39 protein-coding genes (1 of these 39 running past the window's edge) are annotated in these 45,187 nt (G+C 72.3%); 9 read left to right on the top strand and 30 right to left on the bottom strand.

The genetic code is table 11. The features are described 5' to 3' along the window. Positions 1 to 146 precede the first annotated feature (146 nt). From ACIRB7_RS27495 to ACIRB7_RS27470, 6 genes are all read right to left on the bottom strand, one after another. Entirely contained in the window at positions 147 to 725 is a 579-nt protein-coding gene (locus ACIRB7_RS27495) for a dienelactone hydrolase family protein (RefSeq protein ID WP_403603571.1), read from the bottom strand. A gap of 30 nt (positions 726 to 755) precedes the next feature. Next, positions 756 to 2,342 carry a Na+/H+ antiporter gene (locus ACIRB7_RS27490; protein ID WP_403603569.1) on the bottom strand — a complete coding sequence of 529 codons (1,587 nt, stop codon included), beginning with the start codon at positions 2,340 to 2,342 and terminating at the stop codon, positions 756 to 758. A 102-nt stretch (positions 2,343 to 2,444) separates the two neighbouring features. After that, on the bottom strand, positions 2,445 to 2,912 hold the full coding sequence (locus ACIRB7_RS27485; protein ID WP_403603567.1) for a GNAT family N-acetyltransferase: 468 nt from the start codon (positions 2,910 to 2,912) through the stop codon (positions 2,445 to 2,447). Further along, complete coding sequence (locus ACIRB7_RS27480; protein ID WP_403603565.1) at positions 2,909 to 3,850, bottom strand: RluA family pseudouridine synthase; 942 nt, start codon at positions 3,848 to 3,850, stop codon at positions 2,909 to 2,911. Before ACIRB7_RS27480 ends, ACIRB7_RS27485 begins: the two co-directional genes overlap by 4 nt. 39 nt (positions 3,851 to 3,889) lie before the next feature. Further along, positions 3,890 to 4,528, bottom strand: a complete 639-nt coding sequence (gene lspA, locus ACIRB7_RS27475; RefSeq protein WP_403603563.1) for a signal peptidase II — start codon at positions 4,526 to 4,528, stop codon at positions 3,890 to 3,892. Positions 4,529 to 4,608: 80 nt separating this feature from the next. After that, positions 4,609 to 5,364, bottom strand: coding sequence for a TraR/DksA family transcriptional regulator (locus tag ACIRB7_RS27470; protein ID WP_403603561.1), 756 nt, complete (start codon positions 5,362 to 5,364; stop codon positions 4,609 to 4,611). 542 nt (positions 5,365 to 5,906) lie between these two features. Between ACIRB7_RS27470 and ileS the strand changes: the two genes are divergently transcribed. Continuing rightward, entirely contained in the window at positions 5,907 to 9,044 is a 3,138-nt protein-coding gene (gene ileS, locus ACIRB7_RS27465; RefSeq protein ID WP_403603559.1) for an isoleucine--tRNA ligase, read from the top strand. 185 nt (positions 9,045 to 9,229) lie between these two features. On the opposite strand, the gene ACIRB7_RS27460 is transcribed toward ileS, so the two are convergent. The 16 genes from ACIRB7_RS27460 to rsmH all read right to left on the bottom strand — a co-directional run bounded on the left by ACIRB7_RS27460 (position 9,230) and on the right by rsmH (position 27,154). Then, on the bottom strand, positions 9,230 to 10,345 hold the full coding sequence (locus ACIRB7_RS27460) for a DivIVA domain-containing protein (protein WP_403603557.1): 1,116 nt from the start codon (positions 10,343 to 10,345) through the stop codon (positions 9,230 to 9,232). Between the two features lie 55 nt (positions 10,346 to 10,400). Continuing rightward, a complete protein-coding gene (locus ACIRB7_RS27455) occupies positions 10,401 to 10,691 on the bottom strand; it encodes a YggT family protein (protein WP_190102598.1) in 291 nt (96 codons plus the stop codon). 80 nt (positions 10,692 to 10,771) lie between these two features. Beyond that, complete coding sequence (locus ACIRB7_RS27450) at positions 10,772 to 11,392, bottom strand: cell division protein SepF (protein WP_351213187.1); 621 nt, start codon at positions 11,390 to 11,392, stop codon at positions 10,772 to 10,774. 138 nt (positions 11,393 to 11,530) lie between these two features. Then, entirely contained in the window at positions 11,531 to 12,250 is a 720-nt protein-coding gene (locus tag ACIRB7_RS27445) for a YggS family pyridoxal phosphate-dependent enzyme (protein ID WP_403603554.1), read from the bottom strand. After that, positions 12,250 to 13,011: a peptidoglycan editing factor PgeF gene (pgeF, locus tag ACIRB7_RS27440; RefSeq protein ID WP_403603552.1), complete on the bottom strand. Its 762-nt coding sequence runs from the start codon at positions 13,009 to 13,011 to the stop codon at positions 12,250 to 12,252. Before pgeF ends, ACIRB7_RS27445 begins: the two co-directional genes overlap by 1 nt. After that, entirely contained in the window at positions 13,008 to 14,222 is a 1,215-nt protein-coding gene (gene ftsZ, locus ACIRB7_RS27435; RefSeq protein WP_403603550.1) for a cell division protein FtsZ, read from the bottom strand. Before ftsZ ends, pgeF begins: the two co-directional genes overlap by 4 nt. Positions 14,223 to 14,499: 277 nt before the next feature. Beyond that, the gene (locus ACIRB7_RS27430) at positions 14,500 to 15,303 is read right to left on the bottom strand and encodes a cell division protein FtsQ/DivIB (RefSeq protein WP_403603548.1); all 804 of its coding nucleotides are present in this window, start codon (positions 15,301 to 15,303) and stop codon (positions 14,500 to 14,502) included. 21 nt (positions 15,304 to 15,324) lie between these two features. Then, a complete protein-coding gene (gene murG / locus ACIRB7_RS27425; RefSeq protein WP_403603546.1) occupies positions 15,325 to 16,419 on the bottom strand; it encodes an undecaprenyldiphospho-muramoylpentapeptide beta-N-acetylglucosaminyltransferase in 1,095 nt (364 codons plus the stop codon). A gap of 6 nt (positions 16,420 to 16,425) precedes the next feature. After that, entirely contained in the window at positions 16,426 to 17,766 is a 1,341-nt protein-coding gene (gene ftsW / locus ACIRB7_RS27420) for a putative lipid II flippase FtsW (protein WP_403603544.1), read from the bottom strand. Positions 17,767 to 17,821: 55 nt separating this feature from the next. After that, positions 17,822 to 19,261: a UDP-N-acetylmuramoyl-L-alanine--D-glutamate ligase gene (gene murD / locus ACIRB7_RS27415; protein WP_403603542.1), complete on the bottom strand. Its 1,440-nt coding sequence runs from the start codon at positions 19,259 to 19,261 to the stop codon at positions 17,822 to 17,824. Then, complete coding sequence (gene mraY / locus ACIRB7_RS27410) at positions 19,243 to 20,313, bottom strand: phospho-N-acetylmuramoyl-pentapeptide-transferase (RefSeq protein WP_403603540.1); 1,071 nt, start codon at positions 20,311 to 20,313, stop codon at positions 19,243 to 19,245. Before mraY ends, murD begins: the two co-directional genes overlap by 19 nt. Then, on the bottom strand, positions 20,310 to 21,734 hold the full coding sequence (murF, locus tag ACIRB7_RS27405) for a UDP-N-acetylmuramoyl-tripeptide--D-alanyl-D-alanine ligase (RefSeq protein WP_403603538.1): 1,425 nt from the start codon (positions 21,732 to 21,734) through the stop codon (positions 20,310 to 20,312). Before murF ends, mraY begins: the two co-directional genes overlap by 4 nt. A 4-nt stretch (positions 21,735 to 21,738) precedes the next feature. Continuing rightward, positions 21,739 to 23,430, bottom strand: coding sequence for a UDP-N-acetylmuramoyl-L-alanyl-D-glutamate--2,6-diaminopimelate ligase (locus tag ACIRB7_RS27400; RefSeq protein ID WP_403603536.1), 1,692 nt, complete (start codon positions 23,428 to 23,430; stop codon positions 21,739 to 21,741). A 16-nt stretch (positions 23,431 to 23,446) separates the two neighbouring features. Then, positions 23,447 to 25,432 (bottom strand): peptidoglycan D,D-transpeptidase FtsI family protein, encoded by a 1,986-nt coding sequence (locus ACIRB7_RS27395; protein ID WP_403603534.1) that lies wholly within the window; start codon positions 25,430 to 25,432, stop codon positions 23,447 to 23,449. Between the two features lie 7 nt (positions 25,433 to 25,439). Beyond that, positions 25,440 to 26,201, bottom strand: a complete 762-nt coding sequence (locus ACIRB7_RS27390) for a septum formation initiator family protein (RefSeq protein ID WP_403603532.1) — start codon at positions 26,199 to 26,201, stop codon at positions 25,440 to 25,442. After that, positions 26,198 to 27,154 (bottom strand): 16S rRNA (cytosine(1402)-N(4))-methyltransferase RsmH, encoded by a 957-nt coding sequence (rsmH, locus tag ACIRB7_RS27385; protein ID WP_403603530.1) that lies wholly within the window; start codon positions 27,152 to 27,154, stop codon positions 26,198 to 26,200. The genes ACIRB7_RS27390 and rsmH overlap by 4 nt, the downstream gene beginning before the upstream one ends. A gap of 361 nt (positions 27,155 to 27,515) precedes the next feature. On the opposite strand from rsmH, the gene ACIRB7_RS27380 reads away from it, so the two are divergent. The 3 genes from ACIRB7_RS27380 to ACIRB7_RS27370 are packed head-to-tail and all read left to right on the top strand — an operon-like array spanning position 27,516 to position 32,292. Further along, a complete protein-coding gene (locus ACIRB7_RS27380; protein WP_403603528.1) occupies positions 27,516 to 28,532 on the top strand; it encodes an AAA family ATPase in 1,017 nt (338 codons plus the stop codon). After that, on the top strand, positions 28,532 to 29,887 hold the full coding sequence (locus ACIRB7_RS27375; protein ID WP_403603526.1) for a DUF58 domain-containing protein: 1,356 nt from the start codon (positions 28,532 to 28,534) through the stop codon (positions 29,885 to 29,887). Before ACIRB7_RS27380 ends, ACIRB7_RS27375 begins: the two co-directional genes overlap by 1 nt. Then, a complete protein-coding gene (locus ACIRB7_RS27370) occupies positions 29,884 to 32,292 on the top strand; it encodes a transglutaminaseTgpA domain-containing protein (protein WP_403603525.1) in 2,409 nt (802 codons plus the stop codon). The genes ACIRB7_RS27375 and ACIRB7_RS27370 overlap by 4 nt, the downstream gene beginning before the upstream one ends. A gap of 643 nt (positions 32,293 to 32,935) precedes the next feature. Here the strand turns inward: ACIRB7_RS27370 and ACIRB7_RS27365 are convergent. From ACIRB7_RS27365 to ACIRB7_RS27355, 3 genes are all read right to left on the bottom strand, one after another. Further along, complete coding sequence (locus ACIRB7_RS27365; RefSeq protein ID WP_015032957.1) at positions 32,936 to 33,340, bottom strand: DUF3040 domain-containing protein; 405 nt, start codon at positions 33,338 to 33,340, stop codon at positions 32,936 to 32,938. 272 nt (positions 33,341 to 33,612) lie between these two features. Continuing rightward, a complete protein-coding gene (locus ACIRB7_RS27360) occupies positions 33,613 to 34,401 on the bottom strand; it encodes a methyltransferase (protein ID WP_403603522.1) in 789 nt (262 codons plus the stop codon). Between the two features lie 67 nt (positions 34,402 to 34,468). Next, positions 34,469 to 34,999, bottom strand: coding sequence for an SAV_6107 family HEPN domain-containing protein (locus ACIRB7_RS27355; RefSeq protein ID WP_403603520.1), 531 nt, complete (start codon positions 34,997 to 34,999; stop codon positions 34,469 to 34,471). Between the two features lie 164 nt (positions 35,000 to 35,163). Between ACIRB7_RS27355 and ACIRB7_RS27350 the strand changes: the two genes are divergently transcribed. From ACIRB7_RS27350 to ACIRB7_RS27330, 5 genes are all read left to right on the top strand, one after another. After that, a complete protein-coding gene (locus ACIRB7_RS27350; RefSeq protein ID WP_403603518.1) occupies positions 35,164 to 36,096 on the top strand; it encodes an ATP-binding cassette domain-containing protein in 933 nt (310 codons plus the stop codon). Next, positions 36,068 to 38,155, top strand: coding sequence for a YhgE/Pip family protein (locus ACIRB7_RS27345; protein ID WP_403603516.1), 2,088 nt, complete (start codon positions 36,068 to 36,070; stop codon positions 38,153 to 38,155). Before ACIRB7_RS27350 ends, ACIRB7_RS27345 begins: the two co-directional genes overlap by 29 nt. Before the next feature lie 43 nt (positions 38,156 to 38,198). Next, positions 38,199 to 38,810 carry a TetR/AcrR family transcriptional regulator gene (locus tag ACIRB7_RS27340; RefSeq protein ID WP_403603514.1) on the top strand — a complete coding sequence of 204 codons (612 nt, stop codon included), beginning with the start codon at positions 38,199 to 38,201 and terminating at the stop codon, positions 38,808 to 38,810. 353 nt (positions 38,811 to 39,163) lie between these two features. Beyond that, positions 39,164 to 39,811: a DUF4126 domain-containing protein gene (locus tag ACIRB7_RS27335; protein WP_403603512.1), complete on the top strand. Its 648-nt coding sequence runs from the start codon at positions 39,164 to 39,166 to the stop codon at positions 39,809 to 39,811. Positions 39,812 to 39,889: 78 nt separating this feature from the next. Next, complete coding sequence (locus tag ACIRB7_RS27330; protein ID WP_403603510.1) at positions 39,890 to 41,329, top strand: phytoene desaturase family protein; 1,440 nt, start codon at positions 39,890 to 39,892, stop codon at positions 41,327 to 41,329. A gap of 45 nt (positions 41,330 to 41,374) precedes the next feature. Here the strand turns inward: ACIRB7_RS27330 and ACIRB7_RS27325 are convergent, their stop codons facing one another. From ACIRB7_RS27325 to ACIRB7_RS27305, 5 genes are all read right to left on the bottom strand, one after another. Then, positions 41,375 to 42,202 carry a hypothetical protein gene (locus tag ACIRB7_RS27325; RefSeq protein ID WP_403603508.1) on the bottom strand — a complete coding sequence of 276 codons (828 nt, stop codon included), beginning with the start codon at positions 42,200 to 42,202 and terminating at the stop codon, positions 41,375 to 41,377. Positions 42,203 to 42,256: 54 nt separating this feature from the next. Next, entirely contained in the window at positions 42,257 to 43,174 is a 918-nt protein-coding gene (metF, locus tag ACIRB7_RS27320) for a methylenetetrahydrofolate reductase [NAD(P)H] (RefSeq protein ID WP_403603506.1), read from the bottom strand. 99 nt (positions 43,175 to 43,273) lie between these two features. After that, positions 43,274 to 43,927, bottom strand: a complete 654-nt coding sequence (gene thiE, locus ACIRB7_RS27315; protein WP_403603505.1) for a thiamine phosphate synthase — start codon at positions 43,925 to 43,927, stop codon at positions 43,274 to 43,276. A 179-nt stretch (positions 43,928 to 44,106) separates the two neighbouring features. Further along, positions 44,107 to 44,472, bottom strand: a complete 366-nt coding sequence (locus tag ACIRB7_RS27310; protein ID WP_403603503.1) for an Rv2175c family DNA-binding protein — start codon at positions 44,470 to 44,472, stop codon at positions 44,107 to 44,109. Positions 44,473 to 44,515: 43 nt separating this feature from the next. Continuing rightward, positions 44,516 to 45,187, bottom strand: partial view of an NAD(P)/FAD-dependent oxidoreductase gene (locus tag ACIRB7_RS27305; protein ID WP_403603501.1) — the 3' portion only. The gene runs 543 nt beyond the window's last position; the window shows 672 of its 1,215 coding nt (coding positions 544-1,215); its start codon lies beyond the right edge, outside the window — the gene reads right to left on this strand; the stop codon is at positions 44,516 to 44,518.

Here is a 45,187-nt window from a genome sequence, read left to right as displayed (position 1 = left end):
CTCACCCCCCGTGATTGACCTCGTCCCCCCGGGGCTTGGTGCCCGGTTTCACCTCCTCGGGCCCGGCGCCCCGGGGGGGGGCGGGGGGGCCGGGGGGGGGCCCCCGGGGCCACCCCCCGGGGGCCCCACGCCCGTTCGACACCGTCCTACAGGTCCTCGATGAAGGCCAGCGCCACCGACCAGGCCTGCTCGGCCGCCTCCTCGTCCCAGTCGGGCAGCTCCGCGTCCGTGAACACGTGCCCCGCGCCCGGGTAGCGGTAGATCTCCACGTCCGCCCCCGCCTTGCGCATCTGGAGGTACCAGGAGGACAGCCAGTCGTGCGTCTCGAACGGGTCGGGATCGGCCACGTGCAGCTGTACGGGCAGCTCGTCCACCGACGCGGACTCCGCGAGGTCCGAGGTGCCGTGGAACAGCAGCAGCCCGCGCGCCTTCTCGTCCCCGAGCGCCAGGGTCTGCGCGATCGAGGCCCCGAGGGAGAGGCCCATGTAGACCAGTCCGCGCTCGGAGTAGGGGGCGGCGGCGAGGACCGCCCGCTTCAGCAGCTCGTCCTTGCCGATCTCGTCCCTGAGCTCCACACCCTCCTCGACGGTCCCCACCGTCCGGCCCCCGTAGAGGTCCGGGGTCCAGACCTGGTGCCCGGCGGCGCGGAGCCGCTCGGCAGCGGTCTCGACGGAAGGGGTCAGCCCGTAGGCCGAGTGGAAGAGCATGATGTCCATGCGTCCCATCCTGCCATCCGGCCCCCGGGGCACCGGTGCTCACCGCAGGCTGCGGACGTCCAGCTGCCGCAGCACCCGGTCCACCACCTCCGGATCGGCGCCGGGCTCGCTGCGCGCCGCGAGCACCTCGTGCCGGGCGGCCGACATCAGCTCCCGCTGGATCCGCTGCACCTCCTTGAACCGCTTCGTCCGTTCGACGTACGCGGCCTTCCGCTCCTGGTCGACCATGTCCGGACTGATCCGGGCCCCGATGTCGTACGCCCCGCGCAACAGCCGCTCCTGGACCTCCTCGGGCAGCTCCTCGACCTCCTCGATCTCCTTGAGCCTGCGCTTCGCGGCCTTCGCGGCCCGGATCGCGAGGTCCCGTTCGAGCGCGCGCTCGGCGTCCGCGTCGGCCCGCACCCCGAGCCGCCGGACCAGCCAGGGCAGGGTGAGCCCCTGGAAGACGAGGGTGGTGATGATCACACAGAAGGCGATGAAGACGATCTCGTCGCGGCCGGGGAAGGGCGCGCCGTCGTCGGTACGGAGCGGGATGGCGAGCGCGAGGGCCACCGAGGCCACCCCGCGCATCCCCGCCCACCACATGACGATGGTCTCCCGCCAGCTCGTCGGGATCTCCTCGTCGACGTCCCGGCGTGTGTGCAGCCGCTTCGCGAGCCAGGTGGCGGGGAGCAGCCAGAGCAGCCGGACCCCGACGACCACCGCGACGACGGCGGCGCCCCAGCCGAGCATCTCGAGGCCGTGCCCGTCCGCCACCCCGAAGACATGGATGAGTTCGAGGCCGATGAGGCCGAAGGCGATACCGGTGACGAGGGTGTCGACGATCTGCCAGAAGGTCTGTCCGGCGAGCCGGCCCATGACGTCGTCGGCGTCGGTCGCGTGCTCGGCGAGGAAGAGGGCGGTGACCAGGACGGCGAGGACGCCGGAGCCGTGCAGCTCCTCGGCGAGGACGTAGCTGACGAAGGGGACGAGCAGGGTGAGGCCGGTCTGGAGGGTGACGTCGCCCAGGACTCCGATGAGCTTGTTGGAGAGCCAGCCGAGAGCGAGACCGACGGCCATCGCGACCACCGCGGACAGCACGAGCTGGCCGACCGCCTCGGGCCAGGAGAAGGAGCCGCTGACGACGGCGGCGATGGCCACGTGGTAGAGCACGATCGCGGTGACGTCGTTGAAGAGGCCCTCGCCCTCCAGGATCGACACGAGACGGCGCGGCAGCCCGAGCGAGCCGGCCACGGCGGTCGCCGCGACCGGGTCGGGCGGCGCGACGAGGGCGCCGAGCGCGATCGCGGCGGCCAGCGGAAGGCCGGGCACGAGCGAGTGCGCGACCGCGCCGACGGCGGCCGTGGTGACGAAGACGAGGGCGACGGCGAGCAGGAAGATGGGCCGTCTGTTCGCCGCGAACTGGCGCCAGGAGGTGCGCTGCACGGAGGCGTACAGCAGGGGCGGCAGCACCAGCGGGAGGATGAGCTCCGGCGGGATCTCGACGTTCGGTACGAAGGGCAGGAAGGCCAGCACGATCCCGATGAGGGTCATCAGGACGGGGGCGGGCAGTCCGAGCCGCTCACCGAGGGGGACGGTGAGCAGGGCGCCGAGGAGCAGCAAGAACAACAGGGCCAATTGATCCACGGGCCCACCCTGCCATGTATGACCGTTTTGGCCTCCCTTGCCCCCTGAGGGAAGCGCCGGAAGCCCCGGAAGCGGTCGGCGCGGGCCCGGTGAGGCCTCCGCCTACAGAGCCTTGCGCATCGCCCGGTGCGGCATGCCCGCGTCAGGGAACTCGGGGCCGTACGCCTCGTAGCCGAGGCGTTCGTAGAAGCCGAGCGCGTGCGTCTGGGCGTGCAGGTCGACGGCGGTCAGGCCGCGCTCGCGCGCCGCGTCCTCGACGGCCCGTACGAGCGCCGCGCCGACGCCGAGGCCGCGGGCCGCCTTGGCGACCGCAAGCCGGCCGAGCGAGCCCACGGAGCCGTCCCCGCCGGTCCTCCCGAGCGCGTCCGCCCCGAACAGGAGGCGCCCGGTGCCCAGCGGCAACCCGTCCTCGCGCACGGCGAGCACATGCGCCGCGGTCGCGTCGTACGTGTCGTACTCCAGCTCCTGCGGAACGCCCTGCTCCTCGACGAAGACCTCCCGGCGGACCGCGAAGCACGCCTCCCGGTCCTCGGCGCCGACGACCTCGCGGACGGTGTACGCGGTGCTCACCGGCTCTCCGACGCGATCCGGTCGAGGGCCTTCCGCAGGTCTTCGGGGTAGGTGCTGGCGAACTCGACCCACGAACCGTCACCGGGGTGCTCGAAGCCCAGACGGACGGCGTGCAGCCACTGTCGGGTCAGGCCGAGGCGCTTGGCGAGCGTCGGGTCGGCGCCGTAGGTGAGGTCGCCGACGCAGGGGTGGCGGTGGGCGGACATGTGCACCCGGATCTGGTGGGTGCGGCCCGTCTCCAGCTTGATGTCGAGCAGCGAGGCCGAGCGGTACGCCTCGATGAGGTCGTAGTGGGTGACCGAGGCCTTGCCGTCGGCGGTGACCGCCCACTTGTAGTCGTGGTTGGGGTGCCGGCCGATGGGGGCGTCGATGGTGCCGCTCATCGGGTCGGGGTGCCCCTGCACCAGCGCGTGGTAGCGCTTGTCGACCGTGCGCTCCTTGAACTGGCGCTTGAGCGAGGTGTACGCGTACTCCGACTTGGCGACCACCATCAGACCGGAGGTGCCGACGTCGAGGCGGTGCACGACGCCCTGGCGTTCGGCGGCGCCTGAGGTGGAGATGCGGTACCCGGCGGCGGCGAGGCCGCCGATGACCGTGGTGCCGGTCCAGCCGGGGCTGGGGTGCGCGGCCACACCGACCGGCTTCATGATCACGACGATGTCGTCGTCGTCGTGGACGATCTCCATGCCCTCGACGGGCTCGGCGACGATCTGCACGGGGGCGGCCGCGCCCGGCATCTCGACCTCGAGCCACGCGCCACCGCTGACCCGCTCGGACTTGCCGACGACGGAGCCGTCGACCTGGACCTTCCCTGCGGCGGCCAGCTCGGCCGCCTTCGTACGGGAGAACCCGAACATTCGGGCGATGGCGGCGTCGACGCGCTCGCCCTCCAGGCCATCGGGAACGGGCAGCGTGCGGATCTCGGGACTCGTACTCACCCGTCGAGTATGCCTTGTGCGGGGAGTACTCCGTCCGGATCAGTCCTTGTGGACGGTCCCGTCGGGGTCCAGACCACGGAACGACAGGATCACGATGAGGATCCCGCCGCAGACGATCGCCGAGTCGGCGAGGTTGAAGACGGCGAAGTGCGCGGGGGCGATGAAGTCGACGACCGCGCCCTCGAAGACGCCGGGCGAGCGGAAGATCCGGTCCGTGAGGTTGCCGAGCGCGCCGCCCAGCAGCAGGCCGAGCGCGATCGCCCAGGGCAGGCTGTAGAGCTTGCGCGCGAGCCGGATGATCACGACGATCACGGCGGCGGCGATACAGGTGAAGATGATGGTGAAGGCCTCGCCCATGCCGAACGCGGCACCCGGGTTCCGGATCGCGTCGAAGCGCAGCACGTCGCCGATCACCCGGATCGGCTCGCGCCCCTCCAGCTTGGCGACGACCAGCATCTTGCTGCCGAGGTCGAGCAGGTAGGCGATGACGGCCACGACGAAGAGCGCGAAGATCCTGCGCCTGCCCCTGGGCCGCTCCTCGGGAGCGGCCGACCCCTCGGGAGCGGCCGTTCCGTCGGACGCGGCCGCTCCGTCGGCGGCCGCCGTCTCGTCGGAGGGGGCCGAATCGTCGGCCCCTGCTGAATCCGGCGTACCGATGATGCGCTCCGCCTCTGCCACGTGAGTGAGTCCCTCGACCTCGATGCCTGACCGTGCACCGAGGGTACGGCACAGGCGTACGAGACCGTCAGCCGAGAGCCTCAGCCGCGCCGCTCCTGGCGCTGCTTGTCCTCGACACAGAGCGTGGCCCGGGGGAAGGCCTGCATGCGTGCCTTGCCGATCGGCTTCCCGCACACCTCGCACAGCCCGTAGGTGCCGGCGTCGAGCCGCTCCAGGGCGTGCTCGGTCTGTTCCAGCATCTCCCGGGCGTTGGCCGCCAGGGCCAGCTCGTGCTCCCGGGTGATGTTCTTGGTGCCGGTGTCGGCCTGGTCGTCCCCTGCGCCGTCGCCGGAGTCCCGCATGAGGCCGGTGAGCTCCTCCTGGGAGTGCGCCAGCTCGCTGCGGAGTCTCAGCACCTCCGTCTGGAGCACGGTGCGGGCCTCGGTGACCTCGGCCGGGGTCCAGGGGTCCTCGCCCGGCCGCACCGCGAGCTCGCCGGTACGGGCCGGAGGCACCGCGGCCTCGTCCCCGGCGGTCGTGACGCCACCCGCGATCTTCTTCGCTGCCACCGTACTGGCTCCTGTCTGCTTCTTCGCGGGCGCCTTCTTGGCGGCCGTCTTCTTCGCCACGGCCTTCTTGGCGACCGTGTTCTTGGCGACCGTCTTCTTGGCGACCGTCTTCTTGGCGGCGGCGGTCTCGTCGACCGCGGCCGTCTCCTTCACGGCGGGCGTCTTCTTCGCGACCGTCGGCGGCTCCGTGACCGTCGTCTTCTTACCGGCCACGTCCTTGGCGCCCTCGGCCGTACCGGTGGGACCGGCGGCCGAGGTCTTCTTCGCGGCGGTCTTCTTCGCCACCATGTCGCGGCCCCTTCACATTTTGTGATCTTGCTCGCGCATCGTGCTGGGACGATAAATCGGCCCAGGGCCCGCGGCAACGGGCCACGCCGCCGTTCCCACCCGCCCCCGCGCCCCTCGGGGCGGGCCTGCCTCCGTTGTGCCCAGCTCCCCGCCGGGTTATCCGCCGCGGGCATCCCCCACATGGCCGTACGGCAAGTCCGGCCCGGCGCGTATGGCCATTCGGGTCACGGGAAAACCGGTCTGCCGCGCGATGCCCGGCCCCGTACACTGAGCAGAGCGAAAGGCTTGGATGGGGACGAGTAGCGTCGTACGCAGCCATGAGCGACCCGGGGACGGTGAGAGCCCGGGGGCGAGCCCGATGTGAAGCATCACCCCGGAGCCGTCGGAAGAAAGCCGCAGGACAGCGCGGTGACTAGACCCGGCGTCGCGACCCCAATGAGGGGGCTCAGGGCGCGGCGCGCCCGGGGCCAAGGAGGGTGGTACCGCGGGAGCAGCGCTCTCGTCCCTCCGACGGAACGACGACAGTCCGCCGGAGGAACTCGATGACACCGCCGCAGTACCGCCAGGTGCCCGCCCAGGTCGACCTGCCCGCGATGGAGCACGCCGTGCTCGATCTCTGGCGCGACAACAAGGTCTTCGCCAAGACCCTGGAGCAGTCCGAAGGACGCCCCGAGTGGGTGTTCTACGAGGGCCCGCCCACCGCCAACGGCATGCCGGGCGCGCACCACATCGAAGCCCGCGTCTTCAAGGACGTGTTCCCCCGCTTCCGGACCATGCGCGGCTACCACGTGGCCCGCAAGGCCGGCTGGGACTGCCACGGCCTGCCGGTCGAGCTCGCCGTCGAGAAGGAGCTCGGCTTCTCCGGCAAGAAGGACATCGAGGCGTACGGCATCGCCGAGTTCAACGACAAGTGCCGTGAGTCGGTGACCCGGCACACCGACGCCTTCGCCGAGCTGACGACCCGCATGGGCTACTGGGTCGACCTCGACGACGCGTACCGGACCATGGACCCCTCGTACATCGAGTCGGTCTGGTGGTCCCTGAAGCAGATCTTCGACAAGGACCTCCTCGTCCAGGACCACCGGGTCGCCCCCTGGTGCCCCCGCTGCGGCACCGGCCTCTCCGACCACGAGCTGGCGCAGGGCTACGAGACGGTCGTCGACCCCTCCGTCTACGTCCGCTTCCCGCTGACCTCCGGCCCACTGGCCGGCAAGGCGGCGCTCCTCGTCTGGACGACGACCCCGTGGACCCTGGTGTCCAACACCGCGGTCGCCGCCCACCCCGAGGTCACCTACGTGGTCGCCACCGACGGCGACGAGCGGGTCGTCGTCGCGCAGCCGCTGCTCGAGAAGGCGCTCGGCGAGGGCTGGGTCACCACGGGCGAGTCCTTCACGGGCGCGGAGATGGAGCGCTGGACCTACCAGCGCCCCTTCGAGCTCGTCCCCTTCGACGCCCCGGCGCACTACGTCGTCAACGCCGAGTACGTGACGACCGAGGACGGTACGGGTCTGGTCCACCAGTCCCCCGCCTTCGGTGAGGACGACCTCAAGGTCTGCAAGGCGTACGGCCTGCCGGTCGTGAACCCGGTCCGCCCCGACGGCACCTTCGAGGAGGACGTGCCGCTGGTCGGCGGGGTCTTCTTCAAGAAGGCCGACGAGGCGCTCACCGCCGACCTGGACGCGCGCGGGCTGCTCTTCAAGCACATCGCGTACGAGCACAGCTACCCGCACTGCTGGCGCTGCCACACGGCGCTGCTGTACTACGCGCAGCCGTCCTGGTACATCCGTACGACCGCGGTCAAGGACCGGATGCTCGCCGAGAACGAGCGGACCAACTGGTTCCCCGACTCGGTCAAGCACGGCCGCTTCGGCGACTGGCTGACCAACAACGTCGACTGGGCGCTCTCCCGCAACCGCTACTGGGGCACCCCGCTGCCGATCTGGCGCTGCGAGGACGACCACCTGACGTGCGTGGGCTCGCGCGCCGAGCTGACCGAGCTGACCGGCAGCGACCAGTCGCAGCTCGACCCGCACCGCCCGTACATCGACGCGGTCACGTTCCCGTGCCCGAGCTGCTCGAAGACGGCGACGCGCGTGCCGGAGGTCATCGACGCCTGGTACGACTCGGGCTCGATGCCGTTCGCCCAGTACGGCTACCCGTACGAGAACAAGGAACTGTTCGAGTCCCGGTACCCGGCGCAGTTCATCTCCGAGGCGATCGACCAGACGCGTGGCTGGTTCTACACGCTGATGGCGGTCGGCACGCTCGTCTTCGACAAGTCGTCCTACGAGAACGTGGTCTGCCTCGGCCACATCCTCGCCGAGGACGGCCGCAAGATGTCCAAGCACCTGGGGAACATCCTCCAGCCGATCCCGCTCATGGACCAGCACGGCGCCGACGCGGTCCGCTGGTTCATGGCGGCCGGCGGCTCGCCGTGGGCGGCGCGCCGGGTGGGCCACGGCACGATCCAGGAGGTCGTCCGCAAGACCCTCCTGACGTACTGGAACACGGTCGCCTTCCAGGCGCTGTACGCCCGTACGGCGGGCTGGGCGCCGAGCGCCGCGGACCCGGCCCCGGCCGACCGCCCGGTCCTCGACCGCTGGCTGCTGTCGGAGCTCCACACCCTGGTGGCCGAGGTCACCGAGGCGATGGAGTCGTACGACACCCAGCGCACCGGCAAGCTGATCTCGTCCTTCGTCGACGACCTCTCCAACTGGTACGTGCGCCGCTCGCGCCGCCGCTTCTGGCAGGGCGACAAGGCGGCGCTCCGCACCCTCCACGACGTCGTCGAGACGGTCACCCGTCTGATGGCCCCGCTGACCCCGTTCATCACGGAGCGGGTCTGGCAGGACCTGGTGGTGCCGGTGACGCCGGAGGCCCCGGAGTCCGTCCACCTGGCCACCTGGCCGGAGGCCGACACCGCCCGGATCGACAGGACGCTCTCCGAGCAGATGCTCCTGGTCCGCCGTCTGGTGGAACTGGGCCGGGCGACGCGGGCCGAGTCGGGCGTGAAGACCCGCCAGCCGCTGTCGCGCGCGCTGGTGGCGGCGACGGGCTTCACGGCCCTCTCGCCGGAGCTCCAGGCCCAGATCACGGAGGAGCTGAACGTCAGCTCGCTGGCTTCCCTGTCGGAGGTGGGCGGCTCGCTCGTCGACACGACGGCGAAGGCGAACTTCCGCTCCCTGGGCAAGCGGTTCGGCAAGGGCGTCCAGGACGTGGCGAAGGCGGTCGCGGCGGCGGACGCGGCGGCTCTGTCGCTGGCCCTGCGGTCCGGCGAGGCGACCCTGGAGGTGAACGGCGAGACGATCACCGTCACCCCCGAGGAGGTCATCATCACGGAGACCCCGCGTGAGGGCTGGTCGGTCGCATCGGACGCGGGCGCGACGGTCGCCCTCGACCTGGAGATCACCCCGGAGCTGCGGAAGGCGGGCCTGGCCCGTGACGCGATCCGGCTCATCCAGGAGGCCCGCAAGAACAGCGGCCTGGACGTGGCCGACCGGATCGCCCTGCGCTGGCAGGCGGACTCCCCGGAGACGGCGGAGGCCCTGACGGCGCACGCGGACCTGATCGCGGACGAGGTGCTGGCGACGGACCATGCCCAGGGCGAGGCGGACGCGACGTACGGCGCCCCGTTCACGGACGACGTGCTGGGCCTGACGTTCCGCCTGCGCAAGGCGTAGGCACCACCGAGAGAGGCCCGGCCCCCACGGGGTGCCGGGCCTTTCCGTTTCCCCGCCCCGCCCCGCGCGCGGCCTGCACCCCGCCCCCGCACCTGCCCACGGCAAAGGGCCGGGCCCCCGGAAATCCGGGGGCCCGGCCCTTCAGCCTGCCGACGGCTACGCGCTCATCGCGCGACCACGCGCCGTCAGTTGTCGTCCTCGTCGATCAGGAAGCCGCGCATCGGCGCCGGCGCCTGCTGCATCGGCTGCGGTGCCTGCGGACGGACCGGAGCCATCGGCTGGGTCATCGCCGGGGACATCTGCTGCTGGCCGCCGTAGGAAGGGGCGCCACCCATGGACGGCGCACCACCCATCGCGCCGTTGCCACCGTAGGACGGGGCGCTCGCGCCGGCCGAGGCCATCGACGGGGCCGGCGGCAGCGAGGCCGTGGCCGGGGTGCGCGGCGGGGCCAGCGAGTCGTCGGCCTGGGTCTCCAGCTGACGCAGCTGCGACTCCAGGTACGACTTCAGCCGCGTGCGGTACTCGCGCTCGAAGCCGCGCAGGTCCTCGACCTTGCGCTCCAGCGTGGCGCGGGCGGACTCCAGGGAGCCCATCGCGACACGGTGCTTCTCCTGCGCGTCCCGCTCAAGCGCGTCCGCCTTGGCGCGGGCGTCCCGCTCCAGGCCCTCGGCGCGCGAGCGCGCCTCGCCGACGATCTTGTTGGCCTCGGAGCGGGCCTCGGCGATCGCCTGGTCGGCGGTCTGCTGGGCCAGCGAGAGGACACGCGCGGCACTGTCGCCGCCGGGACCCTGGGCAGGCTGCTGCTGCTGCATCTGCGGCGGCATCTGCTGCTGCTGCATCTGCTGCTGCATCTGCTGCTGCTGCGGGTGGCCCATGGGGCCGCCCTGCATCGGGCCGGGGCCCATCGGACCGCCCTGCATGGGGCCGCCCTGCATCGGGCCGGAACCCATCGGGCCGGCGGGAAGCTGCGGGGCACCGGAGGGCAGCTGCGGCGGGCCCATCTGCGGCGGCTGCTGCTGGACCGGCGGTCCGGATATGGCGGCGGGCACGGGCGCGCCGGGACCGACGGGACGATCCTGCTGCTCCGGGGGCTTGCGCATGCCCTGCTGCTGCTGGTTCTGCGCGGCGGCACGCGTCGCGGCGGCCAGCTTGGCGCGCAGGTCCTCGTTCTCGCGGAGCAGGCGGTTCAGCTCGGCCTCGACCTCGTCGAGGAAGGCATCGACCTCGTCCTCGTCATAGCCTTCTCGGAGGCGGACGGTCGTGAACTGCTTGTTCCGCACGTCCTCGGGGGTCAGCGGCATCTCTTCTTCACCTCTACGTAGTCGTCGGCAGTCGGCAAGACCGTATCGTCCACATTCACCTCGCGAAGCTGCTCACGACGGAGATCAGGATATAGACGATGATCATCAGAACGAAGAAGGACAGGTCGAGTGCCACGCCCCCGAGACGCAGCGGCGGGATGAGTCGCCGCAGAAGCTTGAGCGGTGGATCGGTGACAGTGTAGGTGGCCTCAAGGACGACCACCATCGCCTTACCGGGTTGCCATGAACGGGCGAACTGGAAGACGTAGTCCATGACGAGTCGGACGATCAGGAGGACGAGGAAGCACATCAGCACGATGTAGACCACCTGTAGTGCGACGCCCATCCCGCGTTTCCCTCTCCCCTGATTTTCGTGCTCTTGCTCGTCCGGCCGCTTCGCGACCGGTCCGTCCGGTTCTCGTGTTCTCAGCTCTGGTTGAAGAATCCGCCCTCTGCGATCCGGGCCTTGTCCTCCGCCGTGACATCGACGTTAGCAGGCGACAACAGGAAGACCTTCTGCGTCACGCGCTCAATGCTGCCATGGAGCCCGAAGACGAGACCCGCGGCAAAGTCGACAAGTCGCTTCGCGTCCGTGTCGTCCATCTCGGTGAGATTCATGATCACCGGGGTGCCCTCACGGAAGTGTTCCCCGATGGTACGGGCCTCGTTGTAGGTCCGCGGGTGCAGCGTGGTGATGCGGTAGGGCTCCCGCTCGGACACGACCTTGGGCATGATCACCGGTGCGTTCTTCTCCATGCTCGGACGTTCGGGTGTGATGGATGCCACGGGGGCAATTCGGGCCGGACGTCCACTTTCGGCGAGTACCGGGACGGAATGGGCGAGCGGTTCCCGCTGAGCCGGGGGCTGCACCACGCGTACCGGTTCCTCACGCTCCACCTGGCGCGGCGGGGTGTGGCGCCGTTCGCGCTCGGGCTCGGGCTCCAGCTCGGGTTCGAAGTCGTCGTCGGGGTCGAAGCCCCGGCCGTCGTACCCATCGTCCTCCACGAGGCCGAGGTAGACCGCCATCTTGCGCATCGCGCCGGCCATTCTCCGATTCCTCCGCTCTGTGGTGGATCGCCCTACTGGCCAATGTCGCAGCGTCACAAGTGCCCGCGATCCACGGGCCATTCCGCCGTTCTGCGAAATGACCATATTTTCTGCTGTGGTCCGACCTGCTTCGCGACGTTACCCGAGCTTCGGGCGGACGCCGAGTACCGCCGTACCGACGCGTACGTGTGTCGCCCCGGCCGCGACGGCCTCCTCGAGGTCCGCACTCATCCCTGCCGACACCATGTTCGCAGCCGGACGGGTCGCGCGCAGGGCAGTCGACAAATCCATCAGCCGGTCGAAGGCCGCGCGCTCTCTTCCCGCGTACGGGCCGGCGAGCGGGGCGACGGTCATGAGGCCGTCGAGCCGCAGACCGGGAGCCGCGTCCACGGCGGCCGCCAACTCCTCGATCCCGTCCGGCGCGACGCCGCCGCGGTCACCGCGCTCACCGGCCTCGGCGTCGAGCGCGACCTGGAGGAGACACCCGAGCTCGCGCCCCTCCTTCTCGGCGGCCGCGGAGAGAGAGGAAACGAGCTTCAAGCGGTCGACAGACTGCACCACATCGGCATAACCCACCACGGATCTGACCTTGTTGGTCTGCAACTGGCCCACGAAGTGCCAGGTCAGATCAAGGTCGGCACAGGCGGCCGCCTTGGGGGCGGCGTCCTGGTCCCGGTTCTCCGCGACGTCCCGCACGCCGAGTCCGTGGAGGATTCTCACGTCGCTCGCGGGGTAGGTCTTGGTGACCACGATGAGCGTCACCTCCTCCCGCGCGCGCCCGGCCGCGGCGCAGGCGGCGGCGATGCGCTCCTCCACCCGGGCCAGGTTCTCGGCGAGTTCCGACGTGCGGTCCGTCATCAGTTCTTTCCTGCCGGGGCCGGGGTGGACACAGCGTCCAACCAGACATATCCCGCGAGTCGCCCGGTGGTGCGATCGCGGCGGTACGAGTAGTGGTCACCGGATTCCCGGGTGCAGACCGTACTGGCCCCCCGGTCCGTGACGCCGAGCCGTTCGAGCTGGGCGTGCACTCCCGCGGCGACGTCGACGGCCGGGGTGCCCCAGCTCGTCTCGGCCCAGGCGGCGGGTTCGGTCTCGGCGACCTCGGCCCGCATGGCCTCCGGCACCTCGTAGCAGCGCCCGCAGACGGCGGGGCCGGTGCGGGCGACCATACGGGAGGGCTCGGCGCCGAGTTCGATCATGGCCGCGACCGCCGCGGGAACGACTCCCGCCACCATGCCCGGGCGCCCGGCGTGGGCGGCGGCGGCGACTCCGGCGACCGGGTCGGCGAGGAGGACGGGGACGCAGTCCGCGGTGAGGACGGCGAGGCCGAGTCCCGGCCGGGTGGTGACGAGCGCGTCCACCGAGGGGATCCCGTCGGTGCCCCACGGCCCTTCGACCTCGACGACGTCCGCGCCGTGCACCTGGTTCATCCAGACCACCCGCGCCGGGTCGAGCCCGAGGGCGCCGGCGGCGAGTGCCCGGTTGGCCGTCACGGCCTCGGGGTCGTCCCCCACCGCTCCGCCCAGGTTGAGCTCCTCGTACGGAACGGCGCTCACCCCGCCCCACCTGTCGGTGAAGGCGAAGTGCGCGCCGTTCGCGTCGAAGCGCTGTCCTATCACTTCAGGAAGTCCGGGACGTCCAGCTCTTCGGCCTGGGTGTCCGCGTACGGACGGGCCGGCGGGACGACCGGAGGGGCGGGCGAGAGCGGGGTCTCGTTGACCGCGGGGGCGGGCTCGGCCGGAGCCGGGGCCGGGTCCTCGCGCGGGGCGACCGTACCGAGGCCGCCCAGCGGACGGGCGCTCTCGACGTGGCGGGGCGCCGGGGCCGGCTCCTCGCGCTTGGCCGAGACCGAGCCGATGATGTTGTCGCGGCGGGCCGGCGGCTGTCCGCCGTCGAAGCCGGCCGCGATGACGGTGACCCGGACCTCGTCTCCGAGGGCGTCGTCGATGACGGCACCGAAGATGATGTTGGCCTCGGGGTGGGCCGCCTCGCTGACCAGCTGCGCGGCCTCGTTGATCTCGAAGAGACCGAGGTCGCTGCCGCCGGAGATGGAGAGCAGCACGCCACGGGCGCCGTCGATGGAGGCCTCCAGGAGCGGCGAGGAGATCGCCATCTCCGCCGCCGCCACCGCGCGGTCGTCGCCGCGGGCGGAGCCGATGCCCATCAGAGCCGAACCGGCCTCGGACATGACCGACTTGACGTCGGCGAAGTCGAGGTTGATCAGACCCGGGGTGGTGATGAGGTCGGTGATGCCCTGGACACCGCTCAGCAGCACCTGGTCGGCCGACTTGAAGGCGTCGAGCACGGAGACCTGACGGTCCGAGATCGACAGCAGTCGGTCGTTCGGGATGACGATGAGGGTGTCGACCTCTTCGCGGAGTTCGGCGATGCCGTCCTCCGCCTGGTTGGCGCGACGGCGGCCTTCGAAGGTGAACGGCCGGGTGACCACACCGATCGTCAGGGCGCCGAGCGAGCGTGCGATGTTGGCGACGACAGGTGCGCCGCCGGTGCCGGTGCCGCCGCCTTCTCCGGCGGTGACGAAGACCATGTCGGCCCCCTTGAGGACCTCCTCGATCTCCTCACGGTGGTCCTCTGCCGCCTTGCGACCGACGGCCGGGTTGGCCCCGGCCCCGAGGCCGCGGGTGAGTTCACGGCCGACGTCGAGCTTGACGTCGGCGTCGCTCATCAACAGCGCTTGCGCGTCGGTGTTGATCGCGATGAACTCGACGCCCTTGAGACCGACCTCGATCATTCGGTTGATGGCATTGACACCACCGCCGCCGACACCGATGACCTTGATGACTGCGAGGTAGTTCTGCGGTGCTGCCACGTCGAAGGCCTCTCGCCTCGAGTTACGTGTCGTCGCTGCGCGGTTGGTCGCGCCGCTCCGACGGATGCCGATTGGGACGGTCCGAAACGCCGACCCAAACCCTAACGTTGAAGTTTAGGGTTACCAGTGTCTCTGTTCTTGGACTCTTCCGAACGAGACACTAAGTCGACAAGCGGCGCACGTTCAACGAACACGCCGAACCTCCCGTTTTTCTTTTCACCCTATGTGATCACCCGTAGCGCTGGCCAACCAGGGTGCTGGCCAGGGGCGATACCCGTCAACTCCCGGACGAAGCGGGCGCCGTGGGGGCGCTTACATCGAAGTGCCCCGCTTTGGGAGTGGCCTTCAGGAGCGCGGTGAGCACCCGGGCCTTGACCGGGCCGTGCTCGCCGCTGCCCCAGAAGACGGAGCGCCCCCCGGTCAGCTCCAGAGTGACGGAGTCGTACGAGGTGACGCGTACGACACGAGTGTCCCGGGCGATTTCCGCCGGTAGTTCACCCCGGACGCGGACGGCCTCACGGAGCAGCCGGTCCGCGGCGAAGCGGCGCAGGCTCGGGGAGGACGCGCTGTCGAGGACGAGCCGGGGGACACCGCGGGGCGCGGTGGCGACGGTGGCGAACCGGACACCGGTCGCGTCCACTTCGATGAACTTTCCACCCTTTTCGATGAGCAGAACGGGCTTCCGTTCCGTCACTTTCAGCCCGATTCCGTGCGGCCAGGACCGCTCGACGGTCACCGTCTCGATCCGGGGCAGCTTCTGCCGGAGCCGGACCTCGATGGCCTCGGTGTCGACCGAGACGAGCGGGGCGCCCATCGGCACGGCGGCGACCGCCTCGATCTCACGCGTGGTCAGGACCCCGGCGCCGGAAGTCTTCACATCTTCCACACGGAACCAGGTCGAGCCGTAGAGCGCCCAGACGCCGCCGGCCACGAGGGCGAGTACGCCGAAAGCGATCAGGAGCACCCGGGTGCCGGGCACCCGGAACTTGCGATTCCGGGTACCCGTACGGGACGGCCCCCGCGACGACCCCTTCGACGTGCTCGCGCCGCTCTTCTCGGCGGTCGTCGGTCCGGCTGCCACGCTTCCCGCCTTTCGCCGCCGCTACGCCTGTCGGCGGGCGGCGATCGCCTCGTACACCATGCCGACGAGCAGCTCGTCGGCGTCCCGGCGGCCGAACTCGGCGGCGGCGCGGGACATCTCGTACAGCCGGTGCGGATCGGCCAGTACGGGCAGGACGTTGCCCTGCACCCACTGCGGCGTCAGCTCCGCGTCGTCGACGAGGAGTCCACCGCCGGCCTTGACCACCGGCTGGGCGTTGAGCCGCTGTTCGCCGTTGCCGATGGGCAGCGGGACGTACGCGGCCGGCAGCCCGACGGCGGAGAGCTCGGCGACGGTCATCGCGCCCGCCCGGCAGAGCATCATGTCGGCCGCGGCGTACGCGAGATCCATCCGGTCCACGTACGGTACCGGCACGTAGGGCGGCATTCCGGGCATGTTGTCGACGCGCGGCATTTCGTTCTTGGGGCCGACCGCGTGCAGGATCTGGATGCCCGAGCGCTGGAGCACCGGGGCGATCTGCTGGATGACCTCGTTGAGCCGCCGGGCGCCCTGCGAGCCGCCGGAGACGAGCAGCGTCGGCAGGTTCGGGTCGAGCCCGAAGGCGGCGCGCGCCTCGGGACGCACCCGCGCCCGGTCGAGGGTCGCGATGGTGTGCCGCAGCGGGATGCCGATGTAGCGGGAGTTGCGAAGCTTGCTGTCGGGGGTGGCGACGGCGACCCCGGCCGCGTACCGCGAACCGATCTTGTTGGCGAGACCGGGCCGGGCGTTGGCCTCGTGGACCACGATCGGCACCCCGAGCCGCTTGGCCGCGAGATAGCCGGGCAGCGCCACATAGCCGCCGAAGCCGACCACGCAGTCCGCCTTGGTGCGCTCGAGGACCTGCTCGGCGGCCTTGATCGTGCCGCGCAGCCGCCCGGGGACGGTGATCAGCTCGGGGGTGGGCTTGCGGGGCAGCGGTACGGCGGGGATGAGGGCCAACTCGTAGCCGCGCTCGGGCACGAGCCGGGTCTCAAGACCCTTCTCCGTGCCGAGCGCCGTGATCCCCACGCTGGGGTCCTGCCTGCGCAGGGCGTCCGCGAGGGCCAGCGCCGGCTCGATGTGGCCGGCGGTCCCCCCGCCGGCGAGTACGACATGCACCGAAATTCACCGCTCTCCGGACGGGCGCTTCTTGACGCGCCGTCGCATCGACTTCCATCTCGTCCCGACCCGCTTACCCCAGCCGGGGCGGCGCATGGCCAGGGCCGCTTTCGCGGCGGGTTCCTGTCGCGCGAAGGCGATGAGGAGCCCGACGGCGAACATGGTCGGCAGCAGGGCCGACCCACCGTAGGAGAACAACGGGAGCGGGACACCGGCGATCGGCAGCAGACCGAGCACCGCACCCATGTTGATCACGGCCTGAGCCGTGATCCAGGTGGTCACACCTCCCGCGGCGAACCTCACGAAGGGGTCCTCCGTGCCTCCGGCCACGCGGATACCCGCATAGCCTAGAGCCGCGAACAGGGCGAGTACCGACAACGTCCCCGCGAGACCCAGTTCCTCACCGGTGACCGCGAAGATGAAGTCGGTGTGCGCTTCGGGCAGTTGGCCCCATTTCTCGATGCTCGCACCGAGTCCGGAACCGAACCATCCGCCCGAGGCCAGAGCATAGATTCCGTGCGCGGCCTGGAGGCAGGGGGCCCCCTCGCCGCCGGGGTCGGAGGCCCCGATGCACTGGAAGCGGTCCATCCGGTGGGGGCTCGTCTTGATGAGCAGCGCGCCGAGGGCGCCGGCCACCGCGAGCACTCCGACGAAGAGCCGGGTGGGGGCTCCGGCCGTCCACAGCAGGCCGAAGAGGATCGCGGTGAGGATGATGGCGGTGCCCATGTCGCCGCCGAGCATGATGAGCCCGAGCAGCATGAAGGTACCGGGGACCAGCGGCACCAGCATGTGCTTCCACTGGGTGAGCAGCTTCATGTCCTGTTTGCGGGCGAGCAGGTCGGCGCCCCACAGGATCAGCGCCAGCTTGCCGAACTCGCTGGGCTGGAGCATGAACGGCCCGCCCAGGGAGATCCAGTTCTGGTTGCCGCCGACGGAGTGCCCTATCCCGGGGATCTGCACGAGCACCATCAGGAAGACCGCGCCGACCAGGATCGGGTACGCGAGGGCCCGGTGCAGCTTCACCGGCATCCGCGAGGCGACGAGCAGCAGCCCGGTGCCGAGGAGCGCGGCGAAGAACTGCTTGCGGAAGAAGTAGGAGGGCACCAGCTCGTAGCGGAGCGCGGTGATCATCGAGGCGGAGTAGACCATCACCAGGCCGAGCATGGTGATGAGCAGGGCCGCGCCGATGATCACGTAGTACGCCGTGAGCGGCCGGTCCCAGGCCTTCAGCGCCCGCTCGTACAGCCGCCGGGCACCTGGGCCGCGCGGCCGCCGCGGGGACGCGGGCGCCCGCCCTCCGCCGCGTACGGCGGAAGGTCGGCGTGTCCCTGCGATCTTGCTCGGCATGGTCGCTGCCCCCTCCGGTCGAGCCCGGTCCTGCCGGACCTTCCCACTGGTCAGGTCAGGCGTCCCCGGTGGCGGCGAGGGCGCGGACCGCGTCCGCGAAGGCTTCGCCGCGCTTGTTGTAGTTGGTGTACATGTCCATCGAGGCGCAGGCCGGGGCGAGGAGCACCGTGTCCCCCGGGCGGGCGAGTCGGGTCGCCTCGCGGACCGCCTCGGACATCGCCCCAGTGTCGGTCCGGTCGAGGTCGACCACCGGGACCTCCGGGGCGTGTCGCGCCAGGGCTTCGCGGATCAGCGCGCGGTCGGCGCCGATCAGGACGGCGCCGCGCAGGCGCTTCGCCGACTTCTGGACGAGCTCGTCGAAGGTCGCGCCCTTGGCGAGTCCGCCGGCGATCCAGACGATCGGGTCGTAGGCCGCCAACGAGGCTTCCGCGGCGTGGGTGTTGGTGGCCTTGGAGTCGTCGACGTACGTGACTCCCTGGACCTCCTCGACCAGTTCGATGCGGTGCGGGTCGGGCCGGAAGGCCCTCAGGCCGTCCCGTACGGCCTTCGCGTCGACGCCGAAGGCGCGGGCGAGGGCGGCGGCGGCGAGCGCGTTGGCGATGTTGTGCGGGGCCGGGGGCTGGACGTCGGCGACCTCGGCCAGCTCCTGGGCGTTCTTCTGCCGGTTCTCCACGAAGGCCCGGTCGACGAGGATGCCCTCGACGACGCCGAGGTCGGAGGGGCCGGGGGTGCCGAGGGTGAAGCCGATGGCCCGGCAGCCCTCCTCGACGTCGGCCTCACGGACCAGGTCCTCGGTCGTCTTGTCGGCGACGTTGTAGACGCAGGCGACCTGGTTGCCCTCGTAGATCCGGCCCTTGTCGGCGGCGTACGCCTCCATCGAGCCGTGCCAGTCGAGGTGGTCGGGCGCCAGGTTGAGCACGGCGGCCGAGTGGACGCGGACGGACGGCGCCCAGTGGAGCTGGTAGCTGGACAGCTCGACGGCGAGCACGTCGTACTCCTCCTCGCCGAGGACGGCGTCGAGGAGCGAGACGCCGATGTTGCCGACGGCGGCGGTCCGCAGTCCCGCCGCCTCCAGGATCGAGGCGAGCATCCGCACGGTCGTGGTCTTGCCGTTGGTGCCGGTGACCGCGAGCCAGGGGGCGGCGTCAGGGCCGCGGAGGCGCCAGGCCAGCTCGACGTCGCCCCAGATCTCCACGCCCGCCTCGGCGGCGGCCGTGAAGAGCGGCTTGTCGGGCCGCCAGCCGGGGGTGGTGACGATCAGCTCGGTGCCGGTCGGCAGGGTCTCCCCGTCGCCGAGGCGGACGGTGATGCCCTCCGCCTCCAGTGCGGCGGCCTGCGCCCGGGAGCGCTCGTCGTCGCCGTCGTTGACGACGGTCACGCGGGCGCCGAGCCCGTGCAGGACGCGGGCGGCCGGGATGCCGGACACCCCGAGCCCCGCGACGGTGACGTTCTTGCCGTTCCAGTCGAGCTGTTCTGTCACTTCGACGATGCCCATCCCGCGTAGAAGAGGCCCAGGCCCACGATCACGCACATGCCCTGGATGATCCAGAACCGGACGACGACAAGGACCTCGGACCACCCCTTGAGTTCGAAGTGGTGCTGGAGGGGTGCCATCCGGAAGACGCGCTTGCCGGTCATCTTGAACGAGCCGACCTGGATGACCACGGACAGCGTGATCAGCACGAACAGGCCGCCGAGCAGGGCCAGCAGCAGCTCCGTACGGGAGCAGATGGCGAGACCGGCGAGGGCGCCGCCGAGGGCGAGCGAGCCGGTGTCACCCATGAAGATCTTGGCGGGCGAGGTGTTCCACCAGAGGAAGCCGAAGCAGGAGCCCATCAGCGCGGAGGCGACGACCGCGAGGTCGAGCGGGTCACGCACCTCGAAGCAGGCGTTGGGGTTCGTCAGGGTCAGCGCGTTCGCACAGGACTCCTGGAACTGCCAGAGCCCGATGAAGGTGTACGCGCCGAAGACCATCACCGAGGCGCCGGTGGCCAGGCCGTCCAGACCGTCCGTCAGGTTCACGCCGTTGGACATGGCGAGAATCATGAAGAGCGCCCAGACCACGAAGAGCACCGGGCCGATGGTCCAGCCGAAGTCCGTGATGAAGGAGAGCTTCTCGGAGGCCGGGGTGAGGCCGCGCGCGTCGGAGAACTGGAGCGCGAGCACCGCGAACGCGATGCCCACGATCAGCTGTCCGGCCATCTTCGCCTTCGCCCGCAGACCGAGCGAGCGCTGCTTGACGATCTTGATGTAGTCGTCGAGGAAGCCGACCAGACCCATGCCGGCCATCAGGAAGAGGACCAGGATGCCGGAGTACGAGATGGGCTCGCCGGTGATGACCTTGGCCAGGCCGTACGCGATGAGCGTGGCCAGGATGAAGGAGATGCCGCCCATGGTGGGCGTGCCCTTCTTCCCGGCGTGGCCGCGCGGGCCGTCGTCCCGGATGAACTGCCCGTACCCCTTGCGCGCGAGGAGCTTGATGAGCAGCGGGGTGCCGATCAGGGTCAGGAAGAGCCCGATGGCCCCCGCGAAGAGGATCTGCCTCATCGGCCGGTGACCTCACCCTCGGTGTCGAGGAGAGCCAGGGCGACCTGTTCGAGACCGACCGACCTGGAAGCCTTCACAAGGACGACGTCCCCCGGGCGCAGCTCACTGCGCAACAGGTCGACAGCCGCCTGCGCGTCGGACACGTGCACCGACTCCTCACCCCACGAACCCTCGTTATATGCGCCCAGTTGCAGCCAGGACGCTTCCCTGTCCCCGACCGCGACGAGCTTGCTGACGTTGAGCCGGACGGCGAGCCGTCCGACCGCGTCGTGCTCGACGAGCGATGCGTCACCGAGCTCGGCCATCTTGCCGAGCACCGCCCACGTACGAGCCCCTCGGGCCTGTGCGGCCCTGCCCATGGCCGCGAGCGCGCGCAGGGCGGCTCGCATGGACTCGGGGTTCGCGTTGTAGGCGTCGTTGACGATCGTCACGCCGTCCGGACGCTCGGTGACCTCCATGCGCCAGCGCGACAGGGTGCCGGCCTCGGAGAGCGCGGTGGCGATCTCCTCGACAGGCATGCCCAACTCGTGCGCGACGGCGGCCGCTGCGAGCGCGTTCGACACGTGGTGCTCACCGTACAGGCGCAAGGTCACGTCACTGCACCCGGTGGGTGTGTGAAGCCGGAAAGAAGGCTGCCCGGAGGCTGTGAGGTGGACGTTCTCGGCCCGTACGGCCGCTTCGTCCGCTTCGCCGAACAGGGTCACGCGGGCCTTGGTGCGGCTCGCCATCGCGCGGACGAGCGGGTCGTCGGCGTTGAGGACCGCCACCCCGCCCTCCTCGGCCGACGGCAGCGCCTCGACGAGTTCGCCCTTGGCCTGGGCGATCTGCTCCCGGCCGCCGAACTCGCCGATGTGCGCGGTGCCCACGTTGAGGACGAGTCCGATACGCGGCGGGGTGAGGCCGGTGAGGTAGCGGATGTGTCCGATGCCGCGGGCGCCCATCTCCAGGACCAGGTGCCGGGTCTCGTCGCTCGCGCGGAGCGCGGTGAGCGGCAGGCCGATCTCGTTGTTGAGCGAGCCGGGCGTCCACACGGTGGGTGCGTGCCGGTCGAGGACCTGGGCGATCAGGTCCTTGGTGGAGGTCTTGCCCGCCGAGCCGGTGAGGGCGACGACATCGGTGCCGAGCCGTTCGACGACCGCGCGGGCGAGGGCCCCGAGAGCGGTCTGGACGTCGTCCACGACGAGAGCGGGGACGCCGACGGGGCGGGCGGCCAGGACGGCCGTCGCACCCGCGGCGACGGCGCGCTCCGCGTAGTCGTGGCCGTCGACGTGCTCACCGGCGAAGGCCACGAAGAGGCTGCCGGCCCGCACCTCGCGGGAGTCGATGACGACGGGCCCGGTGATCCGGGCGGCCGGATCCGGTATGTCGTGCGCCTGCCCGCCGACGATTTCGGCGATCTCGGCGAGGGAGAGGGCGATCACTGCTTCATCCCTGACTGTTCTGGTGACTGGCTTCGGCGCTGCCGCCCGAGGGGGCGGCCTGGGCGTTTCGTTCGAGGATCGCGGCGCGCAGGACCTCGCGGTCGTCGAAGGGGCGGACCACTCCGGCGATGTCCTGGCCCTGTTCGTGGCCCTTGCCGGCGACCAGGACGGTGTCGCCGGGCCGCGCGCGGGCGACGGCGGCCGCGATGGCGGCGGCCCGGTCGGGTTCGACCAGGACGTCGCCCCGCTCCCCCGCCGGCACCTCCGCGGCGCCCGCGAGCATGGCGCTGAGGATCACTAGCGGGTCCTCGGAGCGGGGGTTGTCGGAGGTGAGGACGGCGGTGTCGGCGAGCCGGGCCGTGGCGGCGCCCATCGGGCCGCGCTTGGTGGTGTCCCGGTCGCCGCCGCAGCCGATGACCACGTGCAGCCTGCCCTCGGTGACCTCGCGCAGGGAGCGCAGGACCGATTCGACGGCGTCCGTCTTGTGCGCGTAGTCCACGACCGCGAGGTACGGCTGGCCCGCATCGACCCGCTCCAGGCGGCCCGGTACGCCGGGGACGGCGGCGACGCCCTCGGCGGCGCTCTTGGGGTCGACGCCCGCGACGGCGAGGGTGACGATCGCGGCGAGGGTGTTGGCGACGTTGAACGGGCCGGGCAGCGGCGCCGTGGCGGAGATCCGTACGCCGTCGGGGCCGACGGCGGTGAACGTCGAGTCGTGGGAGCCGAGGACGAGGTCCTCGGCGCGCCAGTCGGCGTCGGCGCGGCCCTCGGCGGAGAAGGTGACGACCGGGACGGTCGCGTCCGTCACGAGCCTGCGGCCGTACGCGTCGTCGAGGTTGACCACGCCGATGCGACTGCGCTCGGGCGTGAAGAGCCCGGCCTTCGCCCGGTAGTAGTCGTCCATGTCGGAGTGGAACTCCATGTGCTCCGGGCTGAGGTTGTTGAAGACGGCGACGTCGAAGACGCAGCCGTCGACCCGGCCGAGCACGAGGGCGTGGCTGGAGACCTCCATGGCGACCGCGTCGACGCCCCGCTCGCGCATGACGGCGAAGAGCGCCTGGAGGTCGGTGGCCTCGGGGGTGGTCCGCTCCGACTTGATGCGCTCGTCGCCGATCCGCATCTCGACGGTGCCGACGAGGCCGGTGTGGTGCCCGGAGCCGCGGAGGCCGCCCTCGACGAGGTAGGCCGTGGTGGTCTTGCCCGACGTACCGGTGATGCCGATCTGGAGGAGGTCGGCGCCTGGCCGCCCGTAGATCTCGGCGGCGAGTTCGCCCATCCGGCCGCGCGGGTTCTCGACGACCAGGACCGGCAGGCCGGTCGCGGCGGCGCGCTCGGCGCCCGCCGGGTCGGTGAGGATCGCGGCGGCGCCGAGGCCTGCGGCCTGGGCGACGAAGTCGGCGCCGTGCGCGCGGGCACCGGGCAGGGCCGCGTACACGTCGCCAGGGCGCACGGCCCGCGAGTCGTGGGTGATGCCCGAGATCTCGGCGGCCTGGGGGGCGTCGACCCCCAGCTGTGCGGCCAGGTCGCCCAGGGGTGTCGGGCGGGCCTGCTGCGGCCGGGGCGGGGCGGTTCGGTACTGATCAGCGTGTGGCACGGCGGTGAGCGTACCGGGCGCACCCTGTGAGGGGCCAAAACGGCCCGAGGCCTCGCCGGAGTTCGATTTCCGGTTCCCGGAATGGGGGGTGATCGTTGTCACTGGTGCTCCCGGAGTGTCACGGGGTGGGTTCGAAGGTGACCGGCAGTCGGGCGGGTGCGCTCCCCGAGGGGGCGACGTGAAGGGTCTTGAGGGCGAACTCCATGACCTTCTTGTAGATGGGTCCGCAGATCTGGCCGCCGAAGTAGCTGCCCTTGGTGGGGTTCTGGATGGCGCAGTAGACGGTGATCTGGGGGTCGTCGGCGGGGGCGAAGCCGGCGAAGGAGGCGGTGTAGCCCTTGTAGCGGCCGAGTTCGGGGTCGACGCGGTTGGCAGTACCGGTCTTGCCCGCGACGCGGTAGCCGGGGATCGCGGCCCTGGTGCCGGTGCCCTCCCTGTCGTCGACGACGGACTCCAGCATCTGGGCGAGGGTCTTGGCGGTCTTCTCGCTGACGACCCGGTTCTCCTTGGGCGTGGGGGCGGGGGTGAAGCGGCCGTCGGGGCCCTTGGTGCCGCGGACGAGGGTCGGTGCGACGCGTACGCCTCCGTTGGCGATGGTCGAGTAGACGGAGGCGGCCTGCATGGCGTTGACGGAGAGACCCTGGCCGAAGGGGATCGTGTACTGCTGCGAGGTGGACCAGTTCTGGGGCTCGGCGAGGATGCCGGGCGTCTCGCCGGGGTAGTCGAGGCCGGTGGGGCTGCCCATGCCGAACTTGCGCAGGTACGAGTCGAGGATCCGGTTGGACTCGGCCTGGTCGGCGCCGAGCCGGCCGGTGGCGAGGATCGTGCCGATGTTGCTGGACTTGGCGAGGACGCCGTTGAGGGTCAGGTACCAGGTCTTGTGGTCGACGTCGTCCTTGAAGAGCCGGTCGCCGCGGTGGAGCCGGTTGGGGACGGTGACATGGGTGTCGGGGGCCGCCTTGCCCTCCTCCAGGACGGCGGCCATGGACATGACCTTGCTGGTGGAGCCGGGCTCGTAGGCGTCCTGGAGGGCGGCGTTGCCCATGGAGGCGGCGTTGGCGGCGGAGAGGTCGTTGGGGTCGAAGCCGGGGGCGTTGGCCATGGCGAGGACCTCACCGGTCCTCGTGTTCTGCACGATGACGTAGCCCCGGTCGGCCTTGGACTTCTTCACCTGCTCGGTGATGGCCTGCTGGGCGGCCCACTGGATGTCCCGGTCGATGGTCAGCTCGATGTCGGAGCCGGGGACGGCGGGGGTGCCCTGGGAGCCGGCGGTCGGCACCTGGCGGCCGCCTGACTGGGTGAAGCGGATCTTGCCGTCCTTGCCGGCGAGTTCCGGGTCGAGCATCGACTCCACGCCGCCGGCGCCCCGGCCCTCGGCGTTGACGTATCCCAGTATCCCGGCGGCGAGTTCGCCGTTCGGGTACACGCGCTTGCTGCTGGGTTCGCTGAGGATGCCGCCGAGGAGGTTGATCCCGTTGCCACCGGCGGAGGGCTGGGACTTCTGCGCGTAGACCTTCCTGAGGTCCTTGATCTGGTTCCAGACCTGCGGGGTCTGCTTGCGGGCCAGCAGGGTGTAGCGGGACTTGGGGGTACGGAGCTTCTTCGCGATCTCCGCGGGCTCCTTGCCGAGGAGGGGGGCGAGGAGGGCGGCGGCCTGCTCGGGCGCGTCGGGGACCTTGGACTCCTCGGGCGTGAAGAGCTTGGGGTCGGCCGTGATGTCGTACGCGTCGACGCTGGCGGCGAGCGCGATGCCGTTGCGGTCGGTGATCTCGCCCCGCTCGGCGGAGAGCGTGTACTCCTGGAAGCGGTACTTGTCGGCCTTGGCGGCGTACGCGCTGGCGTCGACGGCCTGGACCTGGAGCAGCCGCACCACGAAGGCCACCATCACGAGCGTCAGGCCGAGGGAGATCAGGCGCAGCCGGGGCCGCGGGCTGCCGAGCCGGATGGTGCGGGGCTGCCGGGCCGGGGGCCGGGGCGCGGTCCGCTTCGCGGCCGGGCGGCGCGGGTCGGGCCGGGGCGGGCGGGCCCCCGCGGAGACGGGCCGGGGGCGCGCGGGCCGGGCGGGACCGGGGACGCGGCGGCGCGGGGGCTCCTTCGAGGGCACTGCTCGGTCACCTGCCGGAGGTCGTGGGGGTGGTGGGGTCGGGCTGGTCGGTGGCGGACGGGACGGTGCCGGACTCGTTGGTGTCGGACTGGACGGTGCCGGCTTGGCCGGCCCCGGTCGGCGTGTCGTTCGCGGTGGCCGCGGCCGTGCCCGGCGTGTCGGTCCCCGTGGCGGGGTCGATGCCTGTGGCGGGGTCGACGCCCGTGGCGGTCCCCGCGCTCGCGTCGGTACCGGTGGTCGTGGCGGCATCGCCGCCCGCGGCGGTACCCGCGTTCGTGGCCGCCGCGTCGGCGTCGGTCCCCGGCGTGGCGGGGTTCGCCGGCGGCGTCGCGGAGCCCGGGGCGCCGGCCGGCGGGGGCGTCGGTGTGGCCGACGCGCTCGGCGTGGGGCTCGGCTTCGGGGCCACCGCGACCGACGGCACGCCGAGCACCTTGCCGTCCGGGCCGAGGAAGGCGGGGCTGCCGCCCGGGACCATGCCGAGCTCGCGGGCCCGCCGCTCCAGCGCGTCGGGCGCCGCGTAGTCGTCGACGTCCCGCTGGAGCGCCTGCTCCTCGTCGGTGAGTTCGGTGGTCCTGTCCTTGAGCTCGTTGAGCTTGAAGGACCCCTGGTTGAGGGCCGAGTTCAGCAGGAGCAGACTGATCAGACCACCACCGAGCAGCACCACCACAAGCAGGACGAAGGGGGTGCGGGCGGCCGAGCTCGGCCCCGACGGCATGAGCCGTCCGAGCCGCGCGGCCCGCCCTTTGAGCGGCCCCTTCGCCGTACTCACAGGACGTCTTCCCGGATCCGCTCGGCGCCCCGCAGCCGGGCCGGGGCGGCGCGCCGGTTCTCGGCGACCTCCTCCTCGGTCGGCAGCTCGGCGCCCCGGGTGAGCAGCTTCAGACGGGGCTGGTACTTCTCCGGGACGACCGGCAGACCGGGCGGGGCCGTGGTCGCCGCGCCGGCCGCGAAGACCTGCTTGACCAGCCGGTCCTCGAGGGAGTGGTACGAGAGGACGGCGATCCGGCCGCCGACGCCGAGGGCCTTCACGGCCGCCGGGATCGCCTGCTCCAGGACGGTCAGCTCGCCGTTGACCTCGATGCGCAGCGCCTGGAAGGTGCGCTTGGCCGGGTTGCCGCCGGTCCGCTTGGCGGCCTGCGGCAGGGAGTCGCGGATGAGCTCCACGAGCCGGGCGCTGTTGGTGAACGGCTCCTTCTCGCGCTCGCGCACGACCGCGGAGACGATCCGCTTGGCCTGCTTCTCCTCGCCGTACGCGCGGAGGATGCGGACCAGTTCGCCGGGCGGGTAGGTGTTGAGGACCTCAGCCGCGCTGATCCCGGTCGTCTGGTCCATGCGCATGTCGAGCGGGGCGTCCTGAGCGTAGGCGAAGCCGCGGTCGGCCTCGTCCAGCTGCATGGAGGAGACGCCCAGGTCGAAGAGGATGCCGTCGACCGTGGGGATGCCGAGCCGGTCGAGGACCTCGGGCAGCTCGTCGTACACGGCGTGGACGAGGGTGGCGCGCTCCCCGTACGGGGCGAGCCGCTCACCGGAGAGCCGCAGGGCCTCCTTGTCCCGGTCGAGGGCGACGAGCCGCGCCTCGGGGAACCGCTTCAGGAGTGCCTCGCTGTGGCCGCCGAGGCCCAGGGTGCAGTCGACGACGACCGCGCCGGGGCGCTCAAGGGCGGGGGCCAACATGTCCAGGCACCGCTGGAGCATGACCGGGACGTGTCGGTCGTTGCTCAATGCGCCCTCTCAGATCCGGCGCGGAGGTACCGGCGAGCGGAAGGAGGCCGAGCCGTAGGTACCGCCGCACACACGGGGGGAGAAACCGCGGTGATCGCTCGTTGTCTCCGTGAACTTCGCGTCACTTTAGTCCACCGGACCCGCCGGTCAATCAACCGGCTGGCGCGTCGCACGGCGCCGGACCAGGCCGATCTCGACCCTCGGCGGCTCGGCGTAAGCACCCAAAGCCCGGCATATCCCTCGCGCTTGTCCGCAGGCGAGTGACACGACCCGGCCACGCGAACAAGAATGCTCGGGTGACACCCCCCGAAGTTTCCACCGGGGGCAGGTGTCCGTGTTCCGGAAGGCCGAGGAGGGCCGGGTGACGACCTATGACGATCGAGCGAGCCTCACTGATCTGACCACCACTGTGGAGCGAGTCCGCAGATCGGTGGAGAGTGTGATCGAGGGCAAGCCCGAGGTCGTACGGCTTTCGCTGACCGTGCTGCTCGCCGAGGGACACCTCCTCATCGAGGATGTACCCGGCGTCGGCAAGACCATGCTCGCCAAGACCCTGGCCCGGTCCATCGACTGCTCGGTGCGCCGCATCCAGTTCACCCCCGACCTGCTGCCCTCGGACGTCACCGGCGTGTCGATCTTCGACCAGCAGCGCCGGGAGTTCGAGTTCAAGCCGGGCGCGATCTTCGCGCAGATCGTGATCGGCGACGAGATCAACCGCGCCTCGCCGAAGACCCAGTCCGCGCTCCTGGAGTCCATGGAGGAGCGCCAGGTCACCATCGACGGCCAGACCTACGAGCTGCCCAGCCCGTTCATGGTGGTCGCCACGCAGAACCCGGTCGAGATGGAGGGCACCTACCCGCTGCCCGAGGCCCAGCGCGACCGCTTCATGGCCCGGGTCTCCATCGGCTACCCGAGCCCCGAGGCCGAGCTCCAGATGCTCGACGTGCACGGCTCGGTCTCCCCGCTGGACGACCTCCAGCCGGTCGCGCACGCCCACGAGATCCTCAAGCTGATCGAGGCGGTGCGCGCGGTCCACGTCGCCGACGCCGTGCGCCGGTACGCGGTCGAGATCGTCTCCGCCACCCGCACCCACGCCGACCTGCGGCTCGGCGCCTCCCCGCGGGCCACGCTCCACCTGCTGCGGGCCGCCAAGGCCTCCGCCGCGCTCAGCGGCCGCGAGTACGTGCTGCCCGACGACCTCCAGGCCCTCGCCGCGCCCGTCCTCGCTCACCGGCTGCTGCCGACCGCGCAGGCCCAGCTGAACCGCCGTACCGCCGAGCAGGTCGTCCAGGACATCCTGCATCGCACCCCCGTCCCGGCCGCGGCCCCGCCCGCCGGACCGCTCTACGGCCAGCAGCCCGGCGCCCGGCGGCTGTGATGGGAGGCGCTGCCGTACCGGACGGGCAGCGGGGCGACGAGGACGACCGGGGCGGTCTGCGGACCGCCCTCGGCGGTCTCACCACCCGCGGCCGCTCCTTCCTCGCCGCCGGGGTGGCCGCCGCCGGCTGCGCGTACGTCCTCGGCCAGGCCGACCTGCTGCGCGTCGGGCTGCTGCTCGCCACGCTGCCGCTGATCTGTGTCCTCGTGCTGCACCGCACCCGCTACCGGGTCGCGGCCTCCCGCCGGCTCACCCCCCAGCGGGTGGAGGCGGGCACCGAGGCCCGGGTCCAGCTGCGGATGGAGAACGTCTCCAAGCTGCCCACCGGGCTGCTCATGCTCCAGGACAACGTGCCGTACATGCTGGGGCCCCGCCCCCGTTTCGTCCTGGACCGGGTCGAGGCGGGCGGGCGGCGCGAGGTGTCCTACCGGGTCCGCTCAGACCTGCGCGGCCGCTTTCCGCTCGGCCCGCTCCAGCTGCGGCTCAACGACCCGTTCGGGATGTGCGAGCTGACCCGCTCCTTCAGCGCGTACGACACCCTCACCGTCGTGCCGAGGACCGAGAGCCTGCCGCCGGTGAAGCTCGCCGGCGAGACCTCGGGGTACGGCGACGGACAGCAGCGCTCGCTCGCCCTCGCCGGCGACGACGACATCATCCCGCGCGCCTACCGTCACGGTGACGACCTGCGCCGGGTGCACTGGCGTTCCACCGCGCGCTACGGCGAGCTGATGGTCCGCCGCGAGGAGCAGCCGCGGCGGGCCCGCTGCACCGTGCTCCTCGACACCCGCCGGGTCGCCTACCAGGGCGCGGGACCGGACTCCGCCTTCGAGTGGGCGGTCTCCGGGGCCGCGTCCTCCCTGGTGCACATGCTGGAGCGGGGCTACGCCGTCCGGCTGGTCACCGACACCGGCAGCGCGGTGCCCGGCGAGGGCGCCGAGGGCTTCGCCGGCTCGGCACAGGACTCGGCCGAGGCGGCCGGACTGCTCATGGACACCCTCGCGGTCGTCGACCACTCCGAGGGCGGTGGCCTCTCCCGGGCCTCCGACGTGCTGCGGGGCGGCGACGAGGGACTGCTCATCGCCTTCGTCGGCGACCTCGACGAGGAGCAGGCGGCCCTCACCGCCCGGATGCGGGGCCGCGCCGGCGCGGCCGTCGCCTTCGTCCTCGACTCCGGGACCTGGCTGACCGGCGGTTCGGTCGCCGGGGCCGTCGAGGACCGCGTACGGAAGCTGCGCGAGGCGGGCTGGACGGCGCTGGCCGTACCGCCCGGGGCGCGGCTCGCCGATCTGTGGCAGCAGGCGGCCGGAGTCCGCGCGGAGTCCGCCGCCGCCGACACCTACGGAGGATGGTCATGAGCGGGCGCGCACGGCTGACCCTGGCCGCCTGGGGCGCCACCCTGATGGGGGCCGGAGCGCTGCTCCCCCTGGTGAAACCGGCCACCTGGATCTTCACGGCGGCCTTCGTCCTCGCCCTGGTGAGCGGTGTGGGCACGCTGACCAGGCGGGCACCGCTCGCCCGGCCGCTGACCCTGCTCGCCCAGACCGCCGTCGCGCTGCTCGCGCTGACCGTGATCTTCGCCCGGGAGCAGGCGATCCTCTGGTTCCTTCCCGGCCCGCAGGTCTGGACGCACGCCGCCGACCTGTTCCGGGCGGGCGCCGACGACGTCGGCCAGTACGCGATCCCCGCGCCGGACACCGAGGGCATCCGGCTCATGCTGGTCGGCGGCGTGGTCACGATCGGTCTTCTCGTGGACGCCCTCGCGGTGACCTTCCGCAAGGCGGCCCCGGCCGGTCTTCCGCTGCTCGCCCTGTACTCGGTGGCGGCAGGACTCTCCGGCGGCGGCGCGGGCTGGCTCTGGTTCCTCCTCGCGGCCTCCGGCTATCTGCTGCTGCTCCTCGCGGAGGGCCGCGACCGGCTCTCCCAGTGGGGGCGGGTCTTCGGGGGCGCCCAGCGCTCCGGCCGGCCCGGTACGACCGTCGGGAGCGGCGGCCCCGCCTTCGCCCCGGCCCGTACGGGACGCCGGATCGGCGCCGTGGCCATGGGTGTCGCCCTGGTGGTCCCGCTCGCGCTGCCCGGCTTCACCGGCGGTGTGTTCGGCGGCGGCGCCGGCGAGGGCACCGGGGGCGTCGGCAAGGGCGGCACGATCTCGGCCGTGAACCCGCTGGTCTCGCTCCAGGACAATCTGCGCCAGCAGGAGGACCGGGAGGTCCTGCGCTACCGGACCAACGCCCGTGACACCTCCGGCCTGTATCTGCGGCTCGTCGCGCTCGACCAGTTCGACGGCACGTCGTGGAAGTCCTCGGTCCGTCCGATCGAGGACGTGCCCGAGCAGCTGCCGTGGCCGCAGGGGCTCTCCCAGGGCGTCGCGATCACCGAGGTGACCAGCAACTTCGTCGCCTCCGACGGCTACGAGCAGAAGTGGCTGCCCATGCCGTACCCGGCCGGCCGCGTCGACATCGAGGGGCGCTGGCGGTACGAGCCGGCCGGGCGGATGCTCGTCGGTGACGACAAGCAGACGACCCGGGGCGCCCGCTACCAGGTCTCCAGCCTGGACGTGCGGCCGACGCCGGAACAGCTGGCCGCGGCCGGGCCCGCCCCGGAGAAGCTCCTCGGCGAGTACACCAAGGTCCCGACCTCGCTCCCGGCCGATGTGAAGGCCACCGCGCTGCGGGTCACCCAGGGCGCGAACAACGACTACGAGCAGGCGGTGAAGCTCCAGGACTGGTTCGCCCGGGACGGCGGCTTCCGCTACGACGTCGAGGTGGAGTCCGGCACCGGGGTCCAGGCGATCTCCCGGTTCCTGAAGGACAAGGAGGGCTTCTGCGTCCACTTCTCCTTCTCCATGGCGGCGATGGCCCGCTCGCTCGGCATCCCGGCCCGGGTCGCCGTGGGCTTCATGCCGGGCACGACGCAGACCGACGGATCGGTCTCGGTCGGCATCCGGGACGCGCACGCCTGGCCCGAGCTGTACTTCGAGGGCGCCGGCTGGACCCGGTTCGAGCCGACCCCCTCGCGGGGCTCCACCCCCGAGTACACCCGGGAGCGCACGCCCTCCGGTACGGCCACCGGCCCCGCGCAGCCGCAGCAGAGCGCCTCGGCGCAGCCGTCCGTCGCGCCGAGCGCCTCGGAGAACTGCACCCCGCAGATGCGCCGGCTCGGTGACTGCGGTCCGGAGGCGGCGGCGGGCGATGTGTCCTCGGACGGCTCCGGCCCCGATCCCCTGACGGTGGTCCTGCTGACGCTCGCGGCGCTTGTGGTCCTCTCCCTCCCCTTCCTCCCCCTGCTCTGGCGGACGCGGGTCCGGGCCCGACGACTGGGCCCGGGGGAAGCGGCGCCGCGGACGCTGGCGGTCTGGCAGGAGATCAACGACACCGCCTGGGACTACGGGATCGAGCCTGACGACTCGCGGACGCCGAGGAACACGGCGGCGCGGCTGGTCCGGCTGGGCGAGCTGCGGGACGAGGCGGCGGACGCGGTGCACCGGGTGGCGGGGGCGGTGGAGGAGATGCTGTACGCGCCTCGGCCGCGTCCGGTGGCGGGCCTGACGGAATCGGCCGCGCGGGTACGCGCGGGCTTCCACGCCTCCGCGGACCGGCGCACCCGGCTCCGGGCGACCTTGGCGCCACGCTCGGCGGCGCGGCTGCGCTGGGCGGCGTCGGCGCGGTGGTCGGAGTGGTCGACGAACTGGACGCTACGCCGCCACGCCCTCGTCACCCGCGCGACCACCCCGTTCCGCCGCACCCCCCGCGAAACAGGCTGACGAACCCGACCCGCCCCGTACGGAGCGGAGCCCCGCGCCCCGTACGGGCGGAGCCCCCTACGGCCCAAGCCCCGTCCCGTACGGGCGGAGCCTTGTCATACGGGCCGAGCCCCGTCCCATACGGGCCGAGCCTCTGCCCGCGCGATGCCAGGCCCCGCGCCCGCGCGGGCGGAGCCCCGCGTTGCCGCCCGCCGCCCGCCCCCGCCGTGTGGGCAATCGTCCCGCAGGGCGGGACGGGTGGGCACACGGGACGGCGCCCTTCGCGGCGCCCCCGCCACTTGTGCCTGGACCCGCACCGGCAGTGCGGCGCGCAACGGGTGCGGGTTCAGGCCCGGAAGCCTAGGCCCGGCGAGGGGCGCCGTTCCGTTGTGCCCACCCGTTCCGCCCTGGGGGTCCCCCCGGACGGAGTCTGGGGGAGGAACAGTTGCCCACAACGAGGTGGGCGGGCGTGGGTGGGCACCGTCCCAGCGGAACGAAATGCCCCGCGGCGGGGCGGGCGCAGCCTTCTGCGGGCGCGGCGGCTGGGAGGGCCGCAGGTACAGGTGCGTGAACGAGCCCGAGCCCCGTGGGGCGGCGCAAGTGCGCCGGCCTCTCGGGGCTCGGGTTCGTACGGAAGGGTGCGGGGCCTCCGCTCAGGGGCCCGTCAGTGGCCGCCGCCCTGCTGTTCGTCGCGGCGGCGCTGCCACCGCTCTTCGATCCGGTTCATCATGGAGCGTCGCTGTCGGGTCTGACGGCCACCGGCCGCCACCCCACCCCTCGCCTGCTGCTCGCCCGGCTTCGGCGCCTTGCGCCATCCGGTGACCGCCAGGACCGCGCAGCCCAGCATGACGAGGAACCCCACCACGCTGATCCAGATCTGCTGTGCGACCATTCCGGCCATGAGGAGCGCGATACCCACCAGGAAGCCGGCGACTGCCTGGTAGACCCGTCGCCGGGTGTACGTACGCAGTCCGCTTCCCTCGAGCGCTGTCGCGAACTTGGGATCTTCGGCGTACAGCGCTCGCTCCATCTGCTCGAGCATTCGCTGCTCGTGCTCCGAGAGCGGCACGGAGTCCTCCTAGTCGTCGGTCGCGGGGGCGACCGGTTTGCGGCCCTTTCAGGATAGGCAGGGAATCGCCCCCGTGAAACCCGCCCTCAATGCCGAATAGCCAATCCGGGCCGCCATGCGGATCGGTTGCTGAGGCGTTGATTCCCCAGCCCCTCGTCCGTCATGCCGGATACTGTCCCCCGATCATACGGGGCGGAGCCCGTTACGGGGTGGGCTGTGGCGTACTCCATGGAGTGCCGTCGCCCGCGCCGCCGTTCGGGTGGCCGTCCTGCTCAGGCCCGCTTCTCGCCCAACAGGTGCAGTTGCGTGGCGATCGCATGGAAAGAGGGCAGCTCGGCGGCGGCCGCCTCCAGCTTGAGCAGGGCCTCCGCGGCACCGGGCTCGGTGTCGACGAGGACGCCGGGGACGAGGTCGGCGAAGACCCGGACACCGTGCACCGCGCCGACCGCGAGCCCGGCCCCGTCGGCGAGTTCGGTGAGCTGCTCGGCGGTGAAGCGCCGGGGCACGGGGTCGCCGGCGCCCCAGCGGCCCGCCGGGTCGGTGAGCGCGTGCCGGGCCTCGGTGAAGTGCCCGGCGAGGGCGCGGGCGAGGACGGCGCCGCCGACCCCGGCGGCGAGCAGGCTGAGGCTGCCCCCGGGCCGGAGCGCGGCGGCCGCGTTCCGTACGCCCTCGACGGGGTCGTCGACGTACTCCAGGACCCCGTGGCAGAGCACGGTGTCGTGGCTCTCGCGCCCGACCACGTCGAAGAGGCCGCTGATGTCGCCCTGGACGCCGGTCACCAGGTCGGCGACGCCGGCCTCGGCGGCCCGGCGCTCCAGCGCGAAGAGCGCGTTGGGGCTGGGGTCGACGACGGTGACCCGGTGGCCGAGGCGGGCGACCGGCACCGCGAAGTTGCCGGAGCCGCCGCCCGTGTCGAGGACGTCGAGGCTGTCCTTGCCGGTGGCTTCGACCCGGCGGTCGAGGGCCTCCTTGAGGACGTCCCAGACGACGGCGGTACGCAGGGAGGCGCGCGACGGGCGCGACGACGCCTCTCGGCCGAAGGCAGCGGAAGGGTCCGGCACGGCTGTTGACTCCTCGGTGACGGGTACGGACGCTCCCCACCCTATGGCCTCGGCCTGGCCTTCCGGATCATCCTCCGGCTCCGTCCGCCCCCGGCCGCCGGGGCGGGGCCGGCTGGAGCGCGAGGAGCCGCTCGACCAGGCGCAGGAAGAAGGAGGCGTCCCTGAGGAGGTCGTCGGCCTCGCGCCGGGTGGCCGCGCTCGCGATGCCGGCCTCGGCGCGGGCCCTGCGCTCGGCGCCCGAGGCGAAGAGGGCGCTCCACTCGGTCAGCTCGGGCGCCAGCTCGGCGAGGAGCTCCCAGGCGCTCCGTATCCGCTGCCGCCGGCGGGGGCCGGTGTCGGGCCGGGCGCGGGCGGCGAGCACGGCGGCGGCGGCCCGCAGGGCGGCGAGGTGGGCGGCGGCGTACCGCTCGTGGGGACGGTCCAGGATCGCGGCCTCGGCCAGTCCCGCTCGGGCCTTGGCGAGGAGGTCGAGGGCGGCGGGCGGGGCGGCGGAGCGGCGCGGGACGGGGTGGACGTCGGACGCGGGTCCTGGCTGCGCGGGGACGGTACGGCCCCCGGGGTGGCGGCGGGGCGCGGCTGCTGCGGAAGGGCTTGCCATGACGAGTCCTCCTGTCGTCGCGTGACGGCGCTGTGGCCGTATGTGTCCATCGTGCCGGGCCCCACTGACAACGCCGCCGACCTGGGCTTTTGCCTGGAAACCAGGGCCGGGGTAGTTTTTGCACTGACCAGTCAGTTCAAAAACGGGAACAGGGGGGTGGGTCCGTGGAAGCGGAAGCCGAGGAGCGGCCGCACGGCGCCGCCGTCGTCGCGGACGGCTTCGGACTGAGGGGACCGCGCGGCTGGGCCTTCCGGGAGGTCTCCTTCCGGGTCGCGCCGGGCTCGCTGGTGGCGATCGAGGGGCCCTCGGGTTCGGGCCGCACCTGTCTGCTGCTCGCGCTCACCGGCCGGATGAAGGCCACGGAGGGGTCCGCCGAGGTGGGCGGGTTCTCCCTGCCCCGGAAGATGGCCGGCGTCCGCCGGATCAGCGCCCTCGGGCAGGTGCCCGGCGTCAGCGAGCTCGACCCGGCGTTCACGGTCGCCGAGCACCTGCGCGAGCGGGCCCTGCTCCAGCGCCGTTACGACGGTTCCTTCCGGGCCCTCCTGCGACGCCCGGCCGAGCGTGCCGCGGCGACCCGGGCCCGGATCGAGGAGGCCGTGGCGGCGGCCGGGCTCGACCTCTCCGCCCTGCCGAAGGGCGAGCGGACCTCCGTACGCGATCTGGAGCGGCTCGAAGCACTGCGGCTCTCGACCGCCCTGGCCCTGATCGGCCGCCCCCGGCTGCTCGCCGTGGACGACACGGACCTGAAGCTCTCGGACACCGACCGGGCCGAGGCCTGGGCGCTGCTGCGCAAGGTGGCCGCCGCAGGGACGACCGTCCTCGCCGTCTGCAGCGAGGCCCCCGAGGACTCCCTGCGCATCACGACGCTCGCGGCCCCGACGGAGCCGGAAGAGCCGGAGGACCCGGAGGACCCCGAGACGCCGACGGACCCGGAGGCCCCCGAGAGCCCCGAGACGCCGACAGCCGCGAAGAACCCCGAGCCGCCGACCGACCCGGAAGAGCCGGAGGCGCCCGCCTCCGACCCCGACGCGCACGACGACGACCACACGACCGAGGAGGGGGCGGCCGATGCGCTCGCCGAAACTGGCCGCGCTTGAGCTGAAGCGCTTCGGCAGGGGAAAGCTGCCGCGCGCCGCGCTCGTCGCGATCCTGCTGCTGCCGCTGCTGTACGGCGCCCTGTACCTGTACTCGTTCTGGGACCCGTACAGCAGGCTCGACAAGATCCCCGTGGCCCTCGTCAACGAGGACCGGGGCGCCACCGCCGACGGCAAGCGGATCAACGCCGGTGACGACATCACCAAGGGGCTCCTGGAGAGCAACACCTTCGCCTGGCACCGGGTGAGCGACGCCGAGGCGCGCGAGGGCGTCGAGGACGGGAAGTACTACCTGTCCCTGACCATGCCCGGCGACTTCAGCTCGCGCATCGCCTCCAGCTCCGGCGACGCCCCCGAGACCGGCGCCCTCCGTGTGCGGACGAACGACGCCAACAACTACATCGTGGGGCAGATCTCCCGGACGGTCTTCTCCGAGGTGCGCACCGCGGCCTCCACCAAGTCCTCGCGGTCCTTCCTCGACAAGATCTTCATCTCCTTCTCCGACATCCACGACGCCACCGCGAAGGCCGCCAAGGGCGCCGGCGACCTCAAGCAGGGCGTCGACAAGGCGAAGAAGGGCTCCAAGGACCTGGCGGACGGTCTCACGACCGCCAAGACCGGCAGCGGCGACCTGGCCGCCGGCCTGAAGAAGCTGGACAAGGGCGCGAAGGACCTGGAGAGCGGCTCCCGCAAGGTCGCGAACGGCACGCAGTCGCTCGCCGACAAGGTGAACGGCACCGCCGACAAGGTCCGCCCCTACCTGGCCAACAACGGCAGGTCGATCCGCGACACCGCCCGGCTCGTCTCCGACTCCACCACCGCCGTCCAGCGTCGGCTCGACGACCTGGTCGAGCGTGCCCCGGTGCTCCGTACGGCCGCGCACAAGGCCGACGACGGTCTGGCCGCGATCCACCGGGAGGAGTGCGAGTTGAAGCCTGAGGCCGACGCGCGGATCTGCGCCCGGCTCAAGGAGGCCTCGGTCACCGCGGACGACGTGGCCACCATCGCGGACGACGTGCACGAGCTGACCAAGGACAGCAAGGGCGACATCAAGACCCTGGACGCGCGGCTCGTCACGCTCAAGAAGCAGGCCGACGAGCTGGCCGCCCGCGCCCCGCACCTCGACGAGGACGTCGAGGACGCCATCAGGAAGATCAACGAGCTCAACGCGGGCGCGAAGCAGGTCGCGGCGGGCGCCGACAAGCTCCACACGGGCATCACCGAGGCCAAGACCGGTTCCGTCAGCCTCGACACCGGCGTCGGCAAGCTCAAGAAGGGCGCGGGCGACCTCGACGGCGGCCTGTTCAAGCTGGCCGACGGCTCCGGTGAGCTGGCCGGCGGGCTGCGCGACGGCGTCGAGCGGATCCCGGACTACGACGAGCAGGACCGTGACCGGCGTACGGAGGTCATGGCCGATCCGGTGCGGTTGGCCTCCCAGTCCCTGCACAAGGCGCCGAACTACGGCACCGGTTTCGCCCCGTACTTCATCCCGCTCTCCCTCTGGGTCGGCGCGATGGTCGCGTACATGATCATCCAGCCGATGAACCGGCGCGCCCTCGCCGCCGGCGCCTCCGCCTGGCGGATCGCGCTCGCGGGGTGGTTCCCGGTGGCGGCGATCGGCGTCCTCCAGGTCGCGGCCCTCATGTCGGTCCTGCACTGGGGCCTCGGCCTCCAGATGGCCAGGGCGGCCGGCACGGTCGGCTTCCTCACCCTGGTCACCTGCTGCTTCGCCGCGATCATCCAGTGGCTCAACGCCCGCTTCGGCGCGGCCGGCCGGATCCTGGTCCTCGCGCTACTGATGCTCCAGCTGACCTCGGCGGGCGGCACGTACCCCGTCCAGACCAGTCCGGGCTTCTTCAACGCCGTCCACCCCTTCCTGCCGATGACCTACGTCGTCGAGGCGCTGCGCCGGCTGATCACGGGCGGCGGGATCGGGCCCGTCTGGCAGGCCTGCGCGGTCCTGACCGCGTTCACCGTGGGCGCCCTGGCCCTGACCGCGGTCTCGGCCCGCAAGCGGCAGGTCTGGACGCTCGACCGGCTCCACCCCGAACTGACCCTGTGAGACGGGTCCTGTGACGCCCGCGACACCTGTGAGAATCGACCCCATGGACAGCAGCAGCACCCGACGCCAGGCCACGCGCGCGAAGCTCTACGAGGCGGCCGTCACCCTCATCGCGGAGCAGGGCTTCTCCGCGACGACGGTGGACGAGATCGCCGAGCGGGCGGGCGTGGCCAAGGGCACGGTCTACTACAACTTCAAGAGCAAGACCGAGCTCTTCGAGGAGCTGCTGCGCCACGGCGTGTCGCTGCTCGCGGCCTCGCTGCGCACGGCGGCCGAGGAGACCGCCGAGCGCGGCGGGAGCCGGGTCGACGCGCTCGACGCGATGATCCACGCGGGCCTCGTCTTCATCGACCGCTACCCGGCCTTCACCCAGCTGTACGTGGCGGAGCTGTGGCGCACCAACCGGGCCTGGAACTCGACGCTCCTGGTGGTCCGCCAGGAGGCCGTCGCGGTGGTGGAGGGGGTGCTGCGCGAGGGGGTGGCGGCCGGTGAGCTGAGCGACGACATCGACGTCCAGCTGACGGCGGCGGCGCTGGTCGGGATGGTGCTGGTGGCGGCGCTCGACTGGCAGGCCTTCCAGAGCGAGCGTTCGCTCGACGACGTGCACGCGGCGCTCTCCCGGCTGCTGCACGGCCGGGTGGGCGGCCGCCGCTGACCACGCGCCCGCGTGGAACCCCCGTAACGCTCCTCACGCTCCCTCAGGCGGCCTGCCCCCGCGGCGCCGTGCGGACACGACGAGAAGGCCGGTCCGACGAGGCTCGATCCCCCCGAGCCCTGCCGCACCGGCCTTCCGCCGTGCTCCCCCGTATCCCCGTATCCCCCGTGGCCCCCCGTGCCCCGTAGCGGCAGGCGCGCGGCCCCGGTTCCGCCGCCCCGTGACGGCGGTCCCCGGGGCCGCGCCCCTTCCGTGGACTCCACTCTTCCGTCCGGGCCCGCCCGCGCCCATCCGCGCACCTACTCATCTCGGCCTCTAGGTACGCATACTCAGACCTGGTTACGATCGCGGGCGTGTCCGTACTCCCCCTGGTGTTCACCAGCGGCTGGGCGAGCGGGATCAACGCGTACGCGGTGGTCCTGCTGTTCGGCATCTTCGGCGCGACCGGGCTCACCGACGAGGTGCCCGAGTCCTTGCAGCGCACCGATGTCCTCGTCGTCGCCGGCGTGCTCTTCCTGTGCGAGGCGGTGGCCGACAAGATCCCGTACGTCGACTCCATATGGGATTCCGTCCATACGGTGATCAGGCCGGTGTCCGGGGCCGTCGTCGGTGCGCTGCTCGCCGGGCAGAACGGTTCGCTGCCCGAGCTCGCGGCGGGCGCGGTCGGCGGTTCGACGGCCCTGCTCAGCCACTTCGTCAAGGCGGGGACGAGGATGGCGGTCAACTCGTCGCCCGAGCCGTTCTCCAATGTCGCGCTGAGCCTGGCGGAGGACCTCGGGGTGGCGGCGATCATCACCTTCGCCGTCTTCCACCCGGTGGCGGCGGCGATCATCGCGGCCGTCCTGCTCACCCTCGGGCTCGCGATACTGGTCTTCCTCGCGAAGAGGATCCGCCGCTTCCTGCGCCGCAGGTCCCAGCGCCGTGAGGAGAGGCGGCTCGCCGACGTGACGACCAGAGCCCGGTCACGGCCCCCGTCCGACGACGGGTCGGAGCACTTCTGACCGGCAGGCCCCGGACGCCCGACGGGACCTCCGACCGGGTTTCCACCACTGTCCGAGGCGCCGGATAAAGTCGCCGGCATGGCACGGATTGTGGTGATCGGCGCGGGACTCGGCGCCATGGCGGCGGCGGCCCGGCTGGCCGTGGCGGGCCACCGGGTGACGGTGTACGAGCGGGGCGCGACGTACGGCGGCGCGGTCGGCCGCTTCGAGCGGGACGGCTTCGCCTTCGACACGGGCCCGGGGCTGCTGCATCTGCCCGCCGTGTACCGGGACCTGTTCGTGAAGACCGGCAAAGAGCCCCTGGAGGAGTGCGTCACGCTGACGCAGGTCGACCCGGCGGCCCGTCATGTCTTCGCCGACGGCACCCGCGTGGACCTGCCGAACGCCTCCCGGGCCGGCACGGTCGCCGCCCTGGACGCGGCGCTCGGCGCCGGCGCGGGCGAGCGCTGGGGCGACTTCCTCGTCCGCGCCCGCGAGGCCTGGGACCGCACCCGCCGCCCGCTCCTGGAGGAGCCGCAGCCGACCGACCCCGCGCCCCTGGCCCGTGAGCCGTACCCGGCCCTGAAGCCGGGCCTGTTGCGGCGGCCGACGACGACGCTCGCGCAGGTGGGGGTGCGGGAGCTGCGCGACCCCCAGCTCGCCGCCCTGCTCGACGCGTACGCGTGGGCGTACGGCTTCGACCCGGCCACCGCCCCCGCCTCGGCCGCCGTCCTGCCGTACATGGAGCAGACCTTCGGCAGCTGGTACGTGGGCGGGGGGCTGCGGGCGCTCGCCGACGCGGTGTACGAGCGGTGCCGGAAGCGGCGGGTCGAGTTCGTCTTCGACACTCCCGTCGAGGGCGTCCTGGAGAAGGACGGCCGGGCGGTGGGCGTCCGGCTGGCCGGGGGCGACACCGTCGAGGCCGACCATGTCGTCTCCGGGGCCCCGCTGCCCGCCCTCGACCGGGACCGGGTCGTCGAGTGGGGCCCCGGTGACGACCGGCCGCGCCACCAGGCCCTCGGTACGGGCCGGGTGACGGTCTGTCTGGCGCTGCGCGGGGCCCGCGAGCCGGAGGCGGTCCACCGGACCGTGGTGCACGCGGCCGGCGAGCGGCCGACGGTGACGGTGCTGCGCCCGGACGATCCGGCGCTGCGCCCGGACGCGGACCACGAGTCGGTGACGGTCACGGCGACCGTCCCCACGTCCGGGGAAGGGGAACAGGAGTGGGAGGCGTTCGCCGGGCGGATGGTCGAGGCGGCCGGGCGGGCGGTGCCGGGGCTGCGGGAGCGGCTGCTGTGGCAGCACGTCCGCACCCCGGAAGACGTACGGCGGGACACCGGCGCCGCAGAGGTGCCGGGGCCCGCGCTCGCCGGGGCCGGCGGGCGGCTGCTCCCGGCGGACAACCGCTCCCCGCTGCCGGGCCTCTGGTTCGCGGGCGGCTGGTCCCACCCGGGCGGCGGGCTCGCCCACGCGGGCATGTCGGGCGCCCTTGTGGCGGGGTTCATCGTGGAGGGCGCGGACTTCCGCGGCTCGCAGTGAGCGCGTGGGGCCGTCGGCGCGACTCGCCGACGGCCCCACGGTCACTCAGTACCGGTACTGCTGCTGGTCGTCCTGGTGCGGCTCGTAGCCGTACGGGCTCGGTCCCTGTGGAGGCTGCTGCGGCTGGGGCGCCTGCTCGGTGTCGCGCTGCTGCGGGACCCAGACCCCGCCGGGCGGCGTGTCGTAGGTGTACGAGGGGGCGTACGGGTCGGTGTAGTACGAGCCGTACTGCTGGCCGTCCGTGCCGGGACCGATGTACGGGTCGGAGTAGGCGGCGTACTGCTGCTGCGCCGCGGCGGCGCCGTAGTCGTAGGCGGGCTGCTGCTGGTCGTAGGCCGGTGCGTAGGGGTCGTACCCCGTGTCGTGCCCCGTCTCGTACCCGGTGGCGTGGCTGTGCGCCGTGTCCTGGCCCGTGCCGTAGACCCCGTACTGGCCGGTGTCGTCGGGCATGGGCAGGGGCTCGTAGACGGCGGTGGTCTCCGCGGCGGGCTGCTGCTCACCGGCGCCCTCCGGCACGGCGTACGAGGTGTCCTCGCCGCCGTAGGACAGCTCGGTGACCTCAAGGGTGGGCCCGGCCTGCGCGGGAGCGCCGGACCTGCGTCGACGGCTCGCGCCGGGACTGCCGCCGATCGCCCAGCCGGTGGAGAAGCCGCGGCGGAAGGAGAGCGTCACGTACGTCTGGCCGACGGCGAAGGCGACCGCCCCTGCGATGATCACCGCCACCAGGGACAGCAGGACGCCCGCGACCACACCGAGGAAGCCGCAGAAGGCGAGCACCCGCCAGCGCAGCCGTGCCTTGTACTGGAGGAGCACCTCCCCCAGCAGCCACAGTGCGACCACTCCGAACGCGATGTAGAGGACCGTCCACCCCATGCCCCGCCGCCCCTCTCCACGGTCACCGCCGCGGGTCGGGGCGGGTACGACCGGTCACGACTGCTGGTGCAGTCCGAGATTCTCGTAGATCTCGAGCGTCGCGGTGGAGCTGTTCAGCGTGATGAAGTGCAGTCCGGGGACACCCTCGGAGAGCAGCCGCGCGCAGAACTCCGTCGCGAACTCGATACCGATGGAGCGTACAGCGGTGGGATCGTCCTTGACGGCGAGGATGCGCTCTTTCACATCGTCGGGGAAGGCCGCGTTGCTCAGCTGGGGCAGTCGGCCGAGGGTCTTCACGTTCACGACGGGCATGACTTCGGGGATGATCGGGGTCTCGCAGCCCGCCTTCGCGACGCTGTCGCGGAGCCGCAGGTAGTTCTCCGGATCGAAGAACATCTGGGTGATCGCGTAGTCGGCGCCCGCACGGCACTTGTCCACGAAGTGCCGGATGTCGGTGTCCCAGTCGGTGGAGCGGGGGTGCATCTCCGGGAAGGCGGCGACGCCCACGCAGAAGTCACCCGACTCCTTGATCAGCCGGACCAGGTCGGCCGCGTACCGCACGCCCTCGGGGTGCTCGATCCACTCGCCCAGCGGGTCACCGGCCGGGTCGCCGCGCAGCGCGAGCATGTTGCGGATGCCGGCGTCGGCGTACTGGCCGAGGACGTTCCGCAGCTCGGCGACCGAGTGGTCGACGGCGGTGAGGTGGGCGACCGGGGTGAGCGTGGTGTCGGAGGCGATCTTCTGGGTGGCCTTCACGGTGCCGCCGCGGGTGGAGCCGCCGGCGCCGTAGGTCACGGAGACGAAGCTCGGTCCGACCGCCTCGACCCGGCGCATCGCGTTCCAGAGGCCCTGCTCGCCCTTCGCGGTCCGGGGCGCGTAGAACTCGAAGGAGTACGACGTGCCGCCGGAGGCGAGGATCTCGCGGACCGTGCGGGCGCGGTCCGAGCGGACAGAAGCGGTACCAAGGGCCATACCGGCAGGTTAGACGGGGTGCGCCGAGCGGTGTGAACGGTGTCCGGCTGTTGGACACCTTTTCGGACAGGCGGCCGGGCGGATCCTTGGACGAGCGCCCTACTCCCCCGCCCGCTCCCGGACCCGCTCGGCGAGGGCGGCCGTGGCGGCGGCCGGGTCGTCGGCCTCGGTGATGGCCCGGACGACGACGATCCGGCGCGCACCGGCGTCCAGGACCTCTTCGAGGTTGGTCGCGTCGATGCCGCCGATGGCGAACCAGGGCCGGTCCTGGGCGAGGCCCGCCGCGTACCGCACGAGGTCGAGGCCCGGCGCGTACCGTCCGGGCTTGGTCGGGGTGGGCCAGCACGGACCGGTGCAGAAGTAGTCCACGCCCGGTTCGACGGCGGCCGCGGCCGCCTCGCTCTCGGCATGGCAGGACCGGCCGATCAGGACCTCTTCGCCGAGGATCGCGCGGGCGGCGGGCACGGGCAGGTCGCCCTGGCCCAGGTGGAGCACGTCGGAGCCGATGGCGTGGGCGACGTCGGCCCGGTCGTTCACGGCGAGGAGCTTGCCGTGGCGGCGGGCGGCGTCGGCGAGGACGGCGAGGTGCTCCAGCTCCTCACCGGCCTCCATGCCCTTGTCGCGGAGCTGCACGATGTCCACGCCGGAGGGGAGCACGGCGTCGAGGAAGTCGGGCAGGTCGCCCTGGCGCTTCCGGGCGTCGGTGCAGAGATAGAGCCGGGCGTCGGCGAGCCGCTCACGAGGCGTGGGCATGGGTGGGTTCCCCCCGTCGGTGTCGCCGGTGGCGGGGGGGGGGGGGGGGGGGGGGGGGGGGGGGGGGGGGCCGCGCGGGGGGGGGGGGGGGGGGGGGGGGGGGGCGGGCCGGGGGCCCCCCCCCCCCCCCCCGCCACCCGCTGGTGGTGTCTTCGGTGCGTGCGCGCGTGCGGACGTCGTCAGAGGGCGAGCGCCTGGGCGCGGCGCTTCACCTCCGTGCCGCGGTTCTCGTTGAGCGCCTGCGCGGGCGTGCCCGGCAGGCTCTCGTCCGGAGTGAAGAGCCACTCCAGCATCTCCTCGTCGCTGAAGCCGTCGTCCCGCAGCACGGTCAGGAGCCCGACGAGGCCCTTGACGATCCTGTCGCCCTGGATGAAGGCGGCGGGGATCTGCAGGGCGTTGTTCTCTCCACGGCGCACGGCGATGAGCTGGCCTTCATTGATCAGCTGCCGCACGCGCGTCACCTCGACATCGAGCATCTCCGCGATGTCGGGCACGTAGAGCCAGGCGGGGACGAGCGCATCGATCTTCACGTCAATCTTGGTCACAGGACAAGCCTGCCATCCCGGACCGACAGCCGGTACTCGGGCCCTACAGGACCGCCGCCTTCAGGGGTACGGACGGGTCGGCGGCGCGCGCGGGATCGACGGGGGTGGCCGCCTCGACGAGCTTGCGGCCCTGGGCCAGGTCGCGGGGGCGGCCGACGGCGAGGAGGGCCACCGGCACCCCGGCGCGCAGCCAGAGCACCGACCAGGCCTCGTCGGCCGGGTCGCCGCGCCACAGCAGTTCGTCCGCGTCGGCGTGGTGGCCGGCGTACTGGACGAAGCGGCCGAACTGCTCGGACCAGAAGTACGGGACGGGGTCGTACGGCGTGTCCGCGGACCCGGTGATCGCCGCGGCGACCGTACGGGGGCCCTGGAGGGCGTTGTCCCAGTGGTGGACGAGGAGGCGCTCGCCGTAGCGGGCGGAGGGGAAGGAGGCGCAGTCGCCGACGGCGTACACGTCGGGCAGGGAGGTGCGCAGCCGCTCGTCGGCGGTGATGGCGCCGCTCGGGTCGAGGGCGATGCCGGAGCCGGTGAGCCAGCCGGTGGCGGGGCGGGCGCCGATGCCGACGACGACGGCGTCGGCGGGAAGCTCGCGGCCGTCGGCGAGGAGGACGCGGCCGGGTTCGACGGTGTCCACGCGCGCGTGGGTGAGGAGTGTGGCGCCGTTCGCCTCGTACCACTCGGCCATGGGGGTGGTGACCTCGGCGGGCAGGGCTCC

Source organism: Streptomyces sp. NPDC093795 (genome assembly GCF_044764665.1).
In the GTDB taxonomy this organism is placed as follows: domain Bacteria; phylum Actinomycetota; class Actinomycetes; order Streptomycetales; family Streptomycetaceae; genus Streptomyces.
Note: the sequence above shows the minus strand (reverse complement) of the source record. Positions and strands in the feature narration are given on the sequence as shown.

Excerpts from the sequence above, each read along its gene's own strand:
- ACIRB7_RS27495 (WP_403603571.1), bottom strand. The coding sequence starts at position 725 with ATGGGACGCATGGACATCATGCTCTTCCACTCGGCCTACGGGCTGACC.
- ACIRB7_RS27470 (WP_403603561.1), bottom strand. The coding sequence starts at position 5,364 with ATGGTGGCGAAGAAGACCGCCGCGAAGAAGACCTCGGCCGCCGGTCCC.
- ileS (WP_403603559.1), top strand. The coding sequence starts at position 5,907 with ATGACACCGCCGCAGTACCGCCAGGTGCCCGCCCAGGTCGACCTGCCC.
- ACIRB7_RS27460 (WP_403603557.1), bottom strand. The coding sequence starts at position 10,345 with ATGCCGCTGACCCCCGAGGACGTGCGGAACAAGCAGTTCACGACCGTC.
- ACIRB7_RS27455 (WP_190102598.1), bottom strand. The coding sequence starts at position 10,691 with ATGGGCGTCGCACTACAGGTGGTCTACATCGTGCTGATGTGCTTCCTC.
- ACIRB7_RS27450 (WP_351213187.1), bottom strand. The coding sequence starts at position 11,392 with ATGGCCGGCGCGATGCGCAAGATGGCGGTCTACCTCGGCCTCGTGGAG.
- ACIRB7_RS27445 (WP_403603554.1), bottom strand. The coding sequence starts at position 12,250 with ATGACGGACCGCACGTCGGAACTCGCCGAGAACCTGGCCCGGGTGGAG.
- ftsW (WP_403603544.1), bottom strand. The coding sequence starts at position 17,766 with ATGCCGAGCAAGATCGCAGGGACACGCCGACCTTCCGCCGTACGCGGC.
- murD (WP_403603542.1), bottom strand. The coding sequence starts at position 19,261 with ATGGGCATCGTCGAAGTGACAGAACAGCTCGACTGGAACGGCAAGAAC.
- mraY (WP_403603540.1), bottom strand. The coding sequence starts at position 20,313 with ATGAGGCAGATCCTCTTCGCGGGGGCCATCGGGCTCTTCCTGACCCTG.
- ACIRB7_RS27375 (WP_403603526.1), top strand. The coding sequence starts at position 28,532 with ATGGGAGGCGCTGCCGTACCGGACGGGCAGCGGGGCGACGAGGACGAC.
- ACIRB7_RS27370 (WP_403603525.1), top strand. The coding sequence starts at position 29,884 with ATGAGCGGGCGCGCACGGCTGACCCTGGCCGCCTGGGGCGCCACCCTG.
- ACIRB7_RS27355 (WP_403603520.1), bottom strand. The coding sequence starts at position 34,999 with ATGGCAAGCCCTTCCGCAGCAGCCGCGCCCCGCCGCCACCCCGGGGGC.
- ACIRB7_RS27345 (WP_403603516.1), top strand. The coding sequence starts at position 36,068 with ATGCGCTCGCCGAAACTGGCCGCGCTTGAGCTGAAGCGCTTCGGCAGG.
- ACIRB7_RS27340 (WP_403603514.1), top strand. The coding sequence starts at position 38,199 with ATGGACAGCAGCAGCACCCGACGCCAGGCCACGCGCGCGAAGCTCTAC.
- ACIRB7_RS27330 (WP_403603510.1), top strand. The coding sequence starts at position 39,890 with ATGGCACGGATTGTGGTGATCGGCGCGGGACTCGGCGCCATGGCGGCG.
- ACIRB7_RS27325 (WP_403603508.1), bottom strand. The coding sequence starts at position 42,202 with ATGGGGTGGACGGTCCTCTACATCGCGTTCGGAGTGGTCGCACTGTGG.
- metF (WP_403603506.1), bottom strand. The coding sequence starts at position 43,174 with ATGGCCCTTGGTACCGCTTCTGTCCGCTCGGACCGCGCCCGCACGGTC.
- thiE (WP_403603505.1), bottom strand. The coding sequence starts at position 43,927 with ATGCCCACGCCTCGTGAGCGGCTCGCCGACGCCCGGCTCTATCTCTGC.